Raw genomic sequence first — 55,867 nt, forward strand, 5'->3', positions numbered from 1 at the left:
CCCAGTTTGCCCGAAATCGAGACACGTCCCCGGCGCCAACGCACAATGCGGAGGACGTAGGGACATTTGCTCGAAGGAGTCGAACATGCGTAAGTCGCTCGCAGCAGCGTTTGGCGCGGCGGCAGCAGCGGTGCTGGCTGCCAGCCCGGTCCATGCCGAGCCAGCCCCCGACCCGCACATGCCAAACATGCAGTCCGGCTACTGCCCCGGCGGGGGCATGGGATCACAGATTTCACTCGCCTACTGCGACGGCGTTCCCTATCCCGACGGCTCCTTCTGGCACACGATCCAATACGGTGCGCCGATGATCGGCCACCCCTACGGTTTGCTCTCGCCGGGCCTTCAATGCGTCGTCGGTGGTGGACCCGTTCCCCAGCCAGCCCCGCCGGGCGGGTGCGGCGGGGCCGTTCCACCGCCGCCGCCCTAGGCCGTCAGGGTCGCAAGTCACCAGCTTCACCGGCGAACCGTCCCTGCATCGTCATTGCTGCCGTCGTCAGACCGCGGTCCGCGGGTTCGGCTTGGCCTTCTTGTCCGCGTACATCAATTCGTCGGCCTCGGTGACCAACTGTTGGAGCGACTTGGTGTCGTCGGCGGCGACGTGCAACAAACCGACGCTGACCGAAAGGTCGTACCGCCGATCCGCCGCCTCGTTGAGTGCGAGGAAGGACTCCAACAGCCGCGTCTTGAGCATGTCCGAACCCTCGTGGGTCCCGGTGACGAGGACGCAGAATTCGTCACCGCCGGTGCGGGCCAGCAAGTCGTCCGGACCGAGAACCGATCGAAGCGTCCTGGCGACGTCGGCGATCAGCGCATCGCCCGCGTCGTGTCCTTCTTCGTCGTTCACCTGTTTGAGCCCGTCCACGTCGAGGAACGCCAGCACACACTCCCGGCCGCGGTCGCGGGCAGCGCTCAGAGCAGCCTGCCCGAGAACGTTGAAACCCCGCAGGTTGTGCAAGCCGGTCAACTCGTCGGTCCGGGACAGCCGACGGATCTCGTCGTTGGCCTGGCTCAGCTCGGCCGTGCGATCACGGACCCGCTGTTCCAGTTCAGCGATCGTCTGGACGTGTGCCATGGCGACCGAGGTCGAATCGGCCAGTCCTTGGAGTAGCGACACGTCGTCGGCCGACGGCGTCCGCTCGTGCGCCCAGTAGACGCCGATCGCTCCGACCGGTTCCATCCGACGGATCGGGACCATCACCAGGCTCTTGACGAACGTCGTGCGGTAGGCGTCGTGCGGAATCCGGTCGTCTTCGTAGACGTCGGGGATCACCACGGCTTGCCGATGCAGCATGGCCCACCCACCGATGCACGATTCGATCGGGAACCTGCTGCCCTTCCAGAGCCGAGCGATGGCGTCTTCGTCGGCGTAGAAACACGTGTCCTCGTCGCGCAACACGAAGGTGGCACCGTCACACCCGAGGATCTCTCGCGCCGCGGTGCGCACGATGCGTTGCACGTCGGCCAATTCCTGCGCGAGCGAGAGCTCTTGGACTGCCGACAACAGCCGTTCCATGCCTCGCACGTAGTCGACGCTCGAAGGGTCCGATGACGAGGTTGGGCCGGCCATGCCTACCTCCGTCTGGCCAGATCGCCGCGGTGAGACGAGTCAAGATCAGCGGAAGCGTACTTGAAGACTCTGTCCCGCGAGGCGGACGGCACAGCGAAGTGGTGCTACTGAAGTGGCCAGGGCCGGGATCGAACCGGCGACCTTCCGCTTTTCAGGCGGACGCTCGTACCAACTGAGCTACCTGGCCGGGACGGCACCGGCAGAACAAAACCGAAATCGTGCCTCGCCGAAAATGGCGACCCTGACGGGACTCGAACCCGCGACCTCCGCCGTGACAGGGCGGCGCGCTAACCAACTGCGCCACAGGGCCTTGCTTTCCTGCTGCTCCGACGTTACCGCCGTTGCGTCGTACCCCCAACGGGATTCGAACCCGTGCTACCGCCGTGAAAGGGCGGCGTCCTAGGCCGCTAAACGATGGGGGCCAAAGCCGAATCTCTTCGGGGACTTCCAACACCGGAGCGTTGGGAGCTTCGATAGCTTAGGGCACCGACCGCCAATTCCTCAAACGCGGGTCCCCGTCACGCCCGCGGCAACCCGTTCGATCCCGCCAAGTATCCTGTTTCTCCACGCCCCTATAGCTCAGTTGGTAGAGCTACGGACTTTTAATCCGCAGGTCCCAGGTTCGAGCCCTGGTGGGGGCACCAGCTTTCAATCGGTGCCGACGACGACGCGAAACGTGCGCCTCTCACCGAACACTTCGACACCCAAGACCGGGATCCATCGAGCATCGCCGCCCGCGCCCAGGACTCAGTCGACCCACTCAGGACATTCCTTCTCGGGCGGGTCGAGAAGGTCTGGGCACAATTGGGATCCGAGGTTGATCGATCCGAAGCCGGGCGGGAGGTCGGGGTGTCCGAATGGCGTGCGGCCCGATATCCCGACGTGGTCCCACTTGACCGGCGTGCCGGGAAACTTGATCGAGTAGCCGTCGGGGTCGGGCAGCGCCGGAGCGAACACGGCGCGCAGGACGCAGTAGAGGCCGTCGTCGCCGGGCGACCCTCTCGTACCGATGGCGCGGCGCTCGAACGTCGCGGTGGCCCTCGTCTCGTCGACGACGCCCGTGGTGTCCCCCTTCAGACGCATGCGTGCGCCAGTGCGCATCCCGCGGTTGTCGCCGCGACCGGCGCACGTGCCTCCGGGCAGGATGTCGAACGAGTCGGCCAATTGCCACGTCACCGTGACCGTGTGGTCGATTGCGGAGACCGCTGGCGGTGGGACGGGCAACGAGGGCGCCGCCGGCTGCACGTGGTCGTTGGCGCACGCCGTCATCGCTCCGCTTGCGGCGAGGAGTGCGCCGACGAATAGTGGTGCGGGGCGGCAGATCGCCATGGCCGAAATGCTAAGCCTCCACCCTCGTCGAGGGAACCCCACGACCCGGCAGCCGCAGCGCGATCGCCACGTTGAACACCATCACGTAAAGCGCTGTCCCAGAGTCTCTTTGGTCGGGAACCGCGGCGAGGATCAGTGCCCTACCCTGGGAGCGCGCGATGGCGGCACATGACGACACGGCGGCCGCAGCGGCGTCCACGGTGGTGGAGCACGACGCGTTCCTGGTGACCTGCAGCGGCAGGGTGTTGCGGTCGCGGCTGGCCGACAAGTGGGTCACCCTGGTGTTGTGCGCGCTGTTCGACGGCAAGACGCGCCACTCCGCTTGCCCGGCCGCACGGTGACGCCGACGGTGCCGCTGAAGGTCGAATACGACCTGACCCCGCTGGGCCGCTCACTCGTCGACGTCTTCCTTCAACTCAAGGCCTGGGCCGATGTCAACATGGACGAGGTTGCCAGCGCCCGAGACAGCTACGACTCGCGGACGCACTGACGACGGACGCCGTCGGCGAACCCGTCTTTAGGCCCCCGCCGACGTGCCAATCCGGTTACCCTTTCCGCCATGAAGTCGGTGGCGACGTTCGTGGCGGCGGTGATCGTTCTGATCTCGTGCGCGGCGTGTGGACCCGCCCACGGCGCCTCCGGGTCGTCGGTCGTCCGGCCCGCCGCGACGGATGCCAGCGGTCGGGCAACCGACGTCCCCGAGACGCTGGCCGCCGCGACCGCCGCAGCTCAGGCCAACATCGACCGCTTCACGGCTGGGGACTTCGCCGGGGTCTGGGAGCACATGGAGTCCGACGTCCGGGCCGGTATCACCCAGCGGGACTTCGTCACGTTCTACGAGACCTGCAAGAAGCCAGGCGGGCCAATCAGCGTCCGCGGTGCCCGCTTGGAGGCCGGCGAGGCAATCGTGCTCATGAAGATTCAAGGCGTCGAGAAATCGCGGACCATGGTCTACGAAGACGGCAGCTGGAACATGCAGGCCACCGACGACTTCGCCGCCCGGCTCGGCCAGCCGCTCCCCCAGCTCATCGCCGAGGAGACCGCCGCCGGGCTCTGCACGCGGTGAGCGGCGCCCACTGCGGGCGCAGCGCGGTCACACCACCGGGCAGTAGTGCATCGGGTTGTCCCGCTCGTCGAGCGGGGGCAGGTTGCGTGCCGGGGTCTCCGGCAACGGCGCGTCGGCGGCGCTGCGGCCCGTGACGCGATCCCAGCCCGCCCTCGCCCGGGGGTGCATGCGACTTCGCTTGGGCAGCAACGAGAAGACGACGTGGACGATCTTCCCGAGGCGACGGTGCAGCCACTCGTCTCGGTCCGACCAGGTGTAGCCCATCAGGTCCCTTACCGGGGGGTCGTACAGGCCGACGGTGAACCAGACGAAGAACGGTGCGACCAGCTTTCGCTGTTGCCGCCACATCCAGTCGGGCATCTTCTCGGCCCACGGCGGCTTGGGCAGATCGGTCAGGTCGAGCACGGCACGCGCGGCGTAGTTGTTCTCCAACACGTTGTGGCACATGTGATCCCAGTACGTCTGGAAGTCCTCCCACGTCTTGGGGACCGGCCGCATGCTCATCCCGTACATCCGGTACCACTCGACGTGCTCGTCGAACAGTTGGCGCTTCTCGGCCTCGGTGATACCGCCGCAGAGCCGCTCCGCGACGATCAGCGTCCCGACGAAGAAGGTGGAGTGCGCCCAGTAGAAGACCTCGGGATTCAGCGCGTGGTACCGACGGCCTTGGGCGTCAACGCCTTTGATGTCGGTGTGATAGTCGCGAACCTCGGCCCCGGTGCGGGGTGCCCGGTCGGTGTCGAAGACGACGCCGCCGATCGGGTATAGCGACCTCAGCAGCCGAGGCCAGCGCTCACGGAAGAACGTCGAGTGCTCCTCGACGGCGGCACCGAGCTGGGGATGCATGTTCTGCATCGACCCCGCCCACGGACCCTGCAGCAGTCCCCGCCAGTCACCGAAGTACTTCCACGTCAACGAGTCGGGACCGAGCGGAACCGGCGGGGCGTCGTAGCCCCCTGGCGCTACCGGACAGCCCGTTGCCTGTCCGCTGGTCACTGGACACGTCTCGGACGTATCTTGAGTCACGGGTGACCTCTCCTGGCGCCGACGAATTTCTGACTACGTGCGTTGTCATTGTGAGTTTAGGAGCGATGTGCCTTCCGGTCAACGACGGGGCCGCTGGTCCGGTGTCCCCCTGCAGGATCGGCAGACTCTCCGCCGCGACGAACTGATCGCCGCCGGCGTGGACGTCCTCGGCGGCGCGGGGGGTGGCGCGCTCACGGTGCGCGGCGTGTGCCGCGCCGCGGGACTTACCGAACGCTACTTCTACGAGAGCTTCGGCGACCGTGACGACTTCGTCAGGGCGGTCTACGACCACGTCTGCGGCACCGCGATGACGGCACTCACCGCGTCGACTACGCCACGGGACGCCGTCGAGAGATTCGTCGCACTCATGGTCGACGATCCGGTTCGGGGTCGGGTGCTGCTGATCGCACCCGAGCGCGAGCCGGTGTTGACGAAGTCGGGCGCGGAATGGATGCCCAGCTTCATCGAACTGATTCAGCACAAGCTGACGCGAATCACCGACTCAGCGGTACAGGCCATGGTCGCCACCGGACTGGTCGGCGCACTCACGGCCCTGTTCACGGCCTACCTGAACGGCAGCCTGGAGGCCACCCGCGAGCAGTTCATCGACTACTGCGTCGAGATGCTGCTCAGCCGGGCGGCCAGCCACTAGTTACTCGCCGGGGGTACCGGGGCTCTGGCCGTCGCCGATGAGCTCGTCGGTCGCGTCCTGCGCCGCCTGAGCCTCCGCCTGGGCCTTGGCTTCTTCTTCGTCGGCCGCCGACTTGGCCGCGCGGCCCTCTTCGCTCCCCTGCGACAGGCCAGGCGTGGTCGCCGTCGCGTAGCCGCCGTTGCAGTTCAGGTAGAACTGAACGGTGTCCGACACGTGGGCGCCGTCGTTCGCGCTGGCGAACGGTGCGGTCTGCGACCGGTCGACGATGCAGTCGCCCTCGGACAGCTTGTCGCCGGTGCGGGCGGCCACGACGACCGTCTGGCCCGCATCACTGGCGGCGGAGGATGCATCCGAATACGTCTGGCCCGCATAGGAGTCGGCCGCGGCCACCCCACCGCCGAGCAGCGCCGATACAGCCAAAGCACCAATGGCGCCAGAACCAACAACGAGGAGCTTCTTCACTTCTAGCCCTATCTGTCCGCGGAGTCACAATGCCTGCTCGCGGGGATAGTACCGCCCTCTGTCCCGCGCCGCAGCGGCTCCCGCCACCCAAAGTGAAGTGGCAGGAGGGCGAAGACGTGGGAGCTAGAGTCGGCGGTTACTCGCCGCCCACGACGGCCAGTTGCTCTTCCTCGGACTGCTGCGCCGCGGCCGCCGCCTCAGCCTCGCGTTGCTTCTTTGCTGCCAGGTCGGCCTGGTAGATCTTCTGACCCTCCGGGCTCTGCAGCGAGAAGCCGGGCCACTGACCGGTCGAGTACTTGGCGTAGCAGTTGAGGTTGACGTTCATCTTGCGGTTGGCCTGGTTGCCAAACCCGTCAATTCCCGACGCCGGGGTCGCACTGGTGACGATGCAGTTGTCCCAATCCTTGCGATCCCCAACGGTCGACGCCACGACGGGCGCCATTCCCTGCTGGCTGAGCGCCGCCTTCGCGTCCGCATAGGTTTGCCCGACGACGCCGTCATCGGCCGACGCGACGCCCCCGCCGAGAGCCAAGGCCACGGCAGCGGACCCCAACGCGCCGACACCGGCAACCAAGATCTTGTTCACGTGAGAGTGACCTTTCGACGTCAAGCGTGAGCGCAGCCACCAAATGGCGTTTGCCATGGCGGGGTCGTTCATCGACGGATATTACCCTGGCCGTGCGATTGCGGGAGAGCCGTTGACAACGACTTGATGACACCTCGGACGGAGAACTTGATGTCACCGAGGGACACAGATATATTGAGTGCAACCAACGGATACAGATAACTGGGAGGGTTCATGTCGACGGAGTTGACCGACCTGCAGCTGCTGCACGAACTCGAGCCAGTGGTGGAGCAGAACATCAACCGCCACATGCGGATGCGCAAGGACTGGAACCCCCACGACTACATCCCGTGGTCCGACGGCAAGAACTACTACGCACTCGGCGGCCAGGACTGGGATCCCGATCAGTCGAAGCTCTCCGAGGTCGCCCAGGTCTCGATGCTGCAGAACCTGCTGACCGAGGACAACCTGCCGTCCTACCACCGCGAGATCGCGATGAACTTCAGCATGGACGGCCCCTGGGGCTTCTGGGTCAACCGCTGGACGGCGGAGGAGAACCGCCACGGCATCGCGCTGCGCGACTACCTCGTCGTCACCCGCGCCATCGACCCGATCGAGCTGGAAGAGCTGCGCGTCGAGCAGGTCACCCGCGGCTTCAGCCCCGGCCAGGGCCCCCAGGGCGAGATGTTCGCCGAAAGCCTCTTCGACTCCGTCATCTACGTGACGTTCCAGGAGCTGGCCACCCGGGTGTCGCACCGCAACACCGGCAAGGCCTGCAACGAGACCGTCGCCGACCAGCTGCTGCAGCGCGTCTCGGCCGACGAGAACCTGCACATGATCTTCTACCGCGACGTCAGCGCGGCCGGTCTGGACTTCGCGCCCAACCAGGCGATGAAGTCGCTGCACCGGGTGCTGCGCAACTTCAAGATGCCCGGATACACGGTGCCGGAGTTCCGGCGCAAGGCCGTCGTCATCGCCGTCGGCGGCGTCTACGACCCGCGCATCCACCTCGACGACGTGGTCATGCCCGTCCTGAAGAAGTGGCGGATCTTCGAGCGCGAGGACTTCACCGGCGAAGCCGCCGAGATGCGTGACGACCTCGGCAAGCTCGTCGAGGAACTCGAGGAGACCTGCCAGAAGTTCGAGGTCGCCAAGGAGCGCCGCCTCGAACGCGAACGCAAGATGGCGGAGAAGAAGGAAATGAAGAACTTGTTGGTGACGTCATCATCAGCGGCGTCCTAGCTCCACCCCAGCAGTCGGCCCGACCTGTCTTGCAGATCGGGCCGATCGCGTTGCGCAGCCCCGTCGTCCTGGCGCCCATGGCGGGCGTCACCAACGTCGCGTTCCGCACGCTGTGCCGCGAGCTCGAGCTCGCCAGGGCCGGCACGGTCAGCGGCCTCTACGTCTGCGAGATGGTGACGGCTCGGGCGCTGGTCGAACGCAACGAGAGCACGCTGCACATGACGACGTTCGGACCCGACGAGTCGCCGCGCTCCCTGCAGCTCTACACCGTCGACCCCGCGACCACGTATGCCGCGGCCAAGATGATCGTCGACGAAGACATGGCCGACCACATCGACATGAACTTCGGCTGTCCGGTGCCCAAGGTGACCCGGCGCGGCGGCGGTGCTGCGCTTCCGTACAAGCGCAAGCTGTTCGGTCAGATCGTCGCCGCAGCGGTGCGGGCCACGGCGGGTACCGGGATTCCCGTCACCGTGAAGTTTCGGATCGGCATCGACGACGACCACCACACTCACCTCGACGCGGGACGCATCGCCGCCGAGGAAGGCGCGGCCGCCGTCGCGCTGCACGCCCGCACCGCGGCGCAGCGGTACTCGGGCACCGCCGACTGGAACCAGATCGCCGAGCTCAAGCAGCACGTGACTGGCATCCCGGTGCTGGGTAACGGCGACATCTTCGTCGCCGACGACGCCCTGAAGATGATGGCCGCTACCGGCTGCGACGGAGTCGTCATCGGCCGCGGCTGCCTTGGCAGGCCGTGGTTGTTCGCCGAACTGTCGGCGGCCTTCAACGGCGTCGACGCGCCCGTCCCGCCCACCCTCGGTGAGGTCGCCGACATCGCGCGCCGCCACGGTCAGCTGCTCGCCGCCCACTTCGGCGAGGACAAGGGCATGCGCGACATCCGCAAGCACGTCGCCTGGTATCTGCACGGGTTCCCCGCCGGCGCCGACCTTCGCCGTGGGCTGGCCCTGGTCAAGACGCTTGCCGAGCTCGACGTACTGCTGTCTCAACTTGAACCCGACGTGCCGTTTCCGCCCGCAGCCGAGGGCCCGCGTGGGCGTCAGGGCTCACCGGGCTCGGTGACGCTTCCCGAGGGCTGGCTCCGCGATCCGGACGACTGCACGGTGCCCTCGGGAGCCGACGTCATGCACTCTGGGGGCTGACTCCGCTCTCGAACGAGACGCCTTCGAGACGCCACTGACGCCGTCTCGGACTGGCTCCGCATCGGGTTGTCTCAGTACGATGGGGGACCACTGCGGCAGGGACCGACCGGCTTCGATTGGCCAAGCCCCTGACGTGCTGCTAAAAGACTAGAAGCAGACGAGCTCGATCGGTGCACCCAGGACGCACCGCTTCCACACGGTCGGAGGCCGACAGGACATGAGTGACGGCGACAACGCCGCTCCCGGTCGTCGGCAACGGAGCGAGCCCGACGACGCCACGTCAGGTGCCGAGAAGTCCGAAAAGCCCGTCAACGACTGGATTACCCGATCGTCGCGGCCGGCGCCAGGCGCCGCGCCGTGGGAGCGCACGAAGACGACATCGTCCGCCTCGGCGGGCAATCACACCGATGGAGTGACGGTCGCCGACCTGATCGCGAAGATCGCAGGCACGGCTCCCGAACCCAAGCCCGAGGAACCGCCCGACCACGAGATTGGCAGCCGCGACAAGGCCGCCCGCGAGGCCGACACCGCCGTCATCCCCGTCGTTCCATCGCACGCCTCCGAACTTCCCGACCTGACTGACCTCGGCAGGGAACCCGCAACCCCCGAGCAAATCTTCGGCGACGAGCTAGTGCCGTTCGGCAACACGGTCGACGCGCCCGCGGATCCCCCGTCGCACCGCGGCCGCCACACCGCGATGGTGATGGGCCGCGTCGCGGCAGCGCTCATCGCGGTCCTCGCGCTGGCGATGACCGGTGCGGCGTGGCAATGGCAGTCGACGAAGAACCACAACCTCAACAAGGTCGCGGCGCTCGATCCGAACTCACGCGACATCGTCGACCCAGGTGCCCAATACGGCGACGAGAACTTCCTGATCGTCGGCACCGACAGCCGGATCGGCACCAACAGCGACATGGGCGCGGGCACCACCGACGACGCGGCGGGCGCCCGGTCCGACACCATCATGCTGGTCAACATCCCCGCCAACCGCAAACGCGTTGTGGCCGTGTCGTTTCCGCGCGACCTGTCGATCACTCCCATGCAGTGCGAGCACTGGGACCCGACGACCAGCACGTACGGACCCGCGACCGACCCCGACTCCCCCGTCTACGGGATGGACAAGGTCTACACCGAGACCAAGCTGAACTCGGCCTACGCCGTCGGCGGGCCCAAGTGCCTGGTGAAGGTCATCCAGAAGCTGTCCGGGCTGTCGGTCAACCGCTTCATGGCCGTCGACTTCGCCGGTTTCGCCAAGATGGTCGACGCGCTTGGCGGCGTCGAGGTCTGCTCCACCACTCCGCTGGAGGACTACGAACTGGGCACGGTGCTGCCCAACGCCGGCCGCCAAGTCGTCGACGGGCACACCGCGCTGCAGTACGTCCGAGCCAGGCAGGTCACCACCGAGACCAACGGCGACTACGGCCGCATCAAGCGTCAGCAGCTGTTCCTGTCGTCGCTGCTGCGCTCGCTGATCTCCAAGGACACGTTCTTCTCCCTCAGCAAGCTCAACAACGTGGTCAACCTCTTCATCAACGACAGCTACGTCGACAACATCCAAACCAAGGACCTCGTCGACCTCGGCCAGTCAGTCCAAGGCGTCAACGTCGGACGCATCACGTTCGTGACGGTGCCGACGGTCGGCTACGCCGACGAATACGGCAACGAGGTGCCCCGCACCGACGACATGCGCAGCCTGTTCGACGCGATCATCAACGACGACCCGCTCCCCGAGGAGAAGAACGTCGGCGCCCCGGCCGCACCTGGGACGACGCCCCAGGCCGCAATCCCCGCGCCCGACGACACCAACGGAGAGCTCGTCGACGCCGTCACCACCAGCCCCGGTGACATCACCGTGCGCGTGTCCAACTCGACCGGCGAGGACGGGTTGGCGTCCACGGCCGCCAGCGATCTTCAGCAGCACGGGTTCAACGTCGACACCCCCGACGACTACCCGGGCCCGCTGGACTCCACGACGGTGTTCTTCTCCTCCGGCAACGAACAGGCCGCCGCCACCGTCGCGTCGTCGTTCGCCGTTCCGGCCATCCCCGCGATCGAGCGGGTGTCCGGCATGGGCAACGTCATCCGCGTGGTGCTCGGCTCGGACTTCAGCTCGGTCAACCCCCCGTCGCCCAGCGGGTCGTCGGTGCAGGTTCACGTGGTGCACGATCGCAGCAGCGAGACCTCACATCTGCCGGAGGACTTGACCGTGACCAACGCCGCCGATACCACCTGCGAGTGACCTGCCGAGCGCCATCCTGGCAGGTGGCATTCACCTTTCGTTCATCCACGAGGGCATGACGATCCCGAGGCTCAGCCCGTAGGCTCAATACATGCGTACCGCCTACCACGAGCAACTGGCATCTTTGACGGACCAGCTCGGTGAAATGTGCGGCCTTGCCGGTGTAGCCATGGAGCGTGCGACCCAGGCCCTCCTCCAGGCCGACCTGGTTCTTGCCGAGCAGGTCATCACCGACCACGAACAGATCGCCGCGATGAGCGCGCGTGCCGAGGAGTCCGCATTCGTCCTCCTCGCACTGCAGGCCCCCGTCGCAGGTGACCTTCGCGCGATCGTCAGCTCCATCCAAATCGTCGCCGACGTGGACCGGATGGGTGCGCTGGCGCTGCACGTCGCCAAGATCGCCCGCCGCCGCCACCCGCAGCACGTCCTCCCCGAGGAGGTCAACGGGTACTTCGCCGAAATGGGCAGAGTGGCCGTTGACCTTGGCAACAGCGCCCAGGAGGTGCTGGTCACCCGCGACCCCGAGAAGGCGGCGCGCATCCGCGAAGAGGACGACGCGATGGACGACCTCCATCGCCACCTGTTCTCGGTTCTGATGGACCGCGAATGGCGCCACGGCGTGATCGCGGCAGTCGACGTCACGCTGTTGAGCCGGTTCTACGAGCGGTTCGCCGACCACGCGGTCGAGGTGGCCCGACGCGTCATCTTCCAGGTCACGGGCCGCTTCCCCGACGAGGAAGCCCTCTCCTCCGCTCAGTGACGCCTGATCCGCACGCCGTCCTTCGTGGCGGCCAGCAGATCGCGAAGCACCGTCGCCACGACCTGGAGTTCGGCGTTCCCGTAGGGCTTCAGGAAGTCGTGGATTCCCTGGTCCATCTCGTCGTGCAAGCGTCGGTGGGCCTCGACGACCAGCTCGCCGTCGCCGGTGAGCGCGAGCTGCACCTCCTTGCGGTTGCCGGGTACCGCCGTGCGCGTCACCAGGTCCGCCTCGACGAGCCGCTGCACGTACTTGGAGACGGTTCCCTTCAGCTGACCTGAACGGGAGGCGAGCCCGACGACGCCGACGGGTCCTTCGGCGATCACGGCGAGAAGGTGCATCGCCGACGACGGCAGGTCGCGCACCGTCGCCTCGAGCCGGGCCGGGCAGTGGGCCACCACGAAGTCGCGTTCGGCGTCGCCATCCTCGGCACCGGTCATCTCCAGGTCGAACTTGTCTCCCACTGCGGTGAGCAGATGGCTGACGTCCGCGATGAGCGCCGACTTGGTTTTCACGGAAACCATCTTGCCATCACCGCCGCGCCGTCGTACATTGTTTCCGTAGAAACTATTTCTGCCGAAACGAAGGAGTCACCGATGAAGGCCGCCGTTGTCGAAGAATGGGGTCGGGCACCGATCTACACCGACCATCCCGAACCCGTCGCGCGTGACGGCGGCGTCGTCGCCACCGTCGAGGCGTCGGCACTGACCAACCTCACCAAGGGGCTGGTGTCCGGAAAGCACTACGCCAGCAAGGAACTCACACTGCCCGTCATCCCCGGAGCGGACGGAGTGGCCCGCCTCGAGGACGGCACCCGCGTCTACACCGGCGCACTCAAGCCCTACGGGATGATGGCCGAGCGCACCCTGGTCGACCCGCACGGCGTGGTGGTCATACCGGATGACGTCGACTCCGTCACCGCCGCAGCCATCCCCAACCCAGGCGTGTCGGCCTGGATGTCGCTGGAGCATGCGGCCGCCATCCGCCCCGGCGACAACGTCCTGGTGCTCGGCGCCACCGGCGTCACCGGCTCGACCGCCGTTCAGCTGGCCAAGTCCGCCTTCGGCGCCGGGCGGGTGGTCGTGGCGGGCCGCGACACCACTCGACTGGACTGGCTGCGCACCGTCGGGGCCGACGACGCGATCGCCATCGGCAACGAGGATCTACGCGCCCGGGTGGCAAGCCTGCACGCCGAGCGTCCCTTCGACGCGATACTCGACTACCTGTGGGGTGAGCCCGCCGAGCAGGTGCTCGACGCTCTCGGCACCAGCGAACTGGCGGCCCGGTATCACCACACCCGCTATGCGCAGATCGGGTCGATGGCAGGCCTGACGATGACCTTGCCGGCAGGCATCCTGCGCAGCGCCGCCATCACCATCAGCGGAGTCGGCCTCGGCAGCATCCCACCAAAGGTCATCGGGCGCATTCGAGCCGAGGCACTGCCGAAGATGTTCGCGATGGTCGCGGCGGGCGAACTGCAGCTGGGCGTCGAGGCCCGATCGCTCGCCGACGTCGAAAGTGCGTGGACCGCAAAGGAACCGTCGGGCACCCGAATCGTGCTGACCCCTTAACCGAAGCGGCCCGAGATGTAGTCCTCGGTCGCCTTCTGCGTCGGGTTGGAGAAGATTTTCTCGGTGTCGTCGATCTCGATCAGCTTGCCGGGCTTGCCCGTTGCCTCGAGGTTGAAGAACGCGGTCTGATCACTCACGCGGGCGGCCTGCTGCATGTTGTGCGTCACGATCACGATGGTGAAGTCTTGCTTCAGCTCCGAGATCAGATCCTCGATGGCCAGCGTCGAGATGGGATCGAGAGCCGAGCACGGCTCGTCCATCAGCAGTACGTCGGGCTGCACGGCGATGGCGCGGGCGATGCAGAGCCGCTGCTGCTGGCCGCCGGACAGTCCGCCGCCGGGCTTCTCGAGCCGGTCCTTGACCTCGTTCCACAGGTTGGCACCCTTGAGGGACTGCTCGGCGACCTCGTCGAGGGCCTTCTTGCTGTGCCGGCCCTGCAGTTTCAGGCCGGCCACCACGTTGTCGCGAATCGACATGGTGGGGAACGGATTTGGCCGCTGGAACACCATGCCGATGGTCTTGCGAACACCGACCGGGTCGACGCCGGCGCCGTAGATGTCCTCGCCGTCGAGCAGCACCGAGCCCTCCACGCGGGCACCGGGGATCACTTCGTGCATGCGGTTGAGGGTGCGCAGCACCGTCGACTTGCCACAACCCGACGGGCCGATGAACGCCGTCACGCTGCGCGGCTGCACCGACAGTGCCACGTCGGCCACGGCATGGAACGCGCCGTAGTAGATGTTGACGTCCTTGAGATCGAGGCGCTTCGCCACGGTAGAACTCCTAAACCTTCTTGGGAGAAAAGATCTTTGCGACCAGACGCGCCGCGACGTTGAGAATGGCGATCAGCAGCACCAACGTCAGGGCTGCGCCCCACAGTCGGTCGGTGGGGATCGGGCTGGCGCCGGCACCGGCGGAGATCTGGTCGTACATCATGCCGGGCAACGAACCCATGAATCCGGCGAACATGTCGAAGTTGATCGACGCGGCGTAGCCCACCAGGATCAGCAGCGGCGCGGTCTCGCCCATCACGCGGGCCAGCGACAGCATGACGCCGGTGACGATGCCCGACAACGCCGTCGGGATGACGATGCGCACGATGGTCTTCCACTTCGGCACGCCGAGTGCGTAACTCGCCTCACGGAGATCCATCGGCACGATCCGCAGCATCTCCTCCGTGGCTCGCACGATGACCGGAATCATCAGGAGGACCAGTGCCAACGACACCGCAAAGCCGGACCGTTCGAACCCCAGCGTGGCGACCCACAGCGCGTAGATGAACAGCGCGGCCACGATCGACGGGACACCGGTGAGGATGTCGACCATGAAGGTGGTGATCTTGCCCAATCGCGTTCCGCCGCCGTATTCGACGAGGTACACCGCGACCATCACGCCGACGGGAATCGAGATCAGCGAGCACACCAAACCTTGCAGCAGCGTGCCCATGACTGCGTGGTAGACACCGCCGCCCGGCGAGAACGCAGTGGTTCCCGCCTGCGAGTTGGTGAACCACACGGGCGAGGTGACCGCCGCGAGTCCCTTGCTGACGACCGAGTACAGCACCCAGATCAGCGGGACCAGTGCGACCAGAACCGACGCCGAGACGAGCACGGTCGCAACGTTGTTGGTCAGCTTGCGCTTGGCGCTGACGCCCTGGAACGTCGACGCCTTGACGGGTGTGTCGAGTGTGGCGGTCATGCCTTCGCTCCCCTTCCGGCTACTGCCGCACGAGCCAGCGAGTTCACCACGAACGTGAGGATGAACAGCACCAGACCCGCCGCGATGTAGGCGCCAGCCTTGTATTGGTCGTTGAATTCGCTTGCCGCGGAGGCAATCTTGCTGGCGAAGGTGTAGCCGCCGTCGAACAGCGACCAGCCGAAGGCCGTCTGCGTGCCGCGCAGGATGATCAGCAGGGCGATGGTCTCACCCAGTGCGCGGCCGAGGCCGAGCATGGCACCGCTGATGTAGCCCGACAGTCCGAACGGCAGGACCGTCGTCTTGACGACCTCCCATCGGGTGGCGCCGAGCGCGAGGGCGGCCTCGATCTGTCCCCGTGGCGTCTGCATGAAGACCTCACGGGAGACGGCGGTGATGATCGGCAGGATCATCACCGCCAGCACGATGCCCGCGGTGAAGATGGTGCCGCCACCCGCCACCGACGCCGTGCCCGTCTTGAACAGGAACAACCAGTCCAGATTGGTGTTGAGCCACACGGCGAACGGCTTGAGCACCGGAGCCAGCACGTATAGGCCCCACACGCCGTAGACGATCGACGGCACCGCCGCCAGCAGGTCGACCACGTAGGCCAGCGGTCCCGCCAGTCGCCGCGGCGAGTACTGCGTCAAGAAGATTGCGATGCCGAGCGCGATCGGCATTGCGAGCACCAGCGCGAACAGCGACACGAAGATCGTCACCTGGATCAGATCCAGGATGCCGAAGGTCATCTTCGACGTGTCGGTGGTGATCCAGTTCCCGCCGTAGGTGAAGAAGTTCGCCTCGTTACGGCTGAGCGCGGGGATTGCGCGCCACAGCAGGAACACCGCGATCGCCGCGATCAGGACGACGACGGCGATGCCAGCACCCTGCGCCAGACCGCCGAAGATGCGATCCCCCAGGCGCACCTTGGCACCCTTCGAGGGGTTGGTGGAGATGGGGTCCGGGGACGGGAAGGGCGAAGCGATTACTTCGCCCGATCCCGCACCGGTTGGGTTCGGTGTCGTCACTGTCATCCCGTTGTCGGTCATTGCTTCCAGAACCCATCCTCACCGCGTTGGTGGCGGTATGCCAACCGTCTAGGCAATTGCGTCGACGGACTTGAGCAACCGCTCCTTGAAGCTGTCGGGCAGGGGAACGAAGCCGGCCGCCGACAGGTTGGCCTGACCCTGGTTGGCCGACACCGTCAGGAACGACTTCACCGCTGCGGCGGTATCGGCGTCGTAACCCTTGGAGCAGACGATCTCGTAGGTGGCCAGCATCAACGGGTAGGAGCCAGCTTCCTTCGAGGCATAGAGCGCGTCGAGGTCCAGGGTGAGGTCCATGCCCTCGGCCTTGAACTTGGCGTCACCGACGGCCTTCGCCGTCGTCTCGTCGGTCAGTTCGACCGCGCCCGCACCGCTGTCGATCTGCGCGAACGGCAGGTTCGCCGCGGCCGCAGGGCTCTTCTCGACGTACCCGATGGCACCCGGCGTGGCCTGCACCGCCTGTACGACGCCGGAGGACTTCTGGGCGCCTTCGCCCGCGCCACCCTGGAACTCCTTGCCAGCTCCCTTGGTCCACGTCTGCGGCGCCGCGGCGGTCAGGTACTTCTGGAAGTTGTCGGTGGTGCCCGACGAATCGGAACGGTAGATCGGGGTGATCTTGGTGTCGGGGAGAGTCGCGCCGCCGTTGAGCGCGGCGATGGCCGGGTCGTTCCACGTGGTGATGGCACCGGTGAAGATCTTGGCCAGCACGTCGGGGGTGACCACCAGTTTGTCGACGCCCTCGACGTTGTAGGCCATTGCAACCGGGCCGAACACCAGCGGCAGGTTCCACGCCGGGTTGCCGCCACAACGCTCGGTGGCCGCCGCGACCTGGTCGGCGGCCAGCGCCGAATCCGAGCCGGCGAAGTCGACCTGCTTGGCGAGGAACTGCGTGACACCCGCGCCGGAGCCGGTGGGGTTGTAGGACAGGGACTTGCCGGAGCACGCCTGGCCCCACGCCTTGTTGAACTCGGCGACGGCGTTCTGCTGGGCGGTGGAGCCCTCGGCGGTCAGCGCGGCCTTGCCGCCGCAGTCGGCGGCAGCGGAGGATGACGATCCCGACGCGGCGCTCGAGGTGCTTCCGGAGTTGTTGTCACTGCCACAGGCAGTCATCGTGACGAGGGCCACGGCCGACAGGCCCGTGCCAAGCACCTTGCCAAAGCGATTGAGCTTCACTGATCCCACTTTCGATTTTTTGTCTGCCTCAGGACTCCACGGCAACGTATTCGGCGCCGGTGGACGGGTCGCTGACGAAAGGTGAACGAGCAGTGAACAGCCTCAGCGAATTCACAGTTGAGGACTAACGGAGGGTGTACGCCACGTCCGCGGTGAAGACCCCGAAATTCAGCCGTTCGTACGTCTTGACGGCGGCCGAGTTATCAGCCTCCACGTAAAGGGTGACGTCGGCGGCCTCGCCGAGTCGGTCCGCCAGATGACGCAAGCCCACCAGCGTGAGCGTCGCGCCGAGACCGCGCCCCTGGGCGCTCGGGTCGACGCCGACGACGTAGACCTCCCCCAATGTCGGCCCGTGAACCTTGGTCCAGTGAAAGCCGAGAAGGGCGTCGGTCGTCGGGTCGAAGGCCAGGAACAACCCCTCGGGGTCGAACCACGGCTCGCCACGGCGCTCGGCGACGTCGGCCTCGGTCCAACCACCCTGCTCGGGGTGCCAGGAGAAGGCGGCGTTGTTGACACGCAGCAGCTCGGCGTCGTCCTCGGGTCCGGCATAGGTCCGCAGCAGCACGCCGTCGGAGACCTTGACCTCCGGCAGGTCGCGCAGTGGGCGGCGCATCTGGAGCAGTTCCCGCGCGGCGACGAGGTCCAGTGCGGCGGCGGTGGCGCGGGCAGGTTCGAGGTTGCCGTGCGCCCACACCCTGGTGCCGGAGCCACCTTCGGCGAAGGCCGTGCGAATCAGTTCCGAACCGATCCCCTGCCTACGGGCATCGGGGTGGACGACGACCTCGGCCATGGGTGGCGCGTCGGTCGTGGCAGGGGCCAGGTTCAGGTAGCCGACGACGTCGCCGTCGGCTTCGGCGACGAGGTGCCCGGTGCGGTCCCTTGGCAGTTCCCGGAGAATCTGGTCACCGACCGGAGCCGTCCCGTCGGCAGCGCGGGCGGCATCGACGACGGCCTTGACGCGTTGCTGGTCGGCATCGGAAAGGGCAGTCCGCCAACCGATTACGCTCACTTGGCTCGCAGCGGGTCGTTCAGTCCGTCGGCGAAACCGGCCGGATCCTGGTCGTAGGCGTCCGCGTCGTCGTAGTCGTCAACGGCGTCGGCCTCGGGCACCGGTGGGCGGCCTCGCGCCGGCCGGACGGCCTTGTAGCCGACGTTGCGCACGGTGCCGATCAACGATTCGTACTCGGGGCCGAGCTTGGCGCGGAGCCGTCGCACGTGCACGTCGACGGTTCGGGTGCCGCCGAAGAAGTCGTAGCCCCACACCTCCTGCAACAGCTGCGCCCTGGTGAACACGCGGCCTGCGTGCAGCGCCAGGTACTTGAGCAGCTCGAATTCCTTGTACGTGAGATCGAGCGGACGCCCACGAAGCCGGGCGGTGTAGGTGCCCTCGTCGATGACGAGTTCGCCGAGATTGACCTTGCCCGCGCTTTCCTGGTCGGCGGCCCCGCCGCGACGCCCGACCAGCAGTCTCAGCCTGGCGTCGATCTCCGCCGGGCCGGTGCTGGGAAGCAAGATGTCGTCCAGACCCCATTCGACGTTGACCGCGACCAGTCCGCCTTCGTTCACCACGGCGACGACGGGGACCGCCGTGCCGGTGGTGCCCAGCAGCCGGCACAGTCCCCGCGCAGCGGCGAGGTCGGTTCGGGCGTCGACGATGGCAACGTCAGCGGTACCCGCTTCGAGCAGCGACGACACTTCGGTCGGGGCGGCCCGGACGCTGTGCGCCAGAAGCGCCAACGACGGCAGCACCGACTCGGGGTGCGGGTCGAGGGTCAGTAGCAACAGATCCAACGGGTCCTCCAGCGCACTTCGGGAAGATCACCCGACATCATCTACGTCGACAAGTCCGGGCAATCTCCCAGATTCATGGCTGACACGTCGCCGTTACCGGCCGACGATCGCATAACGATAGCGTGCAACCTGCGAATTAGCCGCGCCGAACGGTTGGAGCGCACCCGAGTAGGCCAGAATGTCCGGGTGCGCAAGGTGCTGATCGGACTCGTCGCCACGGTCACGACCCTGACCGTCGGAGCCGTCGGCGTCGATTTCGGGACCGCCATCTATGCGGAGTTCCGCTGGGCGCGCAGCGTGCGATCGGCCAACCATCTGCCATTCGACCCGTGGGTGGGCATCCTCGGATTCCCCTTCGTCACCCAAGCCACGGGCCACCACTACCGCGAGGTGGAGATCAGGGCGGGTGGCGTCGACCACCCCGTCGTCGGCAAGGCGTCCATCGAGGCGACGATGCACTCGGTGGACTTGACCGAGACGTCGTGGCTGATCGGCCCGAACTCCACGCTGCCGGTCGGCAAGCTGGAAAGCCGCCTCATCGTCGACTCGACGCACGTCGGGCGGTTCATGGGCATCAAGGATCTGCTGGTGGAAGCCCCGCCGAAGGAGACCAACGACGCGACCGGGGGGACGACGGAGTCGGGCATCTCCGGCAGTCACGGGCTGGTGTTCACCGGAACGCCGACCGCGGCGGGGTTCGACGAGCGAGTCAGTGTGTCGGTAGACCTGTCGACGCCCGAGGACGACGTCACGACACTCGTCTTCAGCGCCACGGACGTGCTGACGGGTCCGGGCACGGCAGACGAACAGGTGCCCGACGACAAGAAGGCGGCCGTCCTCGCCGCGTTCGGCACCAGAATGCCGGGCATGAAGCTGCCGTTCGGGCTTGCCCCCACCACCGAGGGCGCGCGTGGCTCCGACATCATCATCGAGGGCATCTCCACGGGAGTAACGGTGGCGCTCGACGGGTTTAGACAGCCATGAGCGTCACACTTGTCCTGGTCGTCGCGGTGCTGATCGTGGCACTGACGGTGTCTGTCGTCGTCGGACGCGTGCTCACCAGGCGCGACGGCGTCGTGCGCAGTACCTGGGATGCCTCCGCCGCCGTTCCCGATCTGGGCCTGCCGCTGGGGAAGCCCGCGATCGTGCACTTCAGCGCGCAGTGGTGCGGACCCTGCGCGGGGGTGCGGCGGGTCGTCGACGACGTCTGCGCCGAGCTCCCCACGGTTGCTCACGTCGAGATCGACATGGACGCCAATCCGGCGGCCGCGCGCGAGCTTTCGGTGCTGTCGTTGCCGACGACGTTCATCTTCGACGCCGACGGTCGGCAGCGGTACCGCAGCTCGGGCGTACCCAAGGCCGCTGACCTGCGGTCCGCTCTCGAACCGCTATTGGCCTGACGGCCCTGTCATTGGGTAAGCTCTCGGCCGTGTCCACCCGCGTTGAGCACGAGCTCACCAAGCGCCGCGCAGTAGATCTGTGCCGCGTCGCGGGTTTCTGTTGTCGTTGTTGTAGCTGCTGAGTAGCTGCGCGCACCGCGCGTCGCCTCGGAGCAGCCGCTCAGGCATGCCCACGCCCAGCCTCGTCACAACAGCAGGAGTACACCGTTGCCGAACCAGAGCACCACACCAGACCAGGTCGACGTCCGGGGACCACGCTTCACGGCGTGGGTGACCACCGCGGTACTGGTGATCGCACTGCTGGTGTCGGCGTATAGCTCGGTTGCGGCCGCGATTCTGCTTGGGATCCAGGCGGCGGTGTTCGCCGTCGGCGCGCTCGGCGGCCCGCGCAAGCACCCCTTCGGCCGGGTGTTCGCCGCGTTCGTCGCGCCCCGGCTTGGTCCGGTGACCGAGCGCGAGCCCGTGCCGCCACTGAAGTTCGCCCAGCTGGTCGGCTTGGTGTTCGCGGTCGCCGGAGCCGTCGGCTTCGCCACCGGGCTGGTGGCGCTTGGCCTGGCCGCCACCGCACTCGCATTGGTCGCGGCCTTCCTCAACGCTGCCTTCGGCATCTGTCTCGGCTGTCGGCTCTACCCGCTCGTCTCCCACCTCCGTACCACTGCGCACCCCGCCTAACCTGTCGAATACTGAAGCAACCGAAGGGATTTCATCCATGGCACGTTCCGACGTCCTGGTCAGCACCGAGTGGGCCGAGAACAATCTCGACGCCCCCAACACCGTCTTCGTCGAGGTCGACGAGGACACCAGCGCCTACGAAGACGGCCACATCGCCGGCGCCGTTCGGCTTGATTGGAAGACCGAACTGCAGGACCCGGTCAAGCGCGACTTCGTCGACCAGCAGCAGTTCTCCAAACTGCTGTCGGACAAGGGCATCGCCAACGACGACACCGTCGTCCTCTACGGCGGCAACAACAACTGGTTCGCCGCCTACGCCTACTGGTACTTCAAGCTCTACGGCCACCAGAACGTCAAGCTGATCGACGGCGGCCGCAAGCGCTGGGAACTCGACGGCCGCCCCCTGGTCACCGACGTCCCCGACCGGGCCGCCACGTCCTACACCGCCTCGGCGCCGAACACCGCGATCCGCGCGTTCCGCGACGAAGTGATCGCCGCGATCGGCACCAAGAACCTCGTCGACGTCCGCTCCCCCGACGAGTTCTCCGGCAAGATCCTGGCCCCCGCCCACCTGCCGCAGGAGCAGAGCCAGCGCGCCGGCCACATCCCCACCGCCGTCAACGTGCCGTGGAGCAAGGCCGCCAACGAGGACGGCACCTTCAAGTCCGACGAGGACCTCGCCAAGCTCTACGAAGCCGCGGGTCTGGACGGCTCCAAGGAGACCATCGCGTACTGCCGCATCGGGGAACGCTCCTCGCACAGCTGGTTCGTCCTGCAGGAACTGTTGGGACATCGGAATGTCAAGAACTACGACGGTAGTTGGTGTGAATACGGCTCCCTCGTGGGCGCCCCGATCGAGTTGGGAAGTTGATATGTGCTCTGCACCCAAGCAAGGACTGACGTTGCCGGCCAGCGTTGACCTCGAAAAGGAAACGGTCATCACCGGTCGCGTCGTCGACGGTGCCGGTCAGACCGTCGGCGGTGCGTTCGTGCGCCTGCTCGACGCCTCCGACGAGTTCACCGCCGAGGTCGTCGCGTCGGCGACCGGCGACTTCCGCTTCTTCGCCGCCCCCGGCACCTGGACGCTGCGCGCCCTGTCCCCCGCGGGCAACGGCGATGCCAGCGTCGCGCCGTCGGGCGCCGGGATCCACGAAGTCGACGTCAAGGTCGCCTGAGCGTCACCCGAGGAGCGGTGCCCGCGTGAGTCGTGGGCACCGCTGCCGAGCCGGAACCCCCGGTCGCCGCACTGCTGGATAGCGCAACTAGAATCGACGACGTGGTTCTCTTCTTCGAGATTCTGCTCATCGTGGCAGTCGTCGTCATCACCTGGTTCGCCGTCTACGCGGTGTACCGGCTGGTCACCGACGACTTGTGACGGCAGACGGCACCCCCGAGGTCCCTGGCGAGGCGACTGAGCCCGAGGGTTCGGGGAGTTCGGTAATCCCCGGCTCGGGTGACCGCGCCTTGGCGACCGCCGCCGAGCGCGCCAAGGTCACCGCCGCGCGGAACATTCCCGCGTTCGACGATCTGCCCGTCCCCACCGACACGGCCAACCTCCGCGACGGCGTGAGCCTCAACGATGCGCTGCTGGCCCTGCTGCCGCTCGTCGGCGTCTGGCGCGGCGAGGGCACCGGTCGTGGCGCGGACGGCGACTACCCGTTCGGCCAGCAGATTTCGGTGTCGCACGACGGCGGCGAGTACCTGACGTGGGAGGCGCGGTCCTGGCTGCTGTCTGAGACCGGCGAGTACGTGGGTCCGTCGCTCCGGGAGTCCGGCTTCTGGCGCTTCGTCAACGACCCGGACGATCCCGCGGAAACCCAGGCAATCGAGCTTCTGCTGGCCCATTCCTCCGGTTACGTCGAATTGTTCTACGGCCATCCCTTGAACCAGTCTTCGTGGGAACTGGCGACCGATGCCCTGGCCCGTAGCAAGTCGGGCGTGCTCGTCGGCGGCGCCAAGCGCCTATACGGCATCGTCGAGGGCGGTGACCTGGCGTACGTCGAAGAACGCGTCGACGCCGACGGTGGGCTCGTTCCTCACCTCTCGGCGCGGCTGACGCGACACGTCGGCTAGTGCGCCTGCACACCCTCGCCGTGGCGGTCGCCGCGACGTGCCTGCTGGCGTCGTGCTCCACCAAGTCACCTGAACCACAGTCACCCGAACCCGCGGCCCCGCCCACCACGTCGAGCGTTCACGGATCGCTTGCCGAGTGCCTTTCCAAGCACGGCGTGCCCGCTGCCGTCGGTCCGGCAGTGGCGGCGCCGCCCGGAGTCGACGCGAACACCTGGCGTAACGCGATGAAGGACTGCTCGCCGCTCGGTCCTGGGCCTGCGAACTAGCCCCGGACATGGAGCGGCCCCCGAGCCGTTGGTTCCTGGTTGGACGGACCGAGGGGCTCGGGGGCCGGGTGACTGCTGGGAATTCGCCAGCGCACGCTGGTAAACACCCGGTGCTGCTAGCGGGCAGCCACCTCACTTGTCCATGAGTCAATCAAATTCTCGGACCACCTCCTTTCACGTGTGAAATCGAAGGTACCCCCGAAAGCCGGTGTCGGCAACCGATTTTCGGCGACCAATCAGTCCAGCTCACCGACGGCCTCGTCGACGATCTCGGTCATGTCGACCACCCCGTCTGCGGTGGGTAGGACTGCACCGTCCAGCGTGTGCACCCGCGCCGCCAACGTAATGCTCGAGAGCAACCAAACCCCCTTGGCAGCAAGGAGATCCGTCGTTCGGAGCCGACGTTCCTCACACGTTTCGCCGCGTCGGCGGGCGACCTCGAACACCGCCTTGACCGTGGTACCGGCCAGGATCGGCAGCGTGTTCGGCGGTGTCGCCAACACGCCGTCTTCTGCGACGATCACGACGTTCGACCGTGGGCCTTCGAGCACGAATCCGTCGGCGCTCGTCAACACCACGTCACCGACTCCGAGACGCTGAGCGTGGCGCAGCGCAGCGGCATTGGCGGCGTAGGACAGCGACTTGACTCCGGCGATCGACCACGGCGCCGGGCCGGAACCACCTGGGCCGTTGGCTACGGAGAACCCACGGTCCAGCGTCATCGCCGACACGCCGTCCCGCCGTGCGATCAGTGCCCGATCGGGCAGCGGCGAGACCGTGACGAAGCCGATCGGTCCGCCGCCGCGGCCACGGCCGAGCACCAACCGCACGATCGCGTCGCCTGCGCCGGGCCACGCCTGGGCTGCCGACGCGACGGCGGACCGCCACTGGGCCACGACCGGCGGCGGCAAGCCGATGGTCGACGCGGAACGCGCCAGCCGTTCCAGGTGCGCGCCGATCAGGCATCCGCGCCCGTTTCGGAGCAGCAGGGTCTCGAAGACGCCGTCGCCGCGACCGAACAGCGGATCGTCGGCGCGGACGACCGGGTGGTCCGCGGTGACGACCTCGCCGGAGAGGGTGACGACGATCTCGCCGCGGGACGCCATAGGGCCCGAGGATAGTGCCGGTCGACCTCCGTACGCTGGAAGGATGTCTGCCGTCCCCGCTCCAGAGTCCGGCCCCGACGCGGGCGCCACGTGGCACTACGGCGACCCGTTTGGGGAGCAGCGTGCCGCTCAGAACGGCGTCGTCCTGGTGGATCGGTCACACCGCACCACCATCGCGCTCACCGGCGACGAGCGGCGCAAGTGGCTGCACACCATCTCGACCCAGCACGTCGTCGACCTCCCCGATGGCGCCGTCGTCGAGAATTTGAGCCTCGACGTGCAGGGACGTGTCGAAGATCACTGGTTGCAGACCCAGCTGGACGGGGTCACCGTCATCGACACCGAACCGTGGCGTGGCGAGCCGTTGCTGGCCTACCTACGCAAGATGATCTTCTGGGCCGACGTCGTCGCCGAGCCCGCCGATCTTGCCGTCTTGTCGCTCGTCGGTCCTCGGGTGGGTGATCCCGCCGTATTGGCCTCCGTCGGCATCACCGCGCTACCCGCCGTGGCGTCGGCATCACCGCTGGCAGACGGCGGTTTCGTCCGCACGCTCCGCGCGGACGAGGTCGACCTGGTGGTGCCGCGCGACGCGGTGCCGGCGTGGCGCGCCAAGCTGCTCGCGGCAGGCGTCCAGCCCGCGGGCATCTGGGCCTACGAGGCGCATCGCGCGGCGGCCGTCCGACCTCGGCTCGGCGTCGACACCGACGAGCGAACCATCCCGCACGAGGTCGGCTGGATCGGTGGCCCCGGCGAGGGTGCCGTTCACCTAGAAAAGGGCTGCTACCGAGGTCAGGAGACCGTAGCGCGCGTCCACAACCTCGGGAAGCCGCCAAGGATGCTGGTCTTGTTGCAGTTGGACGGTTCCGCGGATCGGCCGGCCACCGGTGATCCCGTGCTCGCCGGCGGGCGCGCCATCGGGCGTCTGGGCACCGTCGTCGACCACGTCGACCTGGGTCCGATCGCCGTGGCGCTGCTCAAGCGAGGCGTTCCCGCGGACACGCAGTTGACCACCGGCGGCGAGACCGAGGTGAGCGCTCTGATCGACCCGGATTCGATGCCAGAGGCGGCTGAGGTGGGCGCCGGACGGCTCGCCGTGGAACGTCTGCGGGGCGCTAAGCGTTGACCTGAACGTCGCCGCGCTCGCCGTGGAGACGACCCTGCCAGCATGAGACCGCCGGGCACGGTAAAGTGTCGTCAGGACGATAAAACACATTCAGATCGGAGCCGCCTGCTAATCGGGCCGCTCCGTTATTGCGCGAGGGGGTCCCCTATGGGCCGCGGCCGGGCGAAGGCGAAGCAGACAAAGGTCGCTCGCGACCTTAAGTACAGCTCGCCACAAACCGATTTTCAACGGTTACAGCAGGAGCTGGGTGGTACCGGTTCCCCCGAGCCGGACATCCTGAGCAGCGACGGGCCAGTGGACGATCGCTGGGTCGACGACGACGACTGGCGCCGCTGAGCGGTCTCCCCGGAACTCGGGTCGACGTCGCGGAGCTCAGAACCTCGGGTGCTGCCCGACCAACTGAGCCCGCGACATTCCCTTGCCGCCCTTGGTGACAGTGCCGAGGGTCCAGCAATCCAGGTGTCGCGCAGTCAAGATCGCCAACGCACGGTCGGTGTCCTCCGGCGCGACGATGGCGACCATGCCAATGCCCATGTTGAACGTCTTGTCCATCTCGGCGCGTTCGATGCGTCCGCGCTGGGCGATCATCGCGAACACGGGAGCTGGCGTCCACGTTCCGCGATCCAGCTCGGCGCTCAACCCGTTCGGGATGACCCGCTCTAGGTTGCCTGCGAGACCGCCGCCGGTCACGTGGCAGAACGTTCGCACCTGGGTTTCGGCGGCCAACGCTAGGCAGTCCTTGGCGTAGATGCGCGTCGGCTCGAGCAGCTCCTCGCCGAGGGTGCGGCCGAATTCCTCGACGTGCCCGGCGAGGTTGCCGCGGTCGAGCTCCAGCAGCACCTTGCGGGCCAGGGAGTATCCGTTGGAATGCAGCCCGGTCGAGGCCATCGCGATGATGACGTCGCCCGGCTTGACGCGATCGGGTCCGAGAACGTCGTCGGCTTCGACCACGCCGACCCCGGTCGCGGAGATGTCGTAGTGGTCCGGCGACATCAGGCCCGGGTGTTCGGCGGTCTCGCCGCCGAGCAGTGCACAGCCGGCGATGACGCAGCCGTTCGCGATGCCCGAGACGATCTCGGCAACGCGTTCGGGGACCGTCCGGCCGACGGCGATGTAGTCCTGCAGGAACAAGGGCTCTGCACCGCATACGACGAGGTCGTCGACGACCATCGCCACCAGGTCCAGCCCGACCGTGTCGTGCTTGTCCATCGCCTGGGCGATGGCCAGCTTGGTGCCAACCCCGTCGGTGGACGACGCGAGCAGTGGTTCGCGGTATCCGCCGCGCAAGGCGAACAGCCCGGCGAATCCGCCGAGCCCTCCCCGCACCTCTGGTCGAGTCGCCTTGGCCGCCCACGGTTTGAACAGTTCGACTGCGCGGTCACCCGCCTCGATGTCCACCCCCGCAGACGCGTAGGAGGCGATGCTGTCGTCGGGCCGCTGATCCTCGCTCATCGGGTATGAGGGTACCGGTCGCATCGATCGCGGTGCACATTCCATGCCTGGTGTGACACGCTGCGCGGATGAACACCGTGCGTGGGCTGGTCACCGTCGTCGTCTCCGTAACGGCGGCGGTCGCGTCGTCTCTCGGTTCGGCTGCGACGGCGTCCGCCTCCCCTAGCGTCGGGGTGGACGCCAGGATCCTGTCGCAGGCCACCGTCGACGGCCACGACTACATCACCAAGGAGATCACCATCGCGCCGGGCGGCACGACGGGGTGGCATTGGCATCCAGGCCGGATATTCGGCGTGGTTCGGGCCGGCACCCTGACCCACAACTTCGCCGACTGTTCGATCGACGGCATCTATTCGGCGGGGGCGCCCATCACCGAGGGCAGCGGTCCCGACCACGTCCACGTCGGCCGCAACCTCGGTTCCGAACCCGTCGTGATGTGGGTTCTCTACATCGACGACGCGGGCGCGCCGCTCGCGGTCGACGCACCGAACCCGGGCTGCCCGTTTGAATAGGTCCCCTGGCGGACATCCGTACTGGTGACTGCTCCGAATACCTCGGTAGTGGAAACCGACGGACGGAGGCTAGATGTCGGACGTTGAGTCACGCCGCTCATTGGTGACGGGTGCAACCGGATACATCGGCGGGCATCTTGCCGCCCTGCTCGTGGAGCGGGGCCAGAACGTGCGCGCAATGGCGCGCACGCCGGAGAAACTGCGCGACGTGCCGTGGCGCGACGAGGTCGAGGTGGTGCGTGGGGATCTCGGCGATCCCGATTCGCTGGTCGCCGCCTTCGACGGGGTTGACGTCGTCTACTACCTCGTCCACTCGATGGGCAGCTCGAAGGACTTCGTCCGCGAGGAGGAGAACTCCGCGCGCAACGTGGCGGCCGCCGCCGAAAAGGCTGGCGTGCGCCGCATCGTCTACCTGTCTGGCCTGCACCCCACCGGCGAGCTGTCCCGTCACCTTCGCTCGCGCAACGCCGTCGGCGAGATCCTGATGGCCTCGTCTGTCGAGACCGTCGTGCTGCAGGCCGGCATCGTGGTCGGCTCGGGGTCGGCGTCGTTCGAGATGATCCGGCATCTGACCGACCGGCTGCCGGTCATGACGACGCCGAAGTGGGTACGCAACAAGATACAGCCGATCTCCATCGACGACGTGTTGCACTACCTCGTCGAGGCCGCCGACGCCCCTATCGAGAAGTCACGCACCTTCGACATCGGCTGTCCGGACGTCTTGGAGTACGCCGACGCCATGCAGGTCTACGCCGAGGAGGCGGGGCTGCGCCGACGGTTCATCGTGGCGCTGCCGCTGCTGACCCCGAGCATCGCAAGCTGGTGGGTGGGCTTGGTGACGCCGATTCCGTCGGGTTTGGCGCGTCCGTTGGTCGAGTCGCTCGAGCACGACGCGGTGATGTCGGAGCACGACATCGACGCCGTGATCCCGCCGCCGCCGGGAGGCCTGACGGGGTTCCGTGAGTCGGTGGTCCGGGCTTTGAAGCAGGACGGCGCGACGGGCAAGGGCCGTCGTCACCTGATTCGCTTCAGTTCGGTTGCGCCGCAGTAACTCTCAGGGACGACGCGATGGCGGAGCCGTCAGGGACGACGCAGCGCCGAGGCGTTGTCGTTGTCGGACTGAACGCCGGTGCGGGCCGCGTTGGCCAGCATGTGTTCGATGACGTTCTTGCCAAGCGCCGACTCGCTGGGCAGCTCGATCGGGTACTCCCCGTCGAAGCAGGCCGAGCAGAGCCGGGATGCGGGCTGTTCGGTGGACGCGATCATCCCCTGGTGCGAGATGTAGTTCAGGCTGTCGGCGCCGATCGCACGGCGCACCGCGTCGAGCATCTCCGCTTCGTTGGCCCCCGCGTTGGACGCGTTGGCGATCAGCTCGGCGGGCGTGGCGAAGTCGATGCCGTAGAAGCACGGCCACTTCACCGGCGGCGAGGCGATGCGGACGTGCACCTCGAGGGCGCCGGCCTCACGGAGCATCCGGATCAAGGCGCGCTGGGTGTTGCCGCGCACGATCGAGTCGTCGACGACGATCAGCCGCTTGCCGCGGATGACTTCCTTGAGCGGGTTGAGCTTGAGCCGGATGCCGAGCTGACGGATGGTCTGCGACGGCTGGATGAACGTGCGGCCGACGTAGGCGTTCTTCATCAGGCCCTGGCCGAACGGGATGCCCGACTCCTGCGCGTAGCCGACGGCCGCCGGGGTGCCGGATTCCGGGACGCCGATGACGAGGTCGCCCTCGACCGGCGATTCTCGAGCCAGCCGCCTGCCGATGTCGACGCGGGTGGCGTGCACCGAGCGACCGCCGATGACGCTGTCGGGGCGGGCCAGGTAGACGTACTCGAAGACGCAACCCTTGGGGGTCGGGTTGGCGAAGCGGGTGGAACGCACGCCGTCGGCGTCGATGGCCAGCAATTCGCCGGGTTCGATGTCGCGGACGAAGGCGGCGCCGACGATGTCGAGCGCGGCCGTCTCCGACGCCACCACCCAGCCGCGGTCCAGCCTGCCGAGGGACAGTGGGCGCACGCCGTGCGGGTCGCGGGCGGCGTACAGCGTGTTCTCGTCCATGAAGGTCAGGCAGAAGGCGCCGCGAACCGTCGGCAACAACTCCAGCGCGGCCTGCTCGAGGGTGGCATCCGCAGCACCGTGGGCCAGCAGCGCACCGAGGATGTCGGAGTCCGTCGTGGCGGCGGTGGCACCACGCATGTCGGTCAGCCCCGCTTCACGGGCGCGCGCGGCGAGTTCCGTCGTGTTGACCAGGTTGCCGTTGTGGCCAAGGGCCACGCCAGTTCCCGCCGCGGTGTTCCTGAACACTGGCTGGGCGTTCTCCCAGGTCGTGGACCCGGTGGTGGAGTAGCGGCAGTGGCCGATGGCGACGTGGCCTTCCATCGCCGCGAGCGTCTGCTCGTCGAACACCTGACTGACCAGCCCGAGGTCCTTGAACACCAGCACCTGGGAGCCGTCGGCGACGGCGATGCCTGCCGCCTCTTGCCCTCTGTGCTGCAGGGCATATAGGCCGTAGTACGAGAGTTTCGCCACATCTTCGCCAGGTGCCCAGACGCCGAAGACGCCACATTCTTCTTTGGGCTCGTCGTCCGTCTGGTCGATCGGGTCGATCTGCTCGGCGGTCACGATCAGTGTGCTCCCTAGGGGCTGTGGGTGACGGGCATCAGTCTACGGTCAACATCGGTCGAAGGTGGAATCGAGGCGCGGTGTCCGTGAACACTTCAACAGCGAAGGCCCCGCGCGCATTTCTCGACGGAGGTGTGACGCGCGTGGAACCCGACGGGGAACGGACCGACGACGAATCGCGGACGTGGAGTCTCGGCACCCGGATCGCCTTCCGATTCTGCGTCGTCTACTTCGGGTTGTTCTGCCTCACGTTCGCGCAGATCACGTTCGCCTTCGCCGGGGTGTTGGCCGGCCTGCTGCCGGACGGCGCCGTCATCTGGCAGCAGGTGGCCCTGCAACCGGTCACCGGGTGGTTCGGCCGGACGGTGCTTGGCGTCGACGCGGTTCTGACACCCGGCTCCGGGAGCGGTGACCAGGCCGCGATCTGGGTGTACGTCGCGTGTCTTCTGACGGTGGCGGTGCTCGCGACCGTCGCGTGGTCGGTGCTGGACCGGCAGCGCGGGCGGTACCCGAGGCTGGCGGCGTGGTTCACGGTGTTCCTGCGCCTATGCCTTGGTGGGCAGATGATGTTCTACGGCTTCGCGAAGCTCATTCCGACGCAGATGCCGTCACCGCCTCTCGCGGCGCTGATCGAGCCGTTCGGAAACCTGAGCCCGATGGCGGTGTTGTGGCTGCAGGTCGGCACCTCCCACCCGTACGAGATGGCGCTGGGAGCCGTCGAGGTGCTCGCCGGGGCGCTGTTGTTCGTTCCGAAGACGGCGACGCTGGGCGCGTTGGTGAGCCTGGCGGGCACGGGACAAATCTTCCTGCTGAACATGACCTACGACGTGCCGGTCAAGATCCTGTCGTTCCACCTGGTGCTGATGAGCGCACTCCTGTTGGCGCCCAACGCAAGACGGCTCGTCGACGCCGTAGTGCTCGGCCGTGGCGTCGGCCAGGAGCGGCGGGCCGCCCCGTTCGACTCGCCGCGGCGCAACCGGCTAGCCGGGGTTGTCCAAGTGGTACTCGGCGTGTGGGTGTTGATCGGGTGCGTGACGCTCGGCCTGCAGACCTGGCGCGAATTCGGTGACGGGCGGGCCAAGCCGGAGCTCTACGGCATTTGGCAGGTCGCCGAGTTCTCGGTCGACGGAACCCCGCGACCACCGCTGCTGACCGACGACATCCGCTGGCAGAGAGTCGTATTCGACCATCCCGGGGTCCTCACCTACCAGTTGATGAACGGCGATCTGGTGGACGTCGCGGCAGACACGACGGGCGGCGTGCTGGCGGTGCCGGACGGCGGCTCGTTCACGGTCGATCGAGCGGGCGACGACCTGCGCCTGGTCGGACGCTGGAAGGACGAACCCACGACGGTCGTCCTGGAACGTCGACCACTGGAGGACTTCACCCTGCGCAACCGTGGATTCCACTGGGTGCAGGAGGCGCCGTTCTTCGGCTAGGGCACTAGCGGGACGACGGGCAGCCAGTCGGCGATCTCCCCGGCGCGCGACCCCGACGACTGCAACGTCCCGTTGGCGAGCGCGTCGGGCATCGCGAGAAGACCGGTGGCCAACAGGAGCCAGGTTCGGGGGTCGGTCTCGACCACGTTCGGCGGGTTTCCACGGGTGTGCGCCAAACCCGAGATGCACTGCACGGCAACGAAGGGCGGCACCCTCACCTCGACACTGGCGCCAGGCGCCTGCGCGGCGAGGGTCCTGGCGGTCAAGCGCACCGCGTCGGCGATGGCGCTGCGATCGGGCATGGCGACGGTGTCGTCGCGCAGCCAGTCCGCGACGGCCGAAACGGCTTGGCGGGTCTTCGTCGGATCCGCTATGCGGCGGGCGGCCATACCCTAGTCTCCCAGAATGGCTTTCGACCGCCACCGGCCGCCATACAGGCTGGCAGGAGCGGTGCTGGTGGCGATCGTCGTGCTCTTCGGCGTGCTGATGGCCAAACAGTACCGCGGAGACTTCGTCGAGCAGACCGAACTCGTGGTGGTGTCCGACCGGGCCGGCCTTGGCGTCGACCCCGGCTCGAAGGTCACCCTCAACGGCGTCGAGATCGGGCGGGTGGCCGGCGTCGACGTCGCCGAGGCCGACGGTCATCAGCAGGCGCTCATCGCCCTCGAGGTGAAGGACGAATACCTTGCGTCGATACCGTCGAACGTCCTGGCCGACGTCAAGGCCAGCACCGTCTTCGGCAACAAGTACGTGTCGTTCGTCTCGCCGGAACACCCTTCCGCAGAACATGTTTCGCGCGGATCGGTGATCCCGGTGCAGTCGGTCACCACGGAGTTCAACACACTCTTCGAAACGGTTACGTCGATCGCGGACAAGGTGGACCCGATCAAGCTGAACCAGACGCTGACCGCTACGGCACAGGCCCTTGGCGGCCTCGGAACCAGGTTCGGGATGTCGCTCGAGGACGCCAATGCGATCCTCGCCGACCTGAACCCACGGTGGCCGCGGTTCCGCGATGACGTCGCGCGCGCCGGCGAACTGCTCGACGTCTACGCCGACGCGGCGCCGAATCTTCTCGACGGGCTCGACGCCGCCGTGACCACCGCACGCTCACTCAACGCACGCCGTGGCGACGTCGACTCCGCGTTGATGGCGGCAATCGGATTCGGCGACACCGCAGCGGATCCGCTGGAACGCGCCGGCCCCTATCTGATTCGCAGCGCAGCGGACTTGGTACCGACGACCGCACTGCTCGACGACTACCGCGGCATGATTCTGTGCACCGTGCGCAACTACCACGACGTCGGGCCAAGGATCGCCTCGTCCCTCGGCGGCGACAACGGATATTCGTTGGCGGCGTTCGGAACGCTGACGGGCGCTGGCAATCCGTACATCTATCCCGACAACCTGCCGCGGATCAACGCCCGTGGCGGTCCGGAGGGGCGACCCGGCTGCTGGCAGAAGGTGACCTACGACCTGTGGCCTCACCCCTATCTGGTGATGGACACCGGATACAGCATTGCGCCCTACAACCACGTCGAGTTGGGTCAGCCCCTCGCCGTCGACCACGTGTGGGGACGTCAGATCGGCGAGCTGACAATCAACCCGTGACGCTGCAGGACCACCGCCGCCACCGCTCCCGCCTCGTTGATCGCCAGGTGCGCGAGCATCGGCGCGGCGAGGCTCCCCGTGCGGTCGTATAACCATCCGAAGACCCAGCCTGCCGCGCCGGTGACGGCCGCGGTCCCGACGACCGTCTCCCCCGCTCCGCGCGCGTCGACGACGTGCGACATCCCGAACGCCGCCGCCTGAAGGACGCGGCCCCACCGTGGTCCGAAGGACTGCGCCGCAACGGTTCCCAGAGCGGCCCGGAATGCGGCCTCCTCCGACCAGACCGTCCCGATCGGAATGCGAATCAACAGCCACTTCGCGGCTGACCCGGGAATCGTCCGTTGCGTCACACCCGACCGGACGGCCGGCACGGCCATGGCCGACGCCACCGTCGTCGACACCGCGGCCGCCACCCGAAGACCAAGCCGCACACCGTGCGTCGAGGCGGGCCGCCGCAGTCCAAGCGGTGCGTCGGTCCACCAGACCAGCACCCCGCCAAGGCCGGCGTTGAGTGGCACGTGCCACCGCGACGGCAGCTTTGGCGCGACCAGGCTCCAGCCGACCAGCGCGGCCGCCAGCACCAATGGCCTCGTTGCGCTTGGCTTGGTCAATATTCGCTGCCGGCGTCGTTGACGGCGGCGCGGACTCGTTCGGTGTCAGCGCTCGTCCAGCCGTCCGGCGGGATGACGGCGACCCAGCCGTCGAGCACGGAGTCGCCGTAGTTGTGACCGTGTCCGGCCGGCACGCTGGATGCATTGGTCATGTCGGCACTGACCTGCCAGAAGGTGATGATCGGATACCACCGCATCGACGTCGTGCGGTCCAGTCCCGCAGGCTCGATCAGCCAGTCCGGTCGGTCGAACACCAGCTCCGGCGACCACCAGACGATCGGATCGGAGGCGTGCTGCAGGAACAGCACCCGGGTTCCGCCCCATTCGGGCCGTGCGATCTCCGCGATGTCGGCGCTGGTGTTGGCCTGCGAGAAGCGGACCGTGCTGCCGTTGTCGTAGCGCGGCTCCACCTCTGGTGTCCAGGGATCGCGGCGCTGCACCAGAGCCCTCCACAGTGAGCTCTGGTTGGGTGGGCCGACCCACAGCACCGCGGAGAAGCCCATCCGCGCGATGTCGGGAAGCCAGTCGAAGACACCCTGCCCTCCGAGCGACCCCAGACTCTCTCCGTACAGCACCAGCTTCGGCCTGCGTTCGGCGGGCAGTCGGGACCATCGATCGTGCACGGCCGTGACGAGCACCCGAGCCGACTGCACGGACTTGTCCCGATCGCCAAGGAACGAAATCCAGCTCGGCAGATACGAATACTGCACGCCGACGAGCGCGGTGTCGCCGGCGTACATGCTCTCGATCGACCTGGCGGCGACGGGGTTGATCCATCCGGTGCCGGTGGTCGGAACGATGACGAGCAGTTTGCGGTCGAACGCACCGGTGCGCATCAGCTCGCTGACGACGACGTTGGCCCTGGCCTGGTCGGTGTCGGCGGTCTCGAGGCCTGCGTACACGCGGATGGGTTCCTTGGCTGGCCGGCCGGCGAGTCGAGTCAGTTCGGCCGCGTGCGGGCCCGTCGCGACGAAGTTCCGGCCCTGGAACCCCAGCGTCTCCCAGGCAGCGAACGACGTTGGACTGCCAGATCGTTCGGGCTGCCGAGGTTGCGAGACGCCGTCACGCGTGGTGGCGTTCTGCGGCTGGAACACCCCGCTGGCACCGGCGAGGAATCCTCGGTACAGGACACCGTTGACCAGGGAGACCACCACAACCACGACGATGGCGGACCCGATGACCATCGCGATCTCCTGATGCAGGTGCCACCGCCGGATGAACATCCTGGCAAGCAGTTTCACCGCGTCGAAGAGCACCCGCGCCACACAGACGCACGCCCCGCCGATCACCACGGCCGCCAACAGGGTGCGCAGGTACCCCAGGTTGGTCGGGCCGGCGATGCCCATCTCGGCGGCGACCTGACGCTGCCACGCCGCCGCCGGAATCAGCATCGACACGCACACGACGATCGAGGAGACGACGAGGCCGACCTTCAGCGCGTTCAGCGTCTTCCTTGGCGGCGGCCACCACTGCCTATGGTGCAGGGCGATGCGATGGAACGCCTTGGCGAGCACGACGCCGATGGCGTAGCCGATCGACGCGTTGACGCCGCCGATCAACCCCTGAAACAGCCAGTCCCGCGGGAGCAGTGACGGCGTCAGCGACAGGCAGAAGAAGACGGTGGCGACGGCGACCCCACCGAAGTCGAGGCGCACCAGGCTCCACGCCCAGACGACGACGGGGTGACGTTCGACGCCGCGCCGGCGTCGTGGGATGTCGGCGATGGATTCGCCGGTGACGGTTGAGGTTTCGCCACTCACCCGAACAGTCCGGGAAGCACGCCCTCCGACGTGCGGCGCAACTCGTCGAGACTCACGCTGAACTGGCCCTGGACCTCGATGGACGTGCTGCCTTCGTCGACGACGCCGATGCGTTCGGCGGGCAGTCCGCGGGCCTCGCACATGGCACGGAATCGGCTCTCTTCGGTGCGCGGAACCGCGACGACCACCCGCCCCGCGGACTCGGAGAACAACGTCACGAAGGGGTCGGCACCCTCCGGGAGGATGATCCGACAACCCGTTTCACCGGCGAGCGCGGATTCCAGGACGGCTTGAATCAGCCCACCCTCGGACAGGTCGTGCGCGGCGGAGATCAAACCGTCGCGCGACGCCGATACCAGAACCTCGGCGAGCAGCTGTTCGCGCGCCAGGTCCACCTTGGGCGGCAGGCCGCCGAGGTGGTCCGCGGTGACCTGAGCCCAGACGGAACCGTCGAACTCGTCGTAGGTGTCGCCCAACAGGATCAACGTCTCGCCGGGTTCGACGCCGAAGGCCGTCGGGACGCGTCGCCTGACGTCCTCGAGGACGCCGAGCACGCCGACGACCGGAGTCGGAAGGATCGGCGTGGTGCCGGTCTGGTTGTAGAAGCTCACGTTGCCGCCGGTGACCGGAATGCCAAGCACCGCACAGCCATCCGCCAAACCGCGCACGGCCTGGGAGAACTGCCACATCACCCCCGGGTCTTCGGGAGAGCCGAAGTTGAGGCAGTTGGTGACGGCGACCGGCGTGGCACCGGTGACCGCGACGTTGCGATAGGCCTCCGCCAGCGCCAGCTGGGCACCGGTGTACGGGTCGAGGAACGTGTAGCGGCCGGACGCGTCGGTTGAGATCGCGACGCCGCGACCGGTGGCCTCGTCGATGCGGAGCACGCCACCGTCGGCATGCTCGGCGAGCACGGTGTTGCCGCGGACGTAGCGGTCGTACTGCTCGGTGATGAAGGCCCGGCTGCAAAGGTGCGGGCTGCCAAGGAGTTTCAGCAGGGTCTCGCGCAACTCCTCACCGGTTGACGGACGCGGGATCGACGCCGACGTGTCGGCGTTGAGGGCGTCCTGCGTGTCGGGCCGCTCGACGGGCCGCTCGTAGACCGGACCTTCGTGCGCGACGGTCCTCGGGGGCACGTCGACGACGGTCTCGCCGTTCCAGGTGATCTGCAGCCGGTCGCCGTCGGTCACTTCGCCGATGACGGTGGCCAGCACCTCCCACTTACGGCACACGGCCATGAACGCGTCGACGTTCTCGGGTGCCACGACCGCGCACATGCGTTCCTGCGACTCGCTGGACAGCACCTCCGCGGGCGTCATGAACTTGGCCCGAAGCGGCACCTTGTCCAGTTCGATCGACATGCCGCCGTCGCCGGCAGATGCGAGTTCGGAAGTGGCACAAGACAATCCGGCGCCACCAAGGTCTTGAATGCCAATCACCAGGCCCGCCGCGTACAGCTCGAGGCAGCACTCGATGAGCACCTTCTCCATGAAGGGGTCACCGACCTGGACCGATGGAAGCTTCTTGCGGCCGGGGCCCTCGCCCTCGTCGCCGCCGAAGGTCTCCGACGCGAGCACCGAGACACCGCCGATGCCGTCGAGACCGGTGCGGGCGCCGAACAGGATGATCTTGTTGCCAGTACCCGACGCGAAGGCGAGGTGCAGGTCCTCCTTGCGGAGCACGCCGATGCACAGCGCGTTCACCAACGGGTTGCCCGCGTAGGACGGATCGAAGATCGTCTCGCCGCCGATGTTGGGCAGACCGAGGGAATTGCCGTAGCCGCCGACGCCACGCACGACGCCGTCGAGCACCCGCCGGGTGTCGGGCGCGTCGGCCGGGCCGAAGCGCAGCTGATCCATCACCGCGACCGGGCGGGCGCCCATGGCCATGATGTCGCGGACGATGCCGCCCACGCCGGTGGCCGCACCTTGGTACGGCTCGACGTAGGACGGGTGGTTGTGCGATTCGACCTTGAAGGTCACCGCCCAGCCGTCGCCGATGTCGACGACGCCCGCGTTCTCGCCGATGCCGGCCAGCATCCCCGCGCGCATCTCGTCGGTGGTCGTCTCGCCGAAGTAGCGCAGATGCACCTTCGAGGACTTGTAGGAGCAGTGCTCGCTCCACATCACCGAGTACATGGCCAGCTCGGCGTCGGTGGGCCGACGTCCGAGAATGCCACGAATCCGCTGGTACTCGTCGTCCTTCAGACCGAGCTCACGGAATGGCTGCGGCTGATCGGGGGTAGTAGAGGCTTGCTCGACACTGTCCACTTCGTGGGAGTACGCGGATGTCACCTCAGTAGTTTATTCGCTCTGCCGACCGGCGAGCGCCCGCGCCGCGACGGGCCCCCCGAAACCGTGCAAAACGACGCTGCCCAGCACCACGACGACCACGATCAGCAGGATGGTGTCCTCCACGGGTGGGTCGAGCACGTTGTAGGCCAACAGCCCGAAGACGATCACCGCCGCGCCGTGTGGACCAAAGCCGCCCAGCATGACCCGTTCCGGCCACGTGAACTTCGAGCCGAACATGGCCAACAGGACGGGCAGCATCCGCACGAGTGTCAGCGCCAAGAGGCCGAACGCCACGATCCCGACGGTGAGATCGGCCTGCCAATAGGCGATCAGGACCACGCCGCCGAAGACGAACCACATCATCGCCGTCAGCAGGAAGCCGAGGTCCTCGATCAACTCCAACTCACGCTCGGCGTCACTCGATTGGCGGTAGTAGTGGTACGCGACGCCGCATAGGTACGCCGCGACGAAGCCGTTGCCGTGCCACCAGATGGCCAGCGTGTAGGCCACGGCCGGCGCAGCCACCACCAGCACCCGCCGGGACTGGTCGGTCATCAGGTTCTTGCGCTCGGCGAGGTTGGCGCCCAGCGCGAGCCCGGCGCCCACCAGGAACCCGACCAGGATCGCCTTCGCCGAGTGGGGAAGCGCCTCGCGAAGCTCGTCCCACACCGAGCCCGCCTCGACGTGCTGATCGGCCACGGCGAGGGCGAAGAGGAAGATCGGCGAGAGGATGCCGTCGTTGTGCCCGGCCTCGACGTTGAGCAAATCGCTGACTCGACCCGGAAGACCCCCTGGCCGCACGATCCACTGTGCGGGGGCGAAGTCGATCGGCACCACGATGCAGGCGACGACGACCACCGTCGCCAATGACAGGCCGGGAAGCAGCCACAGGCCGAGCAGGACGGCGATTCCCACGCTGATCGGCAACGCCACGAACAGCATCCGGAAGGCCGAGCGTGGATGTTCGCCGAACAGCCCGGCGCGCATCGCGTTGGCGTCGACGAACAACAGCACCGCCAGGACGATCTTGGCGGCCTGCTCGGCGGTCTCGGAGTTGAGGGTGTCGGCCAGCGAGCCGTGGGTGGTGTATTCGACGACTGCGCCGGCGAGGAGCAGGAAGAGCGGGGGCGTGATGCGCCACCGTTCCATGCGGCGAGCCGAGAGGGCCCACACGGCCAACAGGAGCGAGATGGCGATCAGCGACAGCAACACGACGGTGATCCTGCCCGGTGAGCTATCCGCCCGCTATGCAGAAGGCATTGCCCTCCGGATCGGCGAGCACCACCCACCGGAAGTCGTCACCGAAGCTGTTGCGTTCCACCTCCCTGGCGCCGAGTTCGACGGCCCTGGCCACCTCGGCCTCCATGTCCGCGGCGTGCAGGTCGAGGTGCGCCTTGTTCTTGCCGGGCGTCGGGTCGGGCACCCGCTGGAAGCCGAGAGCGGCGCCGCCCTCGCGGGGTACGAGGACGAACTCACCCGGCACCACCGCGTTGACCTCAGTTCCCAACACCCCCGCCCACCAGGCGGCGAGCGCGTCGGGATCCTCGCAATCGAACGTCACGGTCGCAATCTCGAGACTCATGCCTGAAGAAGGTAATTCACACCGGTGACAGGAAGGCCTGCAATGCGGCGGAATAGGCCTGCACGTCGCGCGCGCCCATCAGTTCGCGGGCCGAGTGCATTGCCAACTGCGCCGCACCCACGTCGACGGTCGGGATTCCGGTGCGCGCCGCCGTCATCGGCCCAATGGTCGACCCACACGGCAGGTCCGCGCGGTGCTCGTATCGCTGCAGCGGCACCCCGGCCTGCGCGCAGGCCAGTGCGAAGGCCGCCGCCGTCCTGCCGTCGGTGGCGTAGCGAAGGTTCGGGTGCACCTTCAGCACCGGGCCGCCGTTCACCTCGATGAGGTGACCGGGTTCGTGCCGCTCCGGATAGTTCGGATGGGTCGCGTGGGCCATGTCGCCCGAGGCGACCATCGAACCTGAGAGTCGACGCAGGAAGCCCTCGCGCCCGTCGCCGCCGGTCAGGGCGATGCGCTCCAGCACCGTCGGCAAGAGTTCGGACTGGGCGCCGTGGTCCGACGTCGACCCGACCTCCTCGTGGTCGAACAGCGCCAGCACGGGGATGTAGCGCCGCGGGTCCGCGGCCAGGAACGCCTCCAGCCCGGCGTAGCAGGTGCCTTGGTTGTCCAGGCGTGGCGCACTGACGAGTTCGCGGTCGGCGCCCACCAGCGTCGACGGCGTCAGGTCGTGGGTCATCAGATCGGCCGCCAGCACCGCGCCGGGGTCGACGCCCGCGTGCTCGGCGACCCAGTCGACGAACGGGCGCACCCGGTCGCCCACGCCCCAGACGGCGTTGACGTGGCGCTGCGGGTTCAGCTCGACGCCCTTGCGGTCGTCGGACAGGTGGATTGCCAGCTGCGGCACCCGCAGGACGGGATCGTCGACGCGCACCAACACGTCGTCGACCGCATTGCCCTTCCGGACCGACAGCCTGCCGCTGATCCCGAGGTCACGGTCCAGCCAGGAGTTCAGCCACGCCCCGCCGTACGGTTCCAGCGCGACCACCTGCCAGCCGGCGACGACCCGATCGGGATGCTGTTTGACGCGCAAATTGGGGCTGTCGGTGTGTCCGCCGACGATGCGGAACGGCGCGCCGTCGGCGGCTGCCTTCCAGGCGACCAGCGAACCGGCGCGGACGGTGAAGTAGCCCTCACTGCCCGACGGCCAGGACTCCCCCTCCAAGAGCTCGAGGTAGCCGGCCGCACGCAGACGCTCGGCCACGGTCGCGCACACGTGGAACGGCGACGGCGAAGCGTCGATGAAGTCGCACAATCCCTGGGGGCTAGCTGCCATCTTTTCATCTTGACCGGTGCCGTCGGTGATCTTGACGCTAGGGTCCCTGATGTGTCCGATCCGCAGCCGCAGAAGGTGCTGGCGCCCCTGACGCCCGCCGCCATCTTCCTCGTCGCCACCCTCGACGGGGGAGGCGAGGACGTCGTGCACGACGCGCTCGGCGACATCTCGGGTCTGGTGCGGGCGATCGGCTTTCGCGACCCGTCCAAACAGCTGTCCGTGGTGACCTCCATCGGCTCCGACGCGTTCGATCGGCTCTTCTCCGGTCCGCGCCCCGCGGAACTGCACCCCTTCGTCGCGCTCGACGGCCCCCGCCACCACGCACCGTCGACTCCGGGCGACCTGCTGTTCCACATCCGAGCGAACTCCCTCGACGTCTGCTTCGAATTGGCCGGGCGGATCGTCGACGCGATGGCAGGCGCCATCACCGTCGTCGACGAAGTGCACGGCTTCAAGTTCTTCGACAACCGCGACCTGATGGGTTTCGTCGACGGCACCGAGAACCCCGACGGCCCAATCGCCTTGAACGCCACCCAGATCGGCGACGAGGATCCCGACTTTGCCGGCGGAAGCTATGTCCACGTGCAGAAGTACCTTCACGACATGAGCTCGTGGAACGCGCTGTCCACCGAAGCTCAGGAGCGCGTGATCGGCCGCACCAAGCTCGACGACATCGAGTTGGCCGACGACGTGAAGCCCCCGAATTCGCACCTGGCCCTCAACGTCATCACCGACGACGAGGGCAACGAGCTCAAGATCCTGCGGCACAACATGCCGTTCGGCGAAGTCGGCAAGGCCGAATTCGGGACGTACTACATCGGTTACTCACGGACTCCCGCGGTCACCGAGCGGATGCTGCGCAACATGTTCATCGGCGATCCGCCGGGCAACACCGACCGCATCCTGGACTTCTCCACCGCCGTCACCGGCACCATGTTCTTCGTGCCGACCGCGGACTTCCTCGACGACCCACCGCCGCTGCCCGAAACATTCTCGGCCGCAACGACTTCTGCATCCCTCGCTCCCACCGGCTCGCTGTCGATCGGCAGTTTGAAAGGACAACCCCAATGAACAACCTGTACCGCGAACTGGCACCGATCACCGACGAAGCCTGGGGCGAAATCGAATTGGAGGCCACCAGAACCTTCAAGCGCCACATCGCCGGACGACGCGTCGTCGACGTCAGCGCACCCGGTGGTCCGGCGAAGGCCTCGGTGAGCACCGGTCACCTCGTCGACGTCGCGCCGCCCGGCGAAGGCGTCGTGGCACACCTCCGCGAAAGCCGGCCATTGGTCCGGCTTCGTGCGCCGTTCACCATCGCCCGCACCGACATCGACGACGTGGAGCGCGGCTCGCAGGACTCCGACTGGGACCCGGTGAAGGCAGCTGCGAAGCAGTTGGCATTCGCCGAGGACCGGGCGATCTTCGAGGGTTACAAGGACGCGTCCATCGACGGCATCCGCAAGTGCAGCTCCAACACCGCTCTTGCGCTGCCGTCGGACCCCAAGGAGATCCCCGACGTCATCTCCCAGGCACTGTCGGAACTTCGGCTGGCCGGCGTCGACGGTCCCTATTGCGTGCTGCTGTCGGCCGACGTCTACACCCAGGTCAGCGAGACAACCGCGCACGGCTATCCGATCCGCGAACACCTCAACCGGCTCGTCGACGGCGAAATCATCTGGGCTCCAGCGATTGACGGTGCGTTCGTGCTGTCCACCCGCGGCGGTGACTTCGACCTCCAGCTGGGTACCGACGTGTCGATCGGCTACCTGTCGCACGACGCCCAGAGCGTGCAGCTGTACCTCGAGGAGACGCTGACGTTCCTCTGCTACACGGCAGAGGCTTCGGTCGCGCTGACCCCGTAGACCGGCCCTCCCCGCGCCTCCCCGCGCCTCCCCGCGAGTGTGCGTGTCTGCGGCCGACACGCCGCGGCGCAATGCCACTTCGTGCACGCTGGCGTAGGTCACATTGGCGGGCGCGGGCCCCGTCGATCTCCATCCGATCTCCACGGAATCTTCACGCGAGGATCAGCAGCTGCGACGAGCATTGAATTCGTCAAAGCAGGTGCCGATCGACTCCAACGGCGAAGCCGACTCAGCGCGCCCGCTTCATCCGAGCTGCGCGTCCGGTCAATTATCTGGTTGTCCCCCTACGTCGGTGGGTCCACCTCGTCGGCACCGAGACGCTTGCACTCGCCGCCGCCCTCCACAGGGGCGGACATCTCGAAGGGGACCGGCCGATGCTGCGTTCAGATCCGTCCGTAAACGCCGAAGCCGTAGCGCCGGAGCCCGTCGACCACGTTCTGGCCGCCAGGTTTGTCAATGAGGTCATCCCGCACTCCGCCACTCTGCTCGGCCACGCCATCGGATTGACCCACCATCGGTCAGATGCCGAGGACCTGGTGCAGGAGACCATGATCAAGGCCTACGTGTCGTTCGAGACGTTCCGCGAGGGATCGAACGTCAAGGCGTGGCTGTACCGCATCATGGCGAACACGTGGGTGGACCGGCACCGGTTGTCGCTACGCCGCCCGGCCGAGCAATTCCACGGCGATTTGACCGACCCACAGACGGCCAGCCAGGCCGTCGTCATGGGCAGTATGCCGTCCGCGGAGTCAGAGGCCTTGAAGTCGGTGCCCAGCGAGGCCGAAGTTGCGTTGAGTGATCTCCCGCCCAACTTGCGCGAGATCGTCTACTACGCCGACGTACAGGGCTACCGCAACACCGAAGTTGCCGAGATACTCCAGATCCCAGTCGGCACAGTGGGATCGCGCCTCTTCCGAGGTCGACGCGAACTGCGCGCCAGACTGACTGAGCGCTGCCGTGCCGATGAGTGCGAGGCGCGGAGGTCCGCCTGAGCCGGGCGACGCGTTGATCGGCAATTACGCGGCGAGCACCGCATCCAGCGCGGAGTAGAACAGCCCCAACCCGTCGTCGGACGGACCGGTCAGCGCCTCGGTGGCGTGCTCGGGGTGCGGCATGAGGCCGACGACCCGGCCGTTGGCCGAGCTGATGCCGGCGATGTTGCGCAGCGATCCGTTGAGGTTCTCGCGGTAGCGGAAGACGACGCGGTCCTCGCCCTCCAACTCGTCGAGCACGTCTTCGGACGCCACGAAGCGGCCTTCGCCGGACTTCAGCGGCACCAGCAGGTCGGCGCCCTTCTCGTAGCGGGTGGTCCACGCCGACGACGTCGACGCCACCTCCAGCCACACGTCGCGGCACACGAAGTGCAGACCGGCGTTGCGGGTCAGTGCACCTGGCAGCAGTCCGGCCTCGCAGAGCACCTGAAAGCCGTTGCAAATGCCGAGGACCGGCATGCCCCGACCTGCTGCCGCGACGACTTCACCCATCACGGGCGCGAACTTGGCGATCGCACCGCAGCGCAGGTAGTCACCGTAGGAGAACCCGCCGGGCACCACGACGGCGTCGACGCCCTTGAGGTCGGCGTCGGCGTGCCACAGGTTGACCGACTCCGCCCCGGCCAGACGCACGGCACGGGCGGCGTCGACGTCGTCGAGCGTCCCGGGGAACGTGACGACGCCAACCCTGGCGGTCACCCTTCCTCCCGGGTCACGGTCCAGTCTTCGATGACGGTGTTGGCGAGCAGCGACTCGGCGATTTCGGACAACGTCTCATCACTCACGCTGTCGTCGACCTCCAACTCGAATCGCTTGCCCTGCCTGACATCTGAGACGCCTGACACGCCGAGGCGGCCCAAGGCTCCGACGATCGCCTGACCCTGAGGGTCGAGGATCACCGTTTTGGGCATCACGTGCACTACGACGCGGGCCACGCGCGGCTCCTGTCCTGAGAAGTTGATTGCTCGGGGCTCACTCTACCGGGACGTATCGGGCCACAATGGAGCCATGCAACTGACACACTTCGGCCACTCCTGCCTGCTAGCGAGCTTTCGCGAGGGCGACTCCGAAACCACCGTTCTGTTCGACCCGGGCACCTTCTCCCACGGCTTCGAGGGAGTCACGGGGCTCTCGGCCATCCTCGTCACCCATCAACACCCCGATCACGTCGACGTAGAGCGTCTACCTGCACTGTTGGACGCCAACCCGCAGGCCGCTCTGTACGCCGACCCCATGACGGCGGCCCAACTCGGCGACGCCTGGCAGGCGGTCAACGCCGGCGACGCGTTCACCGTCGGCCACCTCGCGGTCCGCGGTGTCGGCGGCACTCACGCGGTCATCCACCCCGAGATCCCGGTGATCGACAACGTGTCGTACCTCATCGGCGACGAAGGGCATGCCGCCCGGCTGATGCACCCCGGCGACGCTCTCTATGCGCCCGGTGAGCCCGTCGAGGTGTTGGCCACCCCGGCTGCGGCGCCCTGGATGAAGATCTCCGAGGCGGTGGACTACCTGCGAGCGGTCGCCCCGACGCGGGCCGTGCCGATCCACCAGGCGGTGGTGGCCAAGGAAGCCCGCGGCGTCTACTACGGGCGCCTGTCGGAGATGACCGACACCGACTTCAGGGTCTTGGATGAGGAGAACGGGACGGAGATTTAGTGGGGCGAGCGAAGCGACGGGAGAATGTCGTGGGGCGAGCGAAGCGACGGCTGACGTTCACGGGTCACATCGCCGGCTTCGGGACGGGCGCTGGCGTCAGAATGGTGGTCGGGTCGTGGCTGGAATCCCCGTTCGGCCGCTTCGCCGACGTGATGGTGGAGTCCGCCGACGGGCACCGCACCTTGCTGGCACCGTCCGAGGAGATCGCCGAATTCGTCTCGGACACATACACCTTCGACTCAACCGAGATCGGCCCCGTCACCGTGGACCACGTGGCAGGCGCCCTTTCGGTCGCGGCGCCGGGACTCGTCCTGGCGGGCAGGTTGGGTGGCCCCGCACCGTTCGACCGATTACTCCGGTTGGTGCCGGGCCGGCTCGCCACGGCACCGGCGTGGCTGCGGGTCGTCGATCCCGTCGCGTCCCGCCTTATTCCGGGGGTGCGCACGTACGGTTCGGCGGGCAACGGCCGCCGGGAGTACTACGGCGTCCGCCGAAGCAGACGAATAATACTGGTGGACGGCATCTTTCGCGGTGTCGACCTCGGCGGGCTCGCACCGCTGGACCCGCCCGTCCGGTTCGGCTTCTCCTCGGCGCCGAAGACCCCTCAGATGGTGTCGGTGACGACGACCATCGAGCTGCCCGCTCGCTAACCGTTGTCGCGCACGGCAGCCCGGCCAGCGGCCCGGCCGGAGAACACGCAGCCGCCGAGGAAGGTGCCCTCCAGCGACCGGTAGCCGTGCACTCCGCCACCCCCAAAGCCAGCCGCCTCGCCCGCGGCGTACAACCCGTCGAACGCCGCGCCGTCGGCCTTGAGCACCCGTGAGTCGAGGTCGGTCTCCAACCCGCCCAACGACTTTCGCGTCAGGATGTGCAACTTGACCGCGATCAGCGGACCCGCCTTCGGATCGGTGATCCGGTGGGGCGCCACGACCCGGCTCACCCGGTCGGGTAGGTAGTTGCGGGCGCCGCGGATCGCGGTGATCTGGCTGTCCTTGGTGTACCGATTGGCGACTTCGCGGTCGCGAGCGGTGACCTCCGCCTCCACGACGTCGTAGTCGAGGCGTTCGACGTCGGGGACGTCGTTCATCTTGCCGACGAGGTCACGCAGCGTCGTCGCCGAGACGAAGTCGACGCCGCGGTCGACGAACCTCTGCACGGGCGCCGGGGCGCCGGGCCTGACGCGGGAGAGCACCTGCCGAATGCTGCGCCCGGTCAGGTCGGGATTTTGCTCCTGCCCCGAGAGCCCGAACTCCTTTTCGATGATGCGCGCGTTGAGGACGAACCACGTGTAGTCGTGGCCGGTCTTCGCGATGTACTCGAGCGTGCCGAGGGTGTCGAAGCCCGGATAGAGCGGGGCGGGAAGGCGCCGGCCCGTCGCGTCGAGCCACATCGAGGACGGTCCCGGCAGAATCCGGATGCCGTGGCTGGCCCAGATCGGGTCGTAGTTGGTGATGCCCTCGGTGTAATGCCACATCCGGTCACGGTTGATCAGGTTGCCCCCGGCGGACTCGGTGATGCCGAGCATCCTGCCGTCGACGTGGGCGGGGACGCCGCTCAGGAGTTGACTGGGTACCCGGCCCATCCTCGCCGGCCAATTCTTGCGGACCAGATCGTGGTTGCCGCCGATGCCTCCGCTGGCCACGATGACGGCAGGCGCCCGAAATTCGAATTCACCGACAACGTTTCGTGACGATGCGACACCACGGGCCGCGCTCGACGGTTCCAGCACCGCGCCGCGCACCCCGGTGACCGCACCGGCGTCGACGATCAGTTCGTCGACGCGATGCCGGTGGGCGAATCGCACCCGCGAACCCGCCGCCAGCAGTCGTCGGGCGAAGACGTCGACGATGGCTGGGCCCGTGCCCCAGGCGATGTGGAAGCGGGGCACCGAATTGCCATGCCCGCGAGCGTCGTAGCCGCCCCGCTCGGCCCAGCCGACGAGCGCGAAGGTCTTCAAGCCGCGCTCGCGCAGCCAGCTGTGCTTCTCCCCCGCAGCGAAGTCGACGTAGGCGTGTGCCCACTGCCGCGGCCAGTGATCCTCTGGGCGGTCGAATCCCGCCGTGCCAAGCCAATCCTGCAGCGCCAGCTCGTGGCTGTCGCGGATGCCCAGCCGCCGCTGTTCGGGGCTGTCGACGTAGAAGAGCCCGCCGAACGACCAGAAGGCTTGTCCGCCGAGGTTGGCGGCGTTCTCCTGGTCGACGATCAGGACCGTGCGTCCCTTGTCCAGCACTTCGCAGGCGGCGACCAGACCGGCGAGACCGGCTCCGACCACGATGACGTCAACATCGGCCATGAGGCCACGTTAGCCGCCTCGAGTCAGGCGGCGTCCGTCACGTCCGTCAGCACCGGTTTTGGCGCCCAGCGGTACACCGCGGGCACGCATCGGTGCAGGAGGGCGAGGTCTACCGCGTCAAGCATCGCCTGGCGCGGGCCGGGTCGGCGCAGCTGCCCGGCGGACACGGCGACGCGGACGGTGCCGTCGCGGCGGGCGGTGCGCTCGGCGGAGAGCACCAGCGTCCGGCACCACCACGTTTCGGTGAGGAAGCCCTCCCCGATCCCGACGACCCTGGCCCTCGACGTCGTCCCACGGACCAGGTCGGTGATGCCGCCAAGCTCGGCGACAAGACGAAACCCGTTGCGGGGCAGGGCGACGAGAGTTCCTTGCGAACACGTCCAGCCCGGCGCGGCGAACAGCCTGGTCCGAAGTCCGAGGTGCTCGAGGACGCGGTCGGCACCCATCAGCCGCAGGTTGGCCTCGTGCGCCTGCAGACTGGCGAACTCACCTCGACGCTTCTTGGTGGCGGCCTCGTCGTAGCCGTGCAGGACGACGGCGTCGCCCTCTGCGCGACGCCGCGTCAGCCACTCCACGGTGTGGGCGTCCCGGTCGAGCCGGTAGCCGCCCTTCCGACGGGGTGCTACGAGGAACGACGCAGGCACGTTCCGCGCGGCGAGCTCGTCGCGAAACGCCTGGGCGTCGGTCAGCGTGCGGTCGGTAATCCCGGAGATCGAGACGATGAGTTCTCCAGCCACGCATCGCAGTATCGCAACGTCAGGTGTGCAGAAGGTGTCGTCCGCGTGCGTGGGAGTTGACGTCTTGGGGTTACCGCGGCAGCACGGCCTCGATGGCGCTGATCACCTCGGGGGCGTCGGGCTCGGTTCGCGGCCGGAAGCGGTTGACGATCTCGCCACCCGGCGCAAGGAGGAACTTCTCGAAGTTCCACTGCACGTCACCCGCTTCGCCTTCGGCGTCCGCCGCCTTGGTCAGCTCTGCATACAGCGGGTGCCGGTCGGCCCCGTTCACGTCGACCTTCGCCAGCAGCGGGAACGTCACACCGTAGGTGGTGGAGCAGAACTTCCGGATCTCTTCTGCGGTGCCCGGTTCCTGCCCCATGAACTGGTTGCAGGGCACCCCGAGCACGGTCAGCCCGCGGTCGCCGTAGTCCTTGGCCAGCTGTTCCAACGCGGTGTACTGCGGCGTCAGACCGCACTTGGAGGCGACGTTCACGACGAGCACTGGTCCGTCGGCCAATTCGGCCAGTGACGTCGGCGTGCCGTCGAGGGTGGTCAGCGAGATGTCGGTGAGGCTCATGGGCGTGACGCTACCGGCTGGGCGCCGTGGTGGTCCCGGTCGGCCGTCGCGAGCACCCAGGCGTACATGAACGCCGCTTCCTTCCAGCGTTCGTAGCGTCCGCTGATCCCGCCGTGCCCGGCGCTCATCTCGGTCTTCAACAGCACCGGGTGGGCATCGGTCTTGCTGTGCCGCAGCGCCGCAACCCATTTCGCTGGCTCGACGTAGTACACCCTGGTGTCGTTGAGCGAGGTCATGGCCAGGATCGCCGGATAGTCCTTGGCCTCCACGTTCTCGTACGGCGAGTAGGACTTCATGTAGCGGTAGACCTCTTCACTCGCCAGTGGGTTGCCCCACTCGTCCCACTCGGTAACCGTCAGCGGCAGTGAGGGATCGAGGATCGTGGTGAGCGCGTCGACGAACGGCACCTGGGCGAGGATGCCAGCGAACAGCTCCGGAGCCATGTTCGCCACCGCACCCATCAGCAGGCCGCCGGCGCTGCCGCCCATCGCCACCAGGTTCTCGGGCCGGGTGACGTCGGTGCCCACCAGATGTGCTCCAGCGGCTACGAAGTCGACGAAGGTATTCTTCTTCTCGAGCATCTTGCCGTGCTCATACCACGGCCGGCCCATCTCGCCGCCACCCCGGACGTGGGCGATCGCGAACACCACGCCCCGGTCGAGCAAGGACAGGCGTGCGATCGAGAACCGCGGGTCCTCGCAGGACTCGTAGGCGCCATAGCCGTAGAGCAACGTCGGGGCCGGAAACGTCAGGCCCACACGGTGAATGACCGACAGCGGGATCCGCGTCCCGTCGGGGGCGAGTGCCCAGTCCCGCCGTTCCACGTACTCCTCGGGCCGATAGTCGCCGAGGACCGTCTGTTCGCGCAGCAGGGTCCGTTCACCGGTCGCCAGGTCGACGTCGTAGACGCGCACCGGAACGATGAACGAGGTGGTCCCCACCCGCAGCACGGGCGCCGACCAGTTCGGATTGCCCGACAGGCCAGACGACGTCAGCTCCGTCTCGAAGGTGATCTCCTCGGGCGCACCGTAGGTGCCGTCTTCGGCGATGCGCCACAACTGAATTCGCGGCAGCGCGTCGCTTCGGTAGCTGACGACGAGGTGGCGGTCGAACGCGTCGACGGCGTCGAGGCGGACGTCGGCGCGGTGTTCGATGAGCGTGTGGAACGCCGACGGATCGCTGACCGGCGCCTCCACCAGCATGAAGTTCTCGGCGCCGTCGTTGTGCAGGATCAGGAAGCGGTCCTCGCCACCGACGACGGCGTGCTCGACCGAGTACTCGACGCCGTCGCGCCGCGGCAGGATCGAGACGAACTCGGCCTCTCCGTCGGCGGCGTCGCCGTAGAACACCTCGGAGGTCACCGAGCTACCGGCGGCGATGAACACGTACTTGTCGCTGCGACTGCGGCCCACGGCGACCCAGAACCGCTCGTCGGGCTCGTGGAAGACCTTGGAGGCCGGCACGCCGGCTCCGAGGCGGTGACGCCAGATGGTGTCCGGGCGCCACGCGTCGTCGAGCGTCGAGTAGTAGACGGTGTGGTTGTCGGCGGCCCACGTCGCTCCCGCGCCGATGCCCTCGATCACGTCGTCGTACAACTCTCCGGTGCGCAAGTCCTTGAAGCGCAGGGTGTATCGCTCGTCGCCGACGACGTCGACCGAAAAGGCGAGCGTGTGACCGTCGACGCTGATCGACGCCGCGCCGAGTGAGAAGAAGTCGTGGCCCTCGGCTTCGACGTTCTCGTCGAGGAGTACCTGCTCCCCTGGTACGGGCTCGTTCTCGTCGAGTTGCGGTGGCGTCCAGTCCCCGAGATCGGCGACTGGGCAACGGCAGTGGATGCCGTACTGCTTGCCCTCGACGCTGCGCCCGTAGTACCACCACTCGCCGCGGCGGGTCGGCACCGACAGGTCGGTTTCCTTGGTGCGGGCCTTGATCTCGTCGAAGATCTTCTGCCGCAACGACTCCAAGTGGTCGGTCTGCTCGTCGGCGTAGGTGTTCTCGGCCTCCAGGTAGGCGATCACCTCGGGGTCGGACTTGTCCCGCAGCCACTCGTAGTTGTCGACGAAGACGTCGCCGTGATGCTCGCGGCGGTGCTCGACGCGCTTGGCAATCGGCGGTGTGCCGGTCATTTGGCTCCGATCCAGTCTGCGAACTTCAATCCGGAAATGCGTTCGTACGCGTCGATGTAACGCGCCCTGGTGGCGTCGACGATGTCGGGCGGCAGTGCCGGAGGTGGGGTGTCGCCGCCGCGATCCCAACCGGAGTCGGGCCCGGTCAGCCAGTTACGGACGAACTGCTTGTCGAAGCTGGCTTGGACGACACCTTCCTCATACGAGTCGGCCCTCCAGTAGCGCGACGAGTCGGGGGTGAAGACTTCGTCCGCCAGCACCATCTGCCCGTCCTCGTCGACCCCGAACTCGAACTTGGTGTCGGCGATGATGATGCCCTTGCTCAGGGCGTGCTCGGCGGCTTCGCGGTAGATGTTCAGCGTCAGGTCGCGCAATTGGGCGGCGCGCTCGGCGCCGACCACCTCGACGATCGCCTCGAAGCTGACGTTCTCGTCGTGGCTGCCCAGCTCGGCCTTGGTGGCGGGAGTGAACAGCGGCTCGGCGAACTTGCTGGCCTCCGTCAGCCCCTCGGGGAGTGCGATACCGCAGACCGCACCGGTCGCGCGGTAGTCGACGATGCCGGACCCGGTGAGGTAGCCGCGGGCCACACACTCGACCGGCATCATCTCCAGCTGCTTCACCACGAGCGCACGGCCAAGCACCTCGGCCGGAATCCGCTCGTCGTCGGGCGGACCCGCCAGGTGGTTGGGGGTGTCAAGGAAGTCGAAGTAGAAGACGCTCATCGCGGTGAGGATGCGGCCCTTGTCGGGGATCTCGCTGTCGAGGATGAAGTCGTAGGCGGAGATGCGATCGCTCGCGACGAACAGCAGATGATCGGCGTCGATGCGATACAACTCGCGAACCTTGCCGCTGGCCAGGTGTTGGTAGTCGGTCAGAGCTGGGCGCATCGGCCAAGACTATCGGTCCATCTGTGCTGGGATCACACCCATGAGCTCTCGCTACGTGCCGTACGCCACCACCCCCGGCCGGCTGCTCGCCCAGTTGACCAGCGACGCCGTCGTCGTCGTGTGGACCATCGTGTGGGTGCTGGTCGGGCTGGCCGTGCACTCCGCGGTGAGTTCGATAGCCGCGGTGGGCCGCCAACTCAACGACGGCGCCACCGGGGTCTCGGACAACCTGAACTCCGCGGGCGACAGCACCGACGACGTCCCGCTGATCGGTGAGGCGCTGAGCAAGCCGCTGCGGGCCGCCAGTCGGGCGGCGTTGGACATCGCCGGCGCAGGCCACAGTCTCGACAGCACCGCGACCTGGTTGGCCGTCGTGCTAGGTCTGGCGGTCGCGGCGCCGCCAATCCTCTTCGTGGCGCTGCCGTGGCTGGTGCTGCGCATCCGGTTCTTCCGCCGCAAGTGGACGGCGCTGACCCTGGCCGCCACACCCGCCGGTGAGCAGTTGTTGGCGCTGCGCGCGTTGGCCAATCGCCCGCTCGCCAAGCTCGCGGCGGTCAGCATCGATCCCGTCGGCGCCTGGCGCCGCGACGACGCGATCGCGATCAGGGGCCTGGCGAACCTCGAGCTGCGGTCCTCGGGCATCCGCCGCAAGTAGCCCCCCCCCCCCGGAGATTTGTGTGCGATTTGTTGCGCTGACCGCTCCTGAAAGCACGCAAGTCGCAAGTGGAACCCGGCGCTACCCGCCGCCGTCCAAGATGACGTGATAGATGACCTCCTCCGGCGACACGATGGCGTCGTGACGCTCGCCCAAGCCAGCGCAGCCGGGCTGAGCCGGCATGCCGTAAATCGCCGAGTGCGGTCCGGTCGATGGCGTCGGTGTTCGCCCGGCGTCTTCTTCGTCGACGACCGGACATTCAGTGACGCAGCACGTGTACGGGCCGCCGTCTGGGGTCACGGCTCCGACGCTGCTGCAAGCGGCCTTGCCGCGGCGTGGTGGCACGGCGTCACGCAGTTTGCACCCGACGTAGTTGAAGTGACCGTGCCGAGGTCTGCACATCGTGTCGATCGTGAAGGCGTCCGTACGCGACGCCGCGACCTCGCGCCGATGGACGTCGTCGAGCGCGATGGTCTACGCGTTACTACTTTGCCTCTGACCGTCGTGGAGGCCGCAACCCGCCGCGGCGGCGGACCGAAACTGCTCGATCGAGCACTCCAGCGACATACACAGTTGCCCGCGCTGTGGTCGGCTCACCTACGCAACAAGGGCAGACATGGTTCGCCGGCCGCACGTCGACTCCTGCAGGCAGCAGATGACGGCGCCCGGTCGGAGGCAGAGCGCACGCTGGTGCGACTCCTACGAACGTCGGGGATCACCGGCTGGACAGTCAACCGTCAGATTGCTGGTTATGAGGTCGACATCCTCTTTCGGGACGAAAGGGTGGTCATCGAAATCGACGGCTTTGCCTTTCACAGCGACGCCGACACGTTTCAACGCGACCGGAGCAGGCAGAACGCGATTGCGCTGGCGGGCTATCAGGTCCTCCGGTTTACCTGGCTGGACCTCGTCGAGTACCCGGAACGCGTGCTCGCCGAGATCCGCCGCGCGATTCGTGGTGGTTGAGGAGCGGTCACCGCTCCTTTGCAACCCCAAATCGCGCGGGGAGGGAGCGGATGCCGGTGTGCCGGTTGCTCCGCGTCCACTCGACGGGCCCCGCCAACGACACAGATGCGAACCTGCTCAACAGCTCCTCGAACAGCACCCGCAACTCCAGACGCGCGAGGTGCGCACCAAGGCAGTAGTGCACACCCTGCCCAAAGCCCAAGTGTGGGTTCGGCGTTCGCGTCACGTCGAAGACATCCGCGTCGGCGAAGACCAACTCGTCACGGTTCGCCGAGCCCTCCCAGACCTGCACCTTCTGCCCGGCCTCCACCTCGAACCCGCCGAGCAGCACGTCGCGCGTCGCCGTCCGCCGCTTGGACGGCGACGGCGAGGTCCACCGCACCATCTCCTCGACCGCCGTCGGCAGCAGATCCGGCGAGGAACGCAACAGCTGCATCTGGTCGGGATGGTCGATCAACGCCAGCAGCCCGCCCGCGACCGCGTTGCGCGTGGTCTCTGCGCCTGCACTGAACAGCAGACTGAAGAACAGGTACAGCTCGAGTTCGCTGAGACCGCAGGCCTCGTCGTTGGCCACGACCGACAGCATGTCGTCGGTCGGATTGGCCCGCTTGGCGGCGACCAACTCGGCGCCGTAGGCGTACATCCGCGCCCCGTCGTCGGCACTCGCCGTGCGACCCAGGTCGAATTGCGGCTCGATGGCGTGAAACAGCCAATGCCGTTCGGACTCCGGGACTCCCAGCAGAATGCAGATCATCTGCATCGGAAGTTCCGCGGCCACGTCGACCAGGAAGTCGAAGGGCCGGCCCGGCTCCACGTCGTCGAGCAACCGTCGGGCGCGGGACCGAAGGTCGTCCTCCACGCGTCCGATCATCCGTGGGGTCAGCCCGGAGCTCACCAGCCGCCGGATCTGCGCATGCCGCGGATCGTCCATCATGTTCAGCACCTGACCGGCGATTGGCAGGTCCTGCAGCAGGGTGCCGCCATAGGGCCGGGCGCCACCCGTCTCCGACGAAAACATCACCGGATCACGAAGCACCGCAAGGCTTTCCGCATGCGTCGCCACCGACCAGAAGCCCTCGCCGTCGGGGGTGTGCTCGGTCGGTTCGTGCCAGTACACCGGGGCGTCGCGGCGGTGCACCGCGAACAACTCGTGCGGGAAGCCCGCCGCGAAGTTGTCCAGGTCGGTGAAGTCCACCGCCGCCAAGCTCACAGGATGGCGTCCGAGGTGTACGCCGCCGCCTCGGGATATCTGCTCACCAGCTCCTCGACCGCGGCCGAGACCGCGTCGGCCTGCGCGCCCGCCGCGCCGGTGAACGCGGCCTTGTCCGCCAGCGCCGCATCCAGTGCCGCGCGGTCCAGCGGCAGCCTCGGGTCGGCGGCCAACCGGTCGAGAAGGTCTGGCTCCGTACCGTGTTCGCGCATCGCCAGCGCCACGGCGACAGCGTGCTCCTTGATGACCTCGTGCGCCGTCTCGCGCCCGACGCCTGCCCGGACGGCAGCAATCAGGATGCGGGTGGTCGCCAGGAACGGCAGATAGCGGTCGAGCTCGCGCTGGATGACGGCAGGGTAGGCGCCGAATTCGTCGAGCACGGTCAGGAACGTCTCGATCTGACCGTCGAGCGCGAAGAACGCGTCGGGCAGGGCGACGCGTCGCACCACCGAGCAGAACACGTCGCCTTCGTTCCACTGCGCGCCTGCGAGTTCGGCGGCCATCGACGCGTAACCCCGCAGCACCACCTGCAGACCGTTGACCCGTTCGCAGGACCGGCTGTTCATCTTGTGTGGCATCGCCGACGAGCCGACCTGCCCTGGCGCGAAACCCTCGGTGACGAGTTCGTTGCCCGCCATCAGCCGGATGGTGTGCGCCAGCGACGACGGCCCCGCTCCGAGTTGCACCAGCGCGGAGAGCACGTCGTGATCGAGTGAGCGCGGATAGATCTGCCCGACGCTGGTGAAAACGTCGGTGAAGCCCAAGAAGTCGGCGA

General features: G+C 67.4%; 61 protein-coding genes and 4 tRNA genes (1 of these 65 running past the window's edge). 31 read left to right on the plus strand and 34 right to left on the minus strand.

Annotated elements, in window-relative coordinates:
- Positions 1-85: 85 nt before the first annotated feature.
- A complete protein-coding gene (locus B1790_RS16095) occupies positions 86-427 on the plus strand; it encodes a hypothetical protein (protein WP_079924284.1) in 342 nt (113 codons plus the stop codon).
- A 66-nt stretch (positions 428-493) separates the two neighbouring features.
- On the opposite strand, the gene B1790_RS16100 is transcribed toward B1790_RS16095, so the two are convergent.
- The 4 genes from B1790_RS16100 to B1790_RS16115 all read right to left on the minus strand — a co-directional run bounded on the left by B1790_RS16100 (position 494) and on the right by B1790_RS16115 (position 1,989).
- Positions 494-1,567: a sensor domain-containing diguanylate cyclase gene (locus tag B1790_RS16100; RefSeq protein WP_079924285.1), complete on the minus strand. Its 1,074-nt coding sequence runs from the start codon at positions 1,565-1,567 to the stop codon at positions 494-496.
- A gap of 113 nt (positions 1,568-1,680) precedes the next feature.
- A tRNA-Phe gene (locus B1790_RS16105) sits at positions 1,681-1,754 on the minus strand.
- Positions 1,755-1,800: 46 nt separating this feature from the next.
- A tRNA-Asp gene (locus B1790_RS16110) sits at positions 1,801-1,877 on the minus strand.
- A 39-nt stretch (positions 1,878-1,916) separates the two neighbouring features.
- A tRNA-Glu gene (locus B1790_RS16115) sits at positions 1,917-1,989 on the minus strand.
- Between the two features lie 146 nt (positions 1,990-2,135).
- Here B1790_RS16115 and B1790_RS16120 point away from each other — a divergent pair.
- Positions 2,136-2,211 (plus strand) — tRNA-Lys (locus tag B1790_RS16120).
- Between the two features lie 103 nt (positions 2,212-2,314).
- Here B1790_RS16120 and B1790_RS16125 read toward each other — a convergent pair.
- A complete protein-coding gene (locus B1790_RS16125; protein WP_079924286.1) occupies positions 2,315-2,896 on the minus strand; it encodes a hypothetical protein in 582 nt (193 codons plus the stop codon).
- A 158-nt stretch (positions 2,897-3,054) separates the two neighbouring features.
- Here B1790_RS16125 and B1790_RS35325 point away from each other — a divergent pair, with 158 nt between their 5' ends.
- The 3 genes from B1790_RS35325 to B1790_RS16135 all read left to right on the plus strand — a co-directional run bounded on the left by B1790_RS35325 (position 3,055) and on the right by B1790_RS16135 (position 3,962).
- The gene (locus B1790_RS35325; RefSeq protein WP_233165151.1) at positions 3,055-3,237 is read left to right on the plus strand and encodes a hypothetical protein; all 183 of its coding nucleotides are present in this window, start codon (positions 3,055-3,057) and stop codon (positions 3,235-3,237) included.
- A gap of 8 nt (positions 3,238-3,245) precedes the next feature.
- Positions 3,246-3,386 carry a helix-turn-helix domain-containing protein gene (locus B1790_RS35330; RefSeq protein WP_233165152.1) on the plus strand — a complete coding sequence of 47 codons (141 nt, stop codon included), beginning with the start codon at positions 3,246-3,248 and terminating at the stop codon, positions 3,384-3,386.
- Positions 3,387-3,455: 69 nt separating this feature from the next.
- Positions 3,456-3,962: a hypothetical protein gene (locus B1790_RS16135; RefSeq protein ID WP_079924287.1), complete on the plus strand. Its 507-nt coding sequence runs from the start codon at positions 3,456-3,458 to the stop codon at positions 3,960-3,962.
- A gap of 27 nt (positions 3,963-3,989) precedes the next feature.
- On the opposite strand, the gene B1790_RS16140 is transcribed toward B1790_RS16135, so the two are convergent.
- A complete protein-coding gene (locus tag B1790_RS16140; RefSeq protein ID WP_079924288.1) occupies positions 3,990-4,988 on the minus strand; it encodes an oxygenase MpaB family protein in 999 nt (332 codons plus the stop codon).
- A gap of 67 nt (positions 4,989-5,055) precedes the next feature.
- On the opposite strand from B1790_RS16140, the gene B1790_RS16145 reads away from it, so the two are divergent.
- Positions 5,056-5,640, plus strand: a complete 585-nt coding sequence (locus tag B1790_RS16145) for a TetR/AcrR family transcriptional regulator (RefSeq protein WP_079924289.1) — start codon at positions 5,056-5,058, stop codon at positions 5,638-5,640.
- Here the strand turns inward: B1790_RS16145 and B1790_RS16150 are convergent, their stop codons facing one another.
- Positions 5,641-6,102, minus strand: coding sequence for a hypothetical protein (locus tag B1790_RS16150; RefSeq protein WP_079924290.1), 462 nt, complete (start codon positions 6,100-6,102; stop codon positions 5,641-5,643). It abuts the gene before it with no gap.
- A gap of 136 nt (positions 6,103-6,238) precedes the next feature.
- Positions 6,239-6,688, minus strand: coding sequence for a hypothetical protein (locus B1790_RS16155; RefSeq protein WP_079924291.1), 450 nt, complete (start codon positions 6,686-6,688; stop codon positions 6,239-6,241).
- A 213-nt stretch (positions 6,689-6,901) separates the two neighbouring features.
- On the opposite strand from B1790_RS16155, the gene B1790_RS16160 reads away from it, so the two are divergent.
- From B1790_RS16160 to phoU, 4 genes are all read left to right on the plus strand, one after another.
- A complete protein-coding gene (locus tag B1790_RS16160; RefSeq protein ID WP_056560204.1) occupies positions 6,902-7,909 on the plus strand; it encodes an acyl-ACP desaturase in 1,008 nt (335 codons plus the stop codon).
- Between the two features lie 29 nt (positions 7,910-7,938).
- Positions 7,939-9,072, plus strand: a complete 1,134-nt coding sequence (dusB, locus tag B1790_RS16165) for a tRNA dihydrouridine synthase DusB (RefSeq protein WP_079924292.1) — start codon at positions 7,939-7,941, stop codon at positions 9,070-9,072.
- Between the two features lie 217 nt (positions 9,073-9,289).
- Positions 9,290-11,311, plus strand: coding sequence for an LCP family protein (locus B1790_RS16170; RefSeq protein ID WP_079924293.1), 2,022 nt, complete (start codon positions 9,290-9,292; stop codon positions 11,309-11,311).
- Between the two features lie 91 nt (positions 11,312-11,402).
- Positions 11,403-12,071, plus strand: coding sequence for a phosphate signaling complex protein PhoU (phoU, locus tag B1790_RS16175; protein ID WP_079924294.1), 669 nt, complete (start codon positions 11,403-11,405; stop codon positions 12,069-12,071).
- Here phoU and B1790_RS16180 read toward each other — a convergent pair.
- The gene (locus B1790_RS16180) at positions 12,065-12,583 is read right to left on the minus strand and encodes a MarR family winged helix-turn-helix transcriptional regulator (protein ID WP_079924420.1); all 519 of its coding nucleotides are present in this window, start codon (positions 12,581-12,583) and stop codon (positions 12,065-12,067) included. The genes phoU and B1790_RS16180 overlap by 7 nt on opposite strands.
- 81 nt (positions 12,584-12,664) lie before the next feature.
- Here B1790_RS16180 and B1790_RS16185 point away from each other — a divergent pair, with 81 nt between their 5' ends.
- A complete protein-coding gene (locus B1790_RS16185; RefSeq protein WP_079924295.1) occupies positions 12,665-13,639 on the plus strand; it encodes a zinc-binding alcohol dehydrogenase family protein in 975 nt (324 codons plus the stop codon).
- On the opposite strand, the gene pstB is transcribed toward B1790_RS16185, so the two are convergent.
- From pstB to B1790_RS16215, 6 genes are all read right to left on the minus strand, one after another.
- The gene (gene pstB, locus B1790_RS16190) at positions 13,636-14,412 is read right to left on the minus strand and encodes a phosphate ABC transporter ATP-binding protein PstB (RefSeq protein ID WP_079924296.1); all 777 of its coding nucleotides are present in this window, start codon (positions 14,410-14,412) and stop codon (positions 13,636-13,638) included. The two genes, B1790_RS16185 and pstB, sit on opposite strands and share 4 nt — an antisense overlap.
- A gap of 10 nt (positions 14,413-14,422) precedes the next feature.
- Positions 14,423-15,337 carry a phosphate ABC transporter permease PstA gene (gene pstA, locus B1790_RS16195; protein ID WP_079924297.1) on the minus strand — a complete coding sequence of 305 codons (915 nt, stop codon included), beginning with the start codon at positions 15,335-15,337 and terminating at the stop codon, positions 14,423-14,425.
- A complete protein-coding gene (gene pstC, locus B1790_RS16200) occupies positions 15,334-16,383 on the minus strand; it encodes a phosphate ABC transporter permease subunit PstC (protein WP_079924298.1) in 1,050 nt (349 codons plus the stop codon). Before pstC ends, pstA begins: the two co-directional genes overlap by 4 nt.
- Positions 16,384-16,431: 48 nt before the next feature.
- Entirely contained in the window at positions 16,432-17,553 is a 1,122-nt protein-coding gene (pstS, locus tag B1790_RS16205) for a phosphate ABC transporter substrate-binding protein PstS (RefSeq protein WP_079924299.1), read from the minus strand.
- A gap of 124 nt (positions 17,554-17,677) precedes the next feature.
- Positions 17,678-18,562, minus strand: a complete 885-nt coding sequence (gene mshD / locus B1790_RS16210) for a mycothiol synthase (RefSeq protein WP_079924300.1) — start codon at positions 18,560-18,562, stop codon at positions 17,678-17,680.
- On the minus strand, positions 18,559-19,344 hold the full coding sequence (locus tag B1790_RS16215) for a response regulator transcription factor (protein WP_079924301.1): 786 nt from the start codon (positions 19,342-19,344) through the stop codon (positions 18,559-18,561). Before B1790_RS16215 ends, mshD begins: the two co-directional genes overlap by 4 nt.
- Before the next feature lie 186 nt (positions 19,345-19,530).
- Here B1790_RS16215 and lmeA point away from each other — a divergent pair, with 186 nt between their 5' ends.
- The 7 genes from lmeA (at position 19,531) to B1790_RS16250 (ending at position 23,755) form a co-directional block, all read left to right on the plus strand.
- Complete coding sequence (lmeA, locus tag B1790_RS16220; protein ID WP_079924302.1) at positions 19,531-20,328, plus strand: mannan chain length control protein LmeA; 798 nt, start codon at positions 19,531-19,533, stop codon at positions 20,326-20,328.
- Positions 20,325-20,744: a thioredoxin family protein gene (locus B1790_RS16225; protein WP_079924303.1), complete on the plus strand. Its 420-nt coding sequence runs from the start codon at positions 20,325-20,327 to the stop codon at positions 20,742-20,744. Before lmeA ends, B1790_RS16225 begins: the two co-directional genes overlap by 4 nt.
- 207 nt (positions 20,745-20,951) lie before the next feature.
- Complete coding sequence (locus B1790_RS16230; protein ID WP_079924304.1) at positions 20,952-21,416, plus strand: DUF4395 domain-containing protein; 465 nt, start codon at positions 20,952-20,954, stop codon at positions 21,414-21,416.
- 37 nt (positions 21,417-21,453) lie between these two features.
- Entirely contained in the window at positions 21,454-22,287 is an 834-nt protein-coding gene (locus tag B1790_RS16235) for a sulfurtransferase (RefSeq protein ID WP_079924305.1), read from the plus strand.
- A gap of 1 nt (position 22,288) precedes the next feature.
- Entirely contained in the window at positions 22,289-22,591 is a 303-nt protein-coding gene (locus B1790_RS16240) for a DUF1416 domain-containing protein (RefSeq protein WP_056560256.1), read from the plus strand.
- A 265-nt stretch (positions 22,592-22,856) separates the two neighbouring features.
- The gene (locus B1790_RS16245; RefSeq protein ID WP_142271345.1) at positions 22,857-23,489 is read left to right on the plus strand and encodes an FABP family protein; all 633 of its coding nucleotides are present in this window, start codon (positions 22,857-22,859) and stop codon (positions 23,487-23,489) included.
- Positions 23,489-23,755, plus strand: coding sequence for a hypothetical protein (locus B1790_RS16250; protein WP_079924307.1), 267 nt, complete (start codon positions 23,489-23,491; stop codon positions 23,753-23,755). Before B1790_RS16245 ends, B1790_RS16250 begins: the two co-directional genes overlap by 1 nt.
- A 236-nt stretch (positions 23,756-23,991) precedes the next feature.
- On the opposite strand, the gene B1790_RS16255 is transcribed toward B1790_RS16250, so the two are convergent.
- Positions 23,992-24,861: an aminodeoxychorismate lyase gene (locus tag B1790_RS16255; protein ID WP_079924308.1), complete on the minus strand. Its 870-nt coding sequence runs from the start codon at positions 24,859-24,861 to the stop codon at positions 23,992-23,994.
- A gap of 43 nt (positions 24,862-24,904) precedes the next feature.
- Between B1790_RS16255 and B1790_RS16260 the strand changes: the two genes are divergently transcribed.
- Together B1790_RS16260 and B1790_RS16265 are read left to right on the plus strand one after the other, a co-directional pair.
- On the plus strand, positions 24,905-25,984 hold the full coding sequence (locus B1790_RS16260; protein WP_079924309.1) for a folate-binding protein YgfZ: 1,080 nt from the start codon (positions 24,905-24,907) through the stop codon (positions 25,982-25,984).
- A gap of 147 nt (positions 25,985-26,131) precedes the next feature.
- Positions 26,132-26,320, plus strand: a complete 189-nt coding sequence (locus B1790_RS16265; RefSeq protein ID WP_079924310.1) for a DUF3073 domain-containing protein — start codon at positions 26,132-26,134, stop codon at positions 26,318-26,320.
- Between the two features lie 36 nt (positions 26,321-26,356).
- On the opposite strand, the gene purM is transcribed toward B1790_RS16265, so the two are convergent.
- Positions 26,357-27,436, minus strand: coding sequence for a phosphoribosylformylglycinamidine cyclo-ligase (purM, locus tag B1790_RS16270; RefSeq protein WP_079924311.1), 1,080 nt, complete (start codon positions 27,434-27,436; stop codon positions 26,357-26,359).
- 68 nt (positions 27,437-27,504) lie between these two features.
- On the opposite strand from purM, the gene B1790_RS16275 reads away from it, so the two are divergent.
- On the plus strand, positions 27,505-27,948 hold the full coding sequence (locus B1790_RS16275) for a cupin domain-containing protein (protein ID WP_079924312.1): 444 nt from the start codon (positions 27,505-27,507) through the stop codon (positions 27,946-27,948).
- A gap of 73 nt (positions 27,949-28,021) precedes the next feature.
- On the plus strand, positions 28,022-28,999 hold the full coding sequence (locus B1790_RS16280; RefSeq protein ID WP_079924313.1) for an NAD(P)H-binding protein: 978 nt from the start codon (positions 28,022-28,024) through the stop codon (positions 28,997-28,999).
- Positions 29,000-29,028: 29 nt separating this feature from the next.
- On the opposite strand, the gene purF is transcribed toward B1790_RS16280, so the two are convergent.
- Positions 29,029-30,573: an amidophosphoribosyltransferase gene (gene purF / locus B1790_RS16285; RefSeq protein WP_079924314.1), complete on the minus strand. Its 1,545-nt coding sequence runs from the start codon at positions 30,571-30,573 to the stop codon at positions 29,029-29,031.
- A 143-nt stretch (positions 30,574-30,716) separates the two neighbouring features.
- Here purF and B1790_RS16290 point away from each other — a divergent pair, with 143 nt between their 5' ends.
- Entirely contained in the window at positions 30,717-32,012 is a 1,296-nt protein-coding gene (locus tag B1790_RS16290; protein WP_079924315.1) for a DoxX family protein, read from the plus strand.
- Here B1790_RS16290 and B1790_RS16295 read toward each other — a convergent pair.
- Positions 32,009-32,401 (minus strand): sterol carrier family protein, encoded by a 393-nt coding sequence (locus B1790_RS16295; protein ID WP_079924316.1) that lies wholly within the window; start codon positions 32,399-32,401, stop codon positions 32,009-32,011. The genes B1790_RS16290 and B1790_RS16295 overlap by 4 nt on opposite strands.
- A 16-nt stretch (positions 32,402-32,417) precedes the next feature.
- Here B1790_RS16295 and B1790_RS16300 point away from each other — a divergent pair, with 16 nt between their 5' ends.
- Entirely contained in the window at positions 32,418-33,623 is a 1,206-nt protein-coding gene (locus B1790_RS16300; protein WP_079924317.1) for an MCE family protein, read from the plus strand.
- Here B1790_RS16300 and B1790_RS16305 read toward each other — a convergent pair.
- From B1790_RS16305 to B1790_RS16330, 6 genes are read right to left on the minus strand one after another with little or no spacing between them, the layout of a single operon-like run.
- Positions 33,593-34,207 (minus strand): CPBP family intramembrane glutamic endopeptidase, encoded by a 615-nt coding sequence (locus B1790_RS16305; protein ID WP_198952023.1) that lies wholly within the window; start codon positions 34,205-34,207, stop codon positions 33,593-33,595. The genes B1790_RS16300 and B1790_RS16305 overlap by 31 nt on opposite strands.
- 23 nt (positions 34,208-34,230) lie before the next feature.
- Positions 34,231-35,949: an alpha/beta-hydrolase family protein gene (locus B1790_RS16310; protein WP_079924422.1), complete on the minus strand. Its 1,719-nt coding sequence runs from the start codon at positions 35,947-35,949 to the stop codon at positions 34,231-34,233.
- A gap of 41 nt (positions 35,950-35,990) precedes the next feature.
- Complete coding sequence (gene purL, locus B1790_RS16315; RefSeq protein ID WP_198952025.1) at positions 35,991-38,264, minus strand: phosphoribosylformylglycinamidine synthase subunit PurL; 2,274 nt, start codon at positions 38,262-38,264, stop codon at positions 35,991-35,993.
- A 33-nt stretch (positions 38,265-38,297) separates the two neighbouring features.
- Complete coding sequence (locus B1790_RS16320) at positions 38,298-39,500, minus strand: cation:proton antiporter (RefSeq protein ID WP_079924319.1); 1,203 nt, start codon at positions 39,498-39,500, stop codon at positions 38,298-38,300.
- A gap of 22 nt (positions 39,501-39,522) precedes the next feature.
- Positions 39,523-39,870, minus strand: coding sequence for a VOC family protein (locus B1790_RS16325; protein WP_079924320.1), 348 nt, complete (start codon positions 39,868-39,870; stop codon positions 39,523-39,525).
- A gap of 16 nt (positions 39,871-39,886) precedes the next feature.
- Entirely contained in the window at positions 39,887-41,143 is a 1,257-nt protein-coding gene (locus tag B1790_RS16330) for a M18 family aminopeptidase (RefSeq protein WP_079924424.1), read from the minus strand.
- 9 nt (positions 41,144-41,152) lie between these two features.
- Here B1790_RS16330 and B1790_RS16335 point away from each other — a divergent pair, with 9 nt between their 5' ends.
- The 3 genes from B1790_RS16335 (at position 41,153) to B1790_RS16345 (ending at position 44,000) form a co-directional block, all read left to right on the plus strand.
- A complete protein-coding gene (locus B1790_RS16335; protein ID WP_198952024.1) occupies positions 41,153-42,214 on the plus strand; it encodes a Dyp-type peroxidase in 1,062 nt (353 codons plus the stop codon).
- Positions 42,211-43,008 carry a family 1 encapsulin nanocompartment shell protein gene (locus B1790_RS16340; RefSeq protein ID WP_079924321.1) on the plus strand — a complete coding sequence of 266 codons (798 nt, stop codon included), beginning with the start codon at positions 42,211-42,213 and terminating at the stop codon, positions 43,006-43,008. The genes B1790_RS16335 and B1790_RS16340 overlap by 4 nt, the downstream gene beginning before the upstream one ends.
- Before the next feature lie 374 nt (positions 43,009-43,382).
- The gene (locus B1790_RS16345; RefSeq protein WP_079924322.1) at positions 43,383-44,000 is read left to right on the plus strand and encodes a sigma-70 family RNA polymerase sigma factor; all 618 of its coding nucleotides are present in this window, start codon (positions 43,383-43,385) and stop codon (positions 43,998-44,000) included.
- A gap of 24 nt (positions 44,001-44,024) precedes the next feature.
- Here B1790_RS16345 and purQ read toward each other — a convergent pair whose 3' ends face one another.
- Positions 44,025-44,699 (minus strand): phosphoribosylformylglycinamidine synthase subunit PurQ, encoded by a 675-nt coding sequence (gene purQ, locus B1790_RS16350; RefSeq protein ID WP_079924323.1) that lies wholly within the window; start codon positions 44,697-44,699, stop codon positions 44,025-44,027.
- Positions 44,696-44,935, minus strand: a complete 240-nt coding sequence (gene purS / locus B1790_RS16355; protein WP_056560322.1) for a phosphoribosylformylglycinamidine synthase subunit PurS — start codon at positions 44,933-44,935, stop codon at positions 44,696-44,698. The genes purQ and purS overlap by 4 nt, the downstream gene beginning before the upstream one ends.
- A gap of 73 nt (positions 44,936-45,008) precedes the next feature.
- Between purS and B1790_RS16360 the strand changes: the two genes are divergently transcribed.
- Positions 45,009-45,659, plus strand: coding sequence for an MBL fold metallo-hydrolase (locus B1790_RS16360; RefSeq protein ID WP_079924324.1), 651 nt, complete (start codon positions 45,009-45,011; stop codon positions 45,657-45,659).
- 29 nt (positions 45,660-45,688) lie between these two features.
- Positions 45,689-46,309 (plus strand): hypothetical protein, encoded by a 621-nt coding sequence (locus B1790_RS16365; RefSeq protein WP_233165153.1) that lies wholly within the window; start codon positions 45,689-45,691, stop codon positions 46,307-46,309.
- Here the strand turns inward: B1790_RS16365 and B1790_RS16370 are convergent.
- From B1790_RS16370 to B1790_RS16390, 5 genes are all read right to left on the minus strand, one after another.
- Positions 46,306-47,952, minus strand: a complete 1,647-nt coding sequence (locus B1790_RS16370; RefSeq protein WP_079924325.1) for an FAD-binding dehydrogenase — start codon at positions 47,950-47,952, stop codon at positions 46,306-46,308. The two genes, B1790_RS16365 and B1790_RS16370, sit on opposite strands and share 4 nt — an antisense overlap.
- Before the next feature lie 23 nt (positions 47,953-47,975).
- Positions 47,976-48,689 carry a DUF2334 domain-containing protein gene (locus tag B1790_RS16375; protein ID WP_079924326.1) on the minus strand — a complete coding sequence of 238 codons (714 nt, stop codon included), beginning with the start codon at positions 48,687-48,689 and terminating at the stop codon, positions 47,976-47,978.
- Between the two features lie 70 nt (positions 48,690-48,759).
- On the minus strand, positions 48,760-49,248 hold the full coding sequence (locus B1790_RS16380) for a glutathione peroxidase (protein WP_079924327.1): 489 nt from the start codon (positions 49,246-49,248) through the stop codon (positions 48,760-48,762).
- Positions 49,245-51,374, minus strand: a complete 2,130-nt coding sequence (locus B1790_RS16385; RefSeq protein WP_079924328.1) for a S9 family peptidase — start codon at positions 51,372-51,374, stop codon at positions 49,245-49,247. The genes B1790_RS16380 and B1790_RS16385 overlap by 4 nt, the downstream gene beginning before the upstream one ends.
- Positions 51,371-52,261: a phosphoribosylaminoimidazolesuccinocarboxamide synthase gene (locus B1790_RS16390; RefSeq protein WP_079924329.1), complete on the minus strand. Its 891-nt coding sequence runs from the start codon at positions 52,259-52,261 to the stop codon at positions 51,371-51,373. Before B1790_RS16390 ends, B1790_RS16385 begins: the two co-directional genes overlap by 4 nt.
- 40 nt (positions 52,262-52,301) lie before the next feature.
- Between B1790_RS16390 and B1790_RS16395 the strand changes: the two genes are divergently transcribed.
- Positions 52,302-52,916 (plus strand): hypothetical protein, encoded by a 615-nt coding sequence (locus B1790_RS16395; protein WP_079924330.1) that lies wholly within the window; start codon positions 52,302-52,304, stop codon positions 52,914-52,916.
- A gap of 105 nt (positions 52,917-53,021) precedes the next feature.
- On the plus strand, positions 53,022-53,882 hold the full coding sequence (locus B1790_RS16400; RefSeq protein WP_079924331.1) for a DUF559 domain-containing protein: 861 nt from the start codon (positions 53,022-53,024) through the stop codon (positions 53,880-53,882).
- A gap of 7 nt (positions 53,883-53,889) precedes the next feature.
- Here B1790_RS16400 and B1790_RS16405 read toward each other — a convergent pair whose 3' ends face one another.
- Both B1790_RS16405 and purB read right to left on the minus strand, forming a co-directional pair.
- Positions 53,890-55,092: a cytochrome P450 gene (locus tag B1790_RS16405; protein WP_079924332.1), complete on the minus strand. Its 1,203-nt coding sequence runs from the start codon at positions 55,090-55,092 to the stop codon at positions 53,890-53,892.
- A protein-coding gene (purB, locus tag B1790_RS16410) for an adenylosuccinate lyase (protein WP_079924333.1) crosses the window boundary here: on the minus strand, positions 55,089-55,867 show its 3' portion. The gene runs 640 nt beyond the window's last position; only the last 779 of its 1,419 coding nucleotides appear in the window; its start codon lies off the right edge, out of view; its stop codon occupies positions 55,089-55,091. Before purB ends, B1790_RS16405 begins: the two co-directional genes overlap by 4 nt.

It is taken from the genome of Mycobacterium sp. AT1 (genome assembly GCF_002043095.1).
Taxonomy (GTDB): Bacteria; Actinomycetota; Actinomycetes; order Mycobacteriales; family Mycobacteriaceae; genus Mycobacterium.

Bases quoted from the DNA above. Each gene is read 5' to 3' on its own strand.
- B1790_RS16280 (WP_079924313.1), top strand. From the start codon at position 28,022: ATGTCGGACGTTGAGTCACGCCGCTCATTGGTGACGGGTGCAACCGGA.
- B1790_RS16185 (WP_079924295.1), top strand. From the start codon at position 12,665: ATGAAGGCCGCCGTTGTCGAAGAATGGGGTCGGGCACCGATCTACACC.
- pstA (WP_079924297.1), bottom strand. From the start codon at position 15,337: ATGACCGCCACACTCGACACACCCGTCAAGGCGTCGACGTTCCAGGGC.
- B1790_RS16160 (WP_056560204.1), top strand. From the start codon at position 6,902: ATGTCGACGGAGTTGACCGACCTGCAGCTGCTGCACGAACTCGAGCCA.
- B1790_RS16255 (WP_079924308.1), bottom strand. From the start codon at position 24,861: ATGGCGTCCCGCGGCGAGATCGTCGTCACCCTCTCCGGCGAGGTCGTC.
- B1790_RS16300 (WP_079924317.1), top strand. From the start codon at position 32,418: ATGGCTTTCGACCGCCACCGGCCGCCATACAGGCTGGCAGGAGCGGTG.
- B1790_RS16170 (WP_079924293.1), top strand. From the start codon at position 9,290: ATGAGTGACGGCGACAACGCCGCTCCCGGTCGTCGGCAACGGAGCGAG.
- purM (WP_079924311.1), bottom strand. From the start codon at position 27,436: ATGAGCGAGGATCAGCGGCCCGACGACAGCATCGCCTCCTACGCGTCT.
- B1790_RS16225 (WP_079924303.1), top strand. From the start codon at position 20,325: ATGAGCGTCACACTTGTCCTGGTCGTCGCGGTGCTGATCGTGGCACTG.
- B1790_RS16360 (WP_079924324.1), top strand. From the start codon at position 45,009: ATGCAACTGACACACTTCGGCCACTCCTGCCTGCTAGCGAGCTTTCGC.
- B1790_RS16295 (WP_079924316.1), bottom strand. From the start codon at position 32,401: ATGGCCGCCCGCCGCATAGCGGATCCGACGAAGACCCGCCAAGCCGTT.
- B1790_RS16385 (WP_079924328.1), bottom strand. From the start codon at position 51,374: ATGACCGGCACACCGCCGATTGCCAAGCGCGTCGAGCACCGCCGCGAG.
- B1790_RS16370 (WP_079924325.1), bottom strand. From the start codon at position 47,952: ATGGCCGATGTTGACGTCATCGTGGTCGGAGCCGGTCTCGCCGGTCTG.
- pstC (WP_079924298.1), bottom strand. From the start codon at position 16,383: ATGACCGACAACGGGATGACAGTGACGACACCGAACCCAACCGGTGCG.
- phoU (WP_079924294.1), top strand. From the start codon at position 11,403: ATGCGTACCGCCTACCACGAGCAACTGGCATCTTTGACGGACCAGCTC.
- B1790_RS16095 (WP_079924284.1), top strand. From the start codon at position 86: ATGCGTAAGTCGCTCGCAGCAGCGTTTGGCGCGGCGGCAGCAGCGGTG.
- B1790_RS16380 (WP_079924327.1), bottom strand. From the start codon at position 49,248: ATGAGCCTCACCGACATCTCGCTGACCACCCTCGACGGCACGCCGACG.
- B1790_RS16125 (WP_079924286.1), bottom strand. From the start codon at position 2,896: ATGGCGATCTGCCGCCCCGCACCACTATTCGTCGGCGCACTCCTCGCC.
- B1790_RS16135 (WP_079924287.1), top strand. From the start codon at position 3,456: ATGAAGTCGGTGGCGACGTTCGTGGCGGCGGTGATCGTTCTGATCTCG.
- B1790_RS35325 (WP_233165151.1), top strand. From the start codon at position 3,055: ATGGCGGCACATGACGACACGGCGGCCGCAGCGGCGTCCACGGTGGTG.
- B1790_RS16390 (WP_079924329.1), bottom strand. From the start codon at position 52,261: ATGCGCCCAGCTCTGACCGACTACCAACACCTGGCCAGCGGCAAGGTT.
- B1790_RS16260 (WP_079924309.1), top strand. From the start codon at position 24,905: ATGTCTGCCGTCCCCGCTCCAGAGTCCGGCCCCGACGCGGGCGCCACG.
- B1790_RS16240 (WP_056560256.1), top strand. From the start codon at position 22,289: ATGTGCTCTGCACCCAAGCAAGGACTGACGTTGCCGGCCAGCGTTGAC.
- B1790_RS16340 (WP_079924321.1), top strand. From the start codon at position 42,211: ATGAACAACCTGTACCGCGAACTGGCACCGATCACCGACGAAGCCTGG.
- B1790_RS16395 (WP_079924330.1), top strand. From the start codon at position 52,302: ATGAGCTCTCGCTACGTGCCGTACGCCACCACCCCCGGCCGGCTGCTC.
- B1790_RS16275 (WP_079924312.1), top strand. From the start codon at position 27,505: ATGAACACCGTGCGTGGGCTGGTCACCGTCGTCGTCTCCGTAACGGCG.
- B1790_RS16330 (WP_079924424.1), bottom strand. From the start codon at position 41,143: ATGGCAGCTAGCCCCCAGGGATTGTGCGACTTCATCGACGCTTCGCCG.
- B1790_RS16345 (WP_079924322.1), top strand. From the start codon at position 43,383: ATGCTGCGTTCAGATCCGTCCGTAAACGCCGAAGCCGTAGCGCCGGAG.
- B1790_RS16325 (WP_079924320.1), bottom strand. From the start codon at position 39,870: ATGAGTCTCGAGATTGCGACCGTGACGTTCGATTGCGAGGATCCCGAC.
- B1790_RS16235 (WP_079924305.1), top strand. From the start codon at position 21,454: ATGGCACGTTCCGACGTCCTGGTCAGCACCGAGTGGGCCGAGAACAAT.
- B1790_RS16100 (WP_079924285.1), bottom strand. From the start codon at position 1,567: ATGGCCGGCCCAACCTCGTCATCGGACCCTTCGAGCGTCGACTACGTG.
- B1790_RS16265 (WP_079924310.1), top strand. From the start codon at position 26,132: ATGGGCCGCGGCCGGGCGAAGGCGAAGCAGACAAAGGTCGCTCGCGAC.